Origin of the sequence: Hymenobacter lapidiphilus, assembly GCF_003417065.2 — a bacterium.
In the GTDB taxonomy this organism is placed as follows: Bacteria; Bacteroidota; Bacteroidia; order Cytophagales; family Hymenobacteraceae; genus Hymenobacter.
In genome coordinates this window covers 55,961-108,353 of sequence record NZ_QVLT01000014.1, presented here as the reverse complement: position 1 = coordinate 108,353, position 52,393 = coordinate 55,961, and the positions used below count along the sequence as shown (strand labels likewise).

Sequence of the window (52,393 nt, the reverse complement as noted above, 5' to 3'; positions counted from 1 at the left end):
GACTGGACAGAAGCTGACTTCAGAAAAGAATAGCTTCTGCCCAGGTCTCGCTCCGCTCAGGATGACAGCTTTAATCTGGCGACTTGCTCTACCGCACGTTCAACTCGAAGGGCAGGCGGGCCTGGGCGCCGCGCATCTCCGAGAGCTTCTTGTACTGCTCGTACATCGGGTAAAACGGGCCCATTTCCTCCTTCACGGCCCGCTGGCGAGCTTCGGTACCGAAGGAGCTCATGAGCTCTTCGGCGAATGTTTTCTGGCGGGGCAGCTGCTGAATGCGGTAGTCGCCTTCCTTGAGCTTGGCCCGGCGGGCGGCAATGCGCAGCGCGTCGTCCATCGAGCCCAGCACGTCGACGAGGCCGCGGGCCTTGGCATCGGTGCCCGACCAGACCCGGCCCGAGGCGAACCGGCGCAAACGCTCGACGGGCATGTTGCGGCCGGCGGCGGCTTTGGTGGTGAAGTCGGCGTAGATGCGGTTGATTTCCTGCTGAAACTGCTGCTGCTCGTAGGGCGTGAGGGCGCGCGTTACGGTGGGGAAATCGGAGAATTTGCCGGTCGTTACGCGGTCGGTTGTGATACCGATTTTGTCGCTTAGGAAGGGCCCCAGGTTGGGCAGCACACCGAACACGCCAATCGAGCCGGTGATGGTGGTCGGGTGGGCCACAATGGTGTCGCAGCCCATGGCGATGAAGTAGCCGCCCGAAGCCGCCACGTCCGACATGCTGGCAATCACGGGCTTCACTTTCTTGGTCAGCATCACTTCGCGGTAGATGATATCGGAGGCCAGCGAGGAGCCGCCGGGCGAGTTGATGCGCAGTACCACGGCCTTCACCTTGTCATCGAGGCGGGCTTTGCGGATGGCTTCGGCGAAGCGGGTGCTACCGATACTGGAGTTGCCGCCCTTGCCGGTCACGATGTCGCCCTCGGCGTACACCACGGCAATTTTATCGGTGCCCGAACCCAAGTCGTCCTCGTTGTTTTTGGCGTAGTCGCCCAGGTCAAGCAGGCTCAGCTTGGCGTCTTTCTTGAGGCCCAGCTTGCCCTTCATGTAGTCGGTGGCCTGGTCGTAGTAGCCCAGGTCGGTTACCAGCTTCAGACGCTTAGCGTCGTCGGCGTTATGCACCAGCATCGAGTCCGAAATCAATTTCAGGCGAGCCGGGGCGATGCTGCGCGAGGCGGCCACGTCGGCCAGCATGGCGTTGTTAATCGAGTTGAGGAAGGTGGAGGTTTGTAGCCGCGCCGAGTCCGACATGCTGGTGCGGAAGTAGGGCTCCACGGCGCTCTTGTAGGTACCGACCCGGAAAATCTGCACGTCCACGCCCAGCTTGTCGAACAGGCCTTTGAAGTAGGTTGGCTCCGAGCTCAGGCCGTTGAATTCGAGCGTGCCCTGGGGATTGAGGTAGAGCTTATCGGCCACCGAGGCCAGGTAGTAGCTTTTCTCCGACTGCGCATCGGCGTAGCTGACGATGAACTTGCCGCTTTTCTTGAACTCCAGCAGCTCGTGGCGGATTTCCTCCAGCGAGGCCATGCCGCCCTGCACCAACTCCAGATTCAGGAAGATGCCCTTGATGTCGCCGTCCTTGGTGGCGCGGCGGATGGCAGTTTTCAGCTCGTGCAGCCCCAGCGTGCTGGCCTGGCCGCCGGTAAAGCCGGCCAGCGGGTTCTCGAAGCCCCGCTCGCCAATCGGCTTGTCGAGCTTGAGCTCCAGCACCGAATTTTCGGCCACGGTAATGGTTTTGTCCGACGAGGCCAGCCCGGCAATCAGGGCCAGCAGCAGCAGCGTGCTGACGATGCTGAGCACAATAACGCCGACGATGGTAGCCAGCACGTATTTAAAAAACTGTCGCATGGAAATAGGCAAGTGAGGTCTGCTAACAAATGTAAGCGCTTTGCTGCCCCGCCGCCGGCTAATCAACCAACGGCCCGTTTGGCAGCCGGAACGACGTAGGGGCGGGGCTTGTCCCCGCCCCTACGTCGTTCCGGCGCTACTGTTCCAGCGGCGGGCGGGGACAAGCCCCGCCCCTACATGCCGTACTTCTGGCCCCACAGCTCCCGCAGCCGCTCGCGGGCTTTGGTTTCGGCCGGGTTGTCGGCGGGGTGGTAGAAGGTGGTGCCGCTGAGGGCTTCGGGCAGGAACTCCTGGTAGGCGAAGTGACCGGGGAAATCGTGCGAGTATTGGTACTGGCTGCCGTAATCCAGCTCTTTCATGAGCTTGGTGGGCGCGTTGCGCAGCGGCAGCGGCACGGGCTGCACGCCCTGCTGGCGCACCAGCGCCCGCGCCGCCCGAATGGCCTTGTAACTGGCGTTGCTCTTGGGCGAAGTGGCCAGGTACACTACCGTCTGGCCCAGAATAATATCCGACTCGGGCATGCCGATAACCGTGACGGCCTGGAAGCAGCTCTGGGCCAGAATCAGGGCGTTGGGGTTGGCCAGACCCACGTCTTCGGAGGCCAGAATGAGCAGCCGGCGGGCAATGAACTTCACGTCTTCGCCGCCTTCGAGCATCACGGCCAGGTAGTAGAGCGCCGCGTTGGGGTCGGAGCCGCGGATACTCTTGATGAAGGCCGAAATGACGTCGTAGTGCATTTCGCCGCCCTTGTCGTAGCGGGCCAGGCGCTGCTGGGCCAGCTGCTGCACGCTCTCATCGGTGAGCACGATTTCGCCGGTTTTGGGGTCGGGCCGGGTGGCTTCCACCACGATATCGAGCAGGTTGAGCAGCTTGCGCGCATCACCGCCCGAGATGGTGAGTAGGGCGCCGTAGTCCTGCACCCGCACGTTTTTCTGCTTGAGCACCGCGTCTTCGGCCAGGGCTTTATCCACGAGGCCGATGAGCACGTCCTTGCCCAGCGGCTCCAGCACGTACACCTGGGTCCGGCTCAGCACGGCCGGAATCACCTCGAACGAGGGGTTTTCGGTGGTGGCCCCAATCAGCGTCACCACGCCCTGCTCCACCGCGCCCAGCAGCGCGTCCTGCTGGCTTTTGCTGAAGCGGTGGATTTCATCAATGAACAGAATGGTGCCGGGCTGCCGCTTGGCCCGCTCAATCACCTCACGCACATCTTTCACGCCCGCATTCACCGCGCTCAGCGAGGCGAAAGGCTTGCCCAGCTCGCCAGCCAGCAGGTTGGCCAATGTGGTTTTGCCCACGCCCGGCGGCCCCCACAGAATGAGCGAAGGCAGCCGGCCGGCCCGCAAATAGCGCCGCAGTACGCCCTCGGGCCCAATGAGGTGCTGCTGGCCGGCATACTCATCGAGCGTGCGGGGGCGCATGCGCTCGGCCAGCGGGGCATTGGCAGCAGGTTGGGCCGGCTGGCTGGATTTAGGCGCGGGGTCGGAATCGAAAAGGGAGCCGGTCATTTTTGAGCTGCAAGCATTAAGTCGCAAGCTACAAGCTTCGGGCGGGAGGCTGCCGTTCAACGCCGAGGCGCAATGGGTTGCGTCTGTACAATCGTTTGGCGGGCTAGGCGCAACCATTTATCGGGCGGGCAGCTTGTAGCTTGCAACTTAAAGCTTGCAGCTCTCCAATGAAAACCTCCGTTAAAGTCCACGCGGCCCTGTTTGTGGTGTCCCTGATTTACGCGGCCAACTACAGTATCTCTAAAGACGTGATGCCGCGCTACATGGGTCCATTTGGGCTGGTGCTGCTGCGGATTGTGGGCGCCACGCTGTTCTTTACCATCGCCCACCGTCTGGCCGCGCCCCACGACCGGATAATCGGCCGCGGCGATAACCTGCGCTCCATTGCCAGCGGGGTGCTGGGCATCGGCCTCAACCAGCTGCTGTTCTTTTCGGGCCTCAACCTGACCTCGCCCATCAACGCCTCGCTCATCCAGACCATCGCGCCGATAGTGACAGTGCTGGCCTCGGCGCTGCTGCTGAGCGAAAAGCTGACGCTGCGCCGGGTGCTGGGCGTGGGCGTAGCGGGCTTGGGGGCGGCCAGCATAATCCTCAGCCGCAGCTCGACGGAAGCGGCCGGCTCCAACGAGCTGTTGGGCGACATCTACATTTTGCTCAACGCCACGGCGTTTGGCATTTACCTGGTAATTGTAATGCCGCTGATGCGCAAATACCACCCGTTTACGGTGCTGGCGCGCATCTTTCTGGTGGGCGCGGTGCTGGCCGTGCCCGTCGGCTGGCAGCAAGCCGCCGCCGCCGACTACGCCAGCTTCCCGCCCGGCATCTGGGCGGCGGTGGCCTACATGGTGTTGTGCGTGACCATTCTGGCGTATCTGCTCAACAACTGGGCCCTCAAATATGCTTCGCCCGCGCTGCTGGGCACCTATATCTACCTGCAGCCGGCCCTGGCCGTGCTCATTGCCGTGGGCTTAGGCAAAGACCACATGAGCTGGGAACGGGCCGGCCAGGGCCTGCTGATTTTCCTGGGCGTGTTTCTGGTGAGCCGCAAGCCCAAGCCGAGCCAGCTGGCCGCCGTGCCGCCGCTGGGGCCAGTGCAGGATTAAAACGGGGTTGTTGAGGAGGGGGCTTCGCGCTGCTGGTTATCTTTGTACTAGTGGACCCCGCCGCCGAAATCCGTAAAATTATTCACCTTGACATGGACGCCTTTTATGCCTCCGTGGAGCAGCGCGACCAGCCGGAGTTGCGGGGGCGGCCGGTGGCGGTGGGCGGCTCGCGCGAGCGGGGCGTGGTGGCGGCGGCCAGCTACGAGGCCCGGCAGTTTGGGGTGCGCTCGGCCATGTCGTCGGCGCTGGCGCGACGGCGCTGCCCCGAGCTGGTGTTCGTCAAGCCGCGCTTCGAGGTGTACAAGGAAGTGTCGCGGCAGATTCGGGCCATTTTCGCCGAGTACACGCCGCTTATTGAGCCGCTTTCCCTGGATGAGGCCTACCTCGACGTAACCGAGAACCTGAAGGGGGTGGTGCTGGCCAGCCAGGTGGCGCGCGAAATCCGGGCCGAAATCCTGCGCCAGACCCAGCTGACGGCCTCGGCGGGCATCAGCTACAATAAGTTTCTGGCCAAGCTGGCTTCCGATTACCGCAAACCCAACGGGCAGTTTGTCATCCGGCCCGAGCAGGGGCTGGCCTTTGTGGAAGTGCTGCGGGTAGGCGAGTTTCATGGCATCGGCCCGGCTACGGCGGCGCGGCTCAACCAACTCGGCATCTTCTCGGGCCTCGATTTGCGGCAGCAGTCGGAAGCCTTTCTGCGGCAGCATTTCGGTAAGGCCGGCTCGCACTACTACCTCATCGCCCGCGCCCAGGACCCGCGCCCCGTCCGGCCTGACCGGGTGCGCAAGTCCATCGGCAACGAAACCACCTTCGAGCACGACCTGACCAGCTACGACGACCTCTGGGCCCGCCTCCTCCCCTGCCTCGAAACCACCTGGGCCCACGCCGAACGCCTGGGCGTACGCGGCCGCACGCTCACGCTCAAAGTCAAGTACGCCGACTTCCAGCAGATAACCCGCAGCCGCACGCTGTTTGCCCCGCTGCAACACCGCGAGCAGGCCGAGCGCCTGGCCTACGAGCTGCTGCTGGCCCTGCTACCCGTGCCGTTAGGCGTGCGCCTGCTGGGCCTCACGCTCTCCACCCTCGAAAGCCAGGAAGACCAAATAGGCCAGCAGCTGGGACTGGCTTTGTAGGTAGCTGTTAGCTGAAAGCCACTAGCGGTTAGCTTTCACTGATGAAAATAGACGAAAAACTATCAGCTATCAGCTACTCAAAGACCCACTTCCTCAAACGACAAATCCAGCAGGTCGAACTCGGGCCAGCGGGGGTGGTCGAAGTGCCACCATTCGGCGGGATAGTTGCGGAACCCCTGTAGGTGCATGGCGGCCAGCAGCAGGCTGCGGTTGAAAAGCACGTGGCCCGGCAAATCGAGGTAGCGAACGTGGGCGGCTGGCGTCAGCTCATCGAAGGCGGTAGGTAGCGGCAGGGGCTGGCCGGTGCTTAGCTGCACCAGCCCTACATCGACCGAGCAGCCGCGGTTGTGGCGCGAGCCCCGCCAGGGCGGCGCGGCGAAGTCTTCGTCGCCAATCAGCTCGTAGAATGCGCGCGTTACGTGGTAGGGCCGGTAGGCATCGTACACGCACAGGCCCACACCGAATAAGGCCAAGCTCTCCTGCACCCGTGCCAGGGCCACGGCCACCGGCCGGCGCAGCAGGGCCTGAGCGCGGGTGTACAGCGAGCGGCCCGCCAGGTTGTCGGCGGTGGCGTAGCGCACATCCAGCACGAGGCCGGGCACCTGCTTCGCTAAGTCCACCAGCTGCTGGTCGGGGTCGGCGGCCACCCGCGCCCGGTACTCCTCCCCGGAGCAGATTAACGGCAGATTATAGGGATTGCGGGACATAGTTTTGCGCCGTTGAAACGCCAGAATAGGACCTGCTTTTCAGTAGGGCTCAGTTGCTGATGCCAAGGCACTGAATAGTGCCCTGGTATTTATCCAGGTGGCCTTTTTGATCCATGTGGTAAATGCCGCTTATGACTATTTTTTCTTCCTTCAGGCTTGCCAAAACTGCCGGGCTCAGGATTGTAGCAGGACCTCCAGAATCCAGCCAAATTCTATCAGCGTTATTCGGCCAGTTGCGGCGGATGCACACGTTCTCGAATTCGTAGGTGAAAATTCCGGGCACCTTCACTTTTTTCAAATGGAAGTCTCCGGGATTTTCCACGATGTCCGCCATGCTGCAAACGATAAATCCATCTTCGGTTTTTCGCTCTTTACCGGATTCACAGGCAATCAAGGTCAAAGCCAGAAATCCATAGAAAAACAGCGTTGACAGGGCCGGGAAAAGCTTCATACACAGGTCGTTTCAGGGTGCGGAAATTATTTACGCCGGCTTTTCTCGTACTCGTACACAACTTCGCCCAGGCGGCGCAGGAACGGAAAACCGACGGAATCGTAGTCGTATCTATCGTCGTTGAGCACGCCGTCGGAGTTCACGTAGATAACGGCGCTGAGCATGAATTCGACGCCGGTTTCGGGGTTGACGATGTAGGCGTTGTCGATGAGGAAGCCATAGGCCAATCCTATTTTATTGTAGATGCGCACGCCTTCCGGCAGCGGCCCGGCGGGGCCGCCGGCCAACAGAAACTTCACGTAGTTATCGGGGTAGTCGGCTGGCAGGTAGCGCGGATGCTGGCTTTGGCGGGGCAACTGGTGCAGGCTGTTGAGCACCAGGCGACGGTCGGCCGAATCGAGGCGCAGGCGCTGGGCGGGCGGAACGGTTTCGGGGAACAGCACCAGCTGCAGGCTGCGCTGTAAATCGACGAGGGTGGTAGCGTTTTTAGTGCTGAAATCGAATGGTTTATCGATTTTTTGCTGGTCCTCCAGGTAGGCCGTGCCAATGAGCCGGCCCCGCCGCTGCCCATGGGGCCAGCGGCCCCCAAAGTAGGCGGCCGGCTGCAGGTACAGTGGCCGGGCCAGCGTGGTATCGGTGTACAGGGCCAGCGGGTTGGTATGGCGGGCCGTCGAATCCTGGTCGCCGACTGAGAGCCGGTGGCGCAGCACGGTGCGGCGCAATCCGTGACGGCGCAGGCCCTGCTGCAGCTCGGCTGGCCCCACGAATTCGTAGAGGCGGTTGTAGGCGTCGTTGTCGCTTACCAGCAGCATTTTGCGTACGTAATGCGCCAGGCTGGCGCGGCCGTCGGCGCTGGTTGTGTCTCGTTCCACTGGCGTCTGGCCCCAGCCGGCGGCGGCTATGCGTAGTGGGGCGTTGCTGCGCAGTTCGGGCTGGGTCTGGCGCAGGTCGTGGAGCTTTTCGAGGGCCAGCAGAGCGCCGGGCAGCTTAATGGCGCTGGCCGGGTAGAAATACTCGCCGGGCCGCAGCCGGTAGCTGTAGGAACGGAAATGCGGCTGGCCCTGCGCATCTCGCCGGATTTGGGTGTACAGAATCTGCAGGCGGTGCTCCCCGGCCTGCCGGGCCACGGCGGCCAGTATCGGATCGGTGCGCAACAACTGCGGCAGCGGATTTTGGCCGTACGCCGCGCCGGTTGCAGTCAGGAGCAGACAGAGTAACAGGTAGCGCATGGATGGCCGGATTACGGTAGCAAGTGGCTGAAACGAACGGAAGGTAGGGCAAAAAACACCCGACCCGCACCCCGAGACATACGTCCGGAGTGCAGGTCGGGTGTTTTCGCGACACAGACCGTCGGCTTACTTGGAAGGCGTCTGGGGGCCACCTTCGAGGCCGTTGGTCTGGTCGCTGTTGCCGTAGCCGCCCCGGATGCCCGTGCCGTCGCCCATGTTTTCCTGGGTGCTTTCGGGAATGGCGGCCTCGGGGTTCGCGCCGGCAGCAGCCTGCGAATCGGTTTGCTGGGCGGCGGCTCCGGCCCCATCGGCTATTGCGTCGGCGGCACCGGGCTTTTTGGCTTGTTCTGCAGAATCTTTCATAGAAAAGAAAAGTAGCGTGAGTGATATGTAGGCAGCAGGCCGTGGCAGCCTAACGCCCCTTTGGGCAGGAACTACCGGTGTAAGTCCGGCGCAACTCCTGGGGGCTATACGCACCGAACAGTCGCCTTGTTAGGGGCAGCCAGTTGAAAAATGCGGGCTTTTTCCCAACTTAACGGCCGATTTTGCCCCTGTTATTCGCTATGCCCGGCTTGCCTTCCGCCCCCGATTCGTTTCAGCAGAAAACCACTGCCGAGCTACAGCACCTCATCGAAAACCCCGGCTTCTACGATTCGGGCGTAGTGGCCCGCGCCCGGCAGGAGCTCCGGCAGCGCGGGGCGCTGGTGCCCGCCGCACCCTCGTTCTCCGAACCTGCCGCCCTGCCGGTTGAGGCCGACTATGACGACACCGCGCCAGCGGGCCGCGGCAACAGGTGGCTGCTGGGCGGGCTGCTGCTGGCCGTGGTGCTGGCCGTGGCCTGGTGGGCCTTTCGCCCTACGCCCACCGTAACGGCCGCCGCAACTCCGGCCGCCCCCATTGTACTCGAAACTACTGTTATCCGGCCCCTGCCTTCCTTCGAGCAGGAAGCAGCCGGGCAGGTGGCCATTACCCGCCGGCTGCTGCCCGCCGCCGACCGCGCCGACACCACCGCCGCCGGCCGCTACGCCCGCATGGCCCGCCGCTACTGGCTGGCCGAAAATACGGCGGCCCATCTCACGGCCCAGGCCGAAGCCGATTCGGTTACGGACGTGTTTCCGGGACAGGTTACCATCGCGCTGGAGCGCATCAACTGGTTTTTAGGCGCCATGGCCTACGACCAGAACCTGACGCCGGAAATGGACAGCCGCTTGGCCCTGATGCAGCGCGGCATGGGGCTACGCCGCTCCTCACTCGAATCCCTCAAGGCCCACGCCGAAATGGATATGCCACCACTCAACAACGACGTAGAGCGGGACCAGCAGGAAGCTAAGGCCATCAGCCGCGAGGTACTGGGCCAGTACCGCAAGGCCGCTCCTATTCGGGGCCGGCTCGAAACGCTGTAGGCCGGGTTTGGGGGCTGAGCCGGCAACTCTGGCAGGCGGCGCGGGCTGGCAGGGTTTGTGAAGCCGGCTGCAGGGCCGCACAGCATCTGACTCGACAGGATGAAGCGGCGCTTAGCTCTTCCTGTGCCGCCCATGCCCGATTCCGCCAACCTCCCTCCCGACCCGCTTCCTCCCGACCCCGCTACCAACCCGCTGACCGGCTACACCGAGGCCGAGCTGCTGTACCTGGCCCGCCATGCGGCCGAGTACCCGCCAGCCGTGGGCCAGGCCGCCGGCCACGAGCTGCAGCGGCGCGGCCTTGTACCCAACCCGGAAGCAGCTCCGCCCCGCCCCGCCGGGCCGCCTGAGGCTGCGTCCAGGGCGGGGTCGCGGCCACGCTGCGGGGTATTTTTGAGTTCCGGCCGGGCTACCGGGCCACACCGGCACTGCTCTGGCTGAACCTGGTGGCCTACCTGCTGCTGGGGCTGGCCGGTACCAACCTGCTGCAGCCCGCCGGCGCCGACCTCATCCGCTGGGGATCCAACTACTCAGCCCTCACGCTGCCCGGCCAGCCCTGGCGGCTACTAACCAGCACGTTTCTGCACGGCGGCTTCGGCCATCTGCTGCTCAATCTGCTCACATTGGTTTTTCTGGGGCTGCTGACTGAGCGCCTGGTGGGCAGCAGGCGGCTGCTGGGAGTGTACCTGTTGAGCGGAGTGGCGGGCAGCCTGGCCAGTTTGTGGTGGCACAGCCAGGGCGTTAACTCGGTGGGTGCTTCGGGAGCCATTTTCGGGCTTTATGGGCTGCTGCTGGCCACGCTGCTGCGCCGGCCGGCCTCGCTCAGCCGTTCCGAGCGGGCGGCGCTGGGCATGTTCGTGCTCTATTTTATGGTGAGCAGCCTGGTAGGCGGCCTCGAAGCCCACACCACCGACAACGCGGCCCACGTAGGCGGCCTGCTAGGCGGGGCCGTGCTGGGCGCCCTGCTGCCGGCTCCGGCAGCCAGCAGCGACTAAGCCGGGCGCAGGGGCGGCCCAAAGTCAGATTTTTTCGGGCCCCATACCAACCATTTGGTTTCGGTGAGTATCCTTGTTCCATGAGAAAAACCTTATACTTTTTAGTAGCTGCGGCGGGCTTACCGCTGTTGGCTCGGGCCCAGGCTCCGGCTCCTCTTCCCAATGGCAACCTTGAAACCTGGGCGCCCCGCAAAGGCGTAGAAGCGCCGGCCAGCTGGCTAACCATCGACGACGCACTAGCAAGCGAGAATATACCCCCGATTCTGTTTCCGCGCACCGTTACGAAAAGCAGCGACGCGCACGGCGGCAGCTTCGCGGCGCAGTTGCAGAGCCAGTCGGCACCCCTGCGCAATGGCACCGCCGTCCGCCTGCCGGTGCTCAAAGGCCTGCCGCAGCGGGTGCTGGCCCGCCGGGCCGCCGCCGCCGACGACGCTTTCGACCTGCCCGCCCTGCTACTGCAGGGCTCGATAACGGCCAACGGAGACTTGGTAGGCATCCCGTACACCGGCCGGCCCAGCCGCATGCAGTTCTGGTACAAGCTCACGGGGCCCGCGGCCAAGGCCGATTCGGCCATTGCGGGTGTTCTGCTCACGCGCCGGTTCAGCCCGATAGCCGAGGTGATTGAGGTGCTGGCCCCGCAGAGCACTTACACGCTCATGGATATGCCCATTACGTACCTCTCGAATCAGACTCCTGACACCCTGCAGATGGCATTTGCCTCGACTACGGCCGAAGCGGCTGGCACCGGCAGCCGCCTGTTTATTGATGATGTGCAGCTGGTGGGCACCGTAACCGGCACCCGAAACCCAGCCGCTACGGCCGCGCTGCAGGTGTACCCCAACCCCAGCGCCACCGGCGAGTTCAGCCTGGCTTCGCTCACCGACGCTTCGCTCTCGACGGCCCCGTTCACCGTTACCGATGCCACCGGCCGCGTGGTGCTGCGCCAGGCCGCGGCCCCGGCCAGCGCCGCCCACGGCCGCCTCGTCGATTTACGGTCGCAGCGTGCCGGTGTATATCTGCTGCGCCTCGAAGCACCGGTTGGTCCGGTGGTCCGTAAGCTGGTTATTCAGTAAAACAGGCCAGTTACCAATGGAAAAACGGGGTCCGGCGCAAACTGCCGGGGCCCGTTGCTGTTTTCAACCAAAGCCTTATCTGCCAGCAAGCCCCGACCGCCTCGGCAACGTGCCCCGGGCGGCGTTCTTTGCTACCTTACCACCATGACCGACGCTGACGACCAAGCCGCTACTCCCTCGCCCCGGCGCCCGCGCTGGCGGCGGGTGGCCGCCGCCGTGGGCCGGGCCGCCCGGGCCCCCTTCGATGGAGCTGGAGCCCTATACCGCATCGGCCAGGACAACCTGCACTTCACGCTACCCGTGCTCAACGGCGCCTTCGGCGACCAGCTGGCGGCCCGCCACGACCGGCGCACCATCCGTTTCAGCTTCCGCCGTTATGCCGCCGATGTAGCCGTAGCCGACCTTGGCCTGCAGCCGGCCACCGGCGGCCGGCCGCGCACGACAGTGGTGTTTCTGCACGGGCTGATGGGCGATGAAGTTATCTGGCAGACCGGCCACGGCCCCGACGACCTGCGTTTTGGCCCGCGCCTGCAGCAAGACCTACCCGAAGTGTGCTGCCTGTACGTGCGCTATAACTCGGGCCTGCATATTTCCGAGAACGGCCGCCGCCTCCACGAGCTGCTGGCCGAGCTGGTCGCTACCTACCCCGACGCCGTGGGCGAGCTGGTGCTGGTGGGCCACAGCATGGGTGGGCTGCTCATCCGCTCGGCAGGCTACTATGCAGAAATTGAACATGCTGCCGATGGGCTGATAGCGGCTGCTGACGGGGTAGCTACCCCCGTACCATCCGATAAGCAGCTGGATAACGACGAACAACGCGAACCAAAAACTGCGAAATCCACCCCGGAAAACACCAGCTGGCTGGCCCGCATGCGCGACGTGTTTCTGCTGGGCGTACCCAACGACGGCTCGTTTCTGGAGCAGAACAGCCACCTCACCAGCCTGGTACTGCGCAAAATCAACCTTTGGCCCACCCGCGCCATCAGCGGCCTGCTCGACCAGCGCAGCAATGGCATCAAGGATTTGCGCCACGCTCTGCTCGTAGATCAGGACTGGCAGAGTCCTCACGCCGACGACCTGTTTCCGCCCCGCACAGTGGTGCCACTGCTGCCCCACGTACACTACCACGTGCTGATGGGCTCGTTGCTGAAATCGGCCAATTCGGCGCTGCACGATTACTTTGGCGACGGACTGGTGGGAGCCGGCAGCGCCGCCGGCCGCATTTTTCAGGATCCCGCCGCCCCGCCCGGCCGGCTCATCAGCACCCGCGTGTACCCGCAGCTCCACCACGGCACGCTACTCAGCAACCCCGAGGTGTACCAGTACCTGCGCGAGCGAATTGGCTAGTGGCAACGCCGGAACCGTCTGGGCGCAACGGGCGGCGGCGGCTGGATGCCCGAATTTTGTATAGAACTCCGTCCGCATTAAGTAGCAAGCAGGCAAGAAGTTAGCCGCTTTTTTTAATGATTCCGATACATAACTACACCTAACCGGGGCCGGGGCATAACAGAGGCAAATTGGCGGGCATTATTCCACGCAGTCAGGCGTTTGAGCGCCACGACCTGTCCGGGCAGCTTATCCCGGCAGGGTCGCTTTGTTCTCTATCCGCTTCTATGCAACCAACTCTTTCTTCGCTTCGGCCGCTGCTTGGCGGCTTCTTTTTCGCCGTTCTGGCCAGCCAGCCAACCTTCGTTGCGGCACAGTCCAATCCTGTAAATCCGGCCACCACGGCTGGGCAAGCCGCGTCGCTCTGGGAGCCGGTGGCCGCGCCGGCAGCAGCCCGCAGCCCCGTAGCTGGCCCGCCTGCCCGCTGGTTCCGGCTCGATACCACCCAGCTGGCCGCCCGGCTGGCGCTGGCCCCGGCCGAAAACCAACCTGCGGCCCCGGTAGTGCTGGAACTGCCCCACCCCGATGGCCAGATGCACCGCTACGCTTTCACGCGGGTGCCCGTAATGGCCCCGGCGCTGGCCGCCCGCTACCCGCGCCTGCGCACGTTTGCCGGCCGCTCGCTCGATGAGCCCGCTGCCACCGTGCGCCTGGAGTGGACGCCAACCGGGCTGCACGCCCAGCTACTGGCCGCCGATGGGGCCGTCAGCAGCATTCTGACCGACGAGTCGGCCACCGCTTCCACCCTTTATCAGAGCCGCCCGCAGGCCCCGGTTGCTTTCGACTGCCAAAGCCTGTTGCCGCCCGATGCGCCGCTACAGCGCCCCGGTGATACGCCCCCGGCCCCACCTGCGCCATATGGCGGGCAGCTGCGCACGCTGCGCCTGGCCGTGGCCACTACCAACGAGTTTGTAAGCCGGCTGGGCGGCGGCACCGTAGCCGGTACCATGAGCGAAGTTGTGAAGCTGGTGAACTCGCTCAACGGCGTGTACGAGCGGGAACTGGCCCTGCGCCTGGAGCTGGTGGCCGGCAACGATAAGCTCATCTTCGCCGACGCCGCTACCAGCCCTTATTCCGATACCTCGCCCATAGGCCTGCTGAACGCCAATGCGGGCGTACTCAACACCCAAATTGGGGCCGCCAACTACGACCTGGGCCATGTACTGGGCTACAACAGCGGCGGCTACTCGGGGGTGGCTTACGTGGGCGTGGTGTGCTCCACTGCTTCGGGAATATCAGGCAAGGGCGGCGGGTCATCTACGGCCAGCAACGCTAATTTTCTTGCGGAAGTAACCCTGCACGAAATCGGGCACCAGCTGGGTTCCGGCCACACTTTCAACGGCGACAAAGGCATTTGCAGCGGCAACCGCAGCAACACTCTGGCCTACGAGCCGGGCGCGGGCAACACGGTGATGTCGTATGATGGACGCTGCAACCCCGACAACGTGGGGGAAGGCATTGTGTACTTTCATGCGGCCAGCCTGAGCGCCATTGTACCTAAACTCACCTGCGGCACGCTAACGGCCAACAACGGCAACCGCGCACCCACTGCGCAGGTGCCGGCCGGCTCGTTCGTTCTTCCCAAAGGCACCCCCTTTGCACTCACCGGTACCGCCACCGACCCCGACAACGATGCCTTGGCCTACAGCTGGGAGCAGCTGGATTTAGGCGACCCCAGCGGCCTGGCCGGGGCGGCCACCGACGCCAGCGCGCCGCCGCTGTTTCGCAGCTTTGTACCCAATACCAGCCCTACGCGCACGTTTCCGCAGCTAAACGCCGTCCTGAATAACACCAGTTCGGTGGGCGAAATTCTGCCACTGGTAGCGCGGCCGCTCAACTTCCGCCTTACCGTGCGCGACAACCGCGGCGGCGTGGCCGGCGCCAACCTGCGTATGAGCGTGGCCGATGCGGGTCCGTTTCGGGTAACGGCCCCGGCCGCAGCCCTCACGGCCGCTCCGGGCAGCACTTACGCCGTAACCTGGGATGTGCTCGGCACCGACCAGGCGCCCGTGAGCTGCGCCAACGTGCGGATTCTGTTTTCCAACGACGGCGGCCTGACCTTTCCTACCGTATTGGCGGCCAGCGTACCCAATAACGGTACGGCCTCGGTACGCCTGCCCAACCTGAACACCACCAAAGGCCGGCTTAAGGTGGAAGCCGTGGGCAACGTGTTTTTTGCCCTCAGCCCGGCCACCATTACCCTGAGCGGCCCGCTGGTCCCGCTGCCCGTTACGCTGGTCAGTTTTACGGCCGAGGCGCGCGGAACGACGGCCCAGCTACGCTGGCGCACGGCCACCGAGCTCAACAACTCGGGCTTTGCGGTAGAAGTATCCACTGATGGCACGGTTTTCCGGCGCCGGGCCTGGATACCCGGCCGCGGTGAGGCGGCCACTTACGAGTTCACCGACAGCCAGTTGCCCACCTACGGCTCGAAGCTGGTGTACTACCGCCTGCAGCAACTCGATTTCGACAGCACGGCCAGCCCGTCGGAGGTGCGGCCGGTGGCGGTGCCGGCTGGCAGCGCCGGCTGGCAGCTGTGGCCCAACCCCGCCCGCGAGGGCCGGGTAACGGTGGCCGGCCTGCCCGCTGGCCAGCCAGTGCAGCTGCTCGACCTAACGGGCCGCGTGCTGCTGACGACCATCATGCCGCCCACCGGCCCCCTGGCCCTGGAGTTGCCCGCGAGCCTGCGCGCCGGGCTGTACCTGGTGCGCAGCGGCAGCCAAAGCCAGCGACTAGTGGTGGAGTAGCCCTGTGGAGGCTGAAACCAGGAGTGAAATGAGGAGTGCGGCCCGGAGCCCCATTACCTTTTTTTCTACCTTGCCGTACTCCTGGTATCTACCTCGACCATCTGCTAGCCTATGTCCACTGCTTCTTCCCGCGTATTGCTGCTTGGCTGGAATGAAGTATTCCCTCCCCAGCCAGCGGCCATTGCGCCGCTCCGCACCCTGGTGCAGCAGCTGGCTCCGCTAGCCAACCTGGCGGTGCTGCTGCCCCACGAGCCGCAGCCGGCCTTTGCCGCCGCCGGGGACAGCCTGCGCACTACCGGGTTGGCCGAGCTGGACTTGGCCGCTATTCGGGCTGCCGCCCGCACCAGCCCGAGTCCGGCAGCGTGGCAGGCCCCGGCAGCCCCATACATCGGTAGCGGCAGTCCGGCCGCACCCTATCAGGGCGCCACTCCCAGGGTTTCGGCCAGGCCCATTGCCTCTGTTGCACCGGCAGCCTGGCGGCTGCGCCCGGCCAGCCGGCCAGCTGCCGGCCGAGCCCGCCCGCCCACCAGTCGCTTCGGCAGCGCCAGCGGCCAGAACCCCGGTCGATGGAGATTTCCCGGCTATCGGCACCCGGCCCGACCGCCCCGAACTGGTCGAACCGAACCCTGCACCATCTGCCCGCGCCGCCGGGCAGCCGAAGCAGGGCCCGGCTGATTCGACTACTCCTACTCCCTCCCATGTTGCGCTGGGTCCGCCACCGTCGCTCTCGCCGGTGCACGCCACGCTTACGCAGGAGCTGGCTGCCCTGGGGCGCAACCCGCCCAACGCTACAGCAGCCGACCTCAACTTTCAGGTAATTCAGTATGCGCGGTTTGCGACCAGCTGGGCCTGTGGCAAGCAGTTCGCCGTGATTTATGCCGTAGATTGGCCCACCTGGCTGGCGGCCATGGAAATCCGGCAGCTGACGGGCTGGCCCCTGGTGCTGCACGTGCATAGCCTGGCCCAGGAGCGGGCCGCCCCCTCCGAAACCGGCTGGGCCGTAGCCCTGGAACGCCTGGCCCTGCGCCGCGCCGATTTGGTGCTGGCTTCTACAGCCGAGGTAGCCAGCCTGCTGACCGAGCGGTATCAGTTGCCGCCCGAGCGGCTCCAGACAATTTCCGTCAGCAATACGGCCGCCATCAACGAGCGGCTGCTTCACATCGAACACCACCGGCCGGGCCATTCGGCCGGCTCCTTTATTACCCCTTCTTCAAAATGAGTTCCTCTACCTCCGCTACGCCAAATCGCCACGAATTCGATGCTCCCCTCGAAATGGACGGAGCCGACAACGGCGTGTTTGTAGTTGTACCCTTCGATGTGACGGCCGAATATGGCGTTAAGGGCGCACTGCCCGTGCAGGGCACCATCGATGGATTTCCTATTCGCCTGAACCTGACGCCGATGGGCGGCGAGAGCCATGGCTTCAGCGTGCGCAAGGAAGTGCGCAACGCAATTGGTAAAACCTGGGCCGATACCGTGCATGTAGTGCTGTGGCACGACACCGACCCCAGTGGCCTGGAGCTGCCCGCCGAGCTGGCGCAGGCCCTCGACCGCACCGGCCTGCAGGCCAGGTTCGACGCCCTGCCCTTCACCCAGCGCAAGCAGCTGGCCCAGCACATCAGCCGGGCCAAAAAGCCCGACGCCCGCGACCTGCGCATTACCGAGGCCCTGGAACAAGCCGAATCGGGCCGCAGAACGAAGAACACCTGAGCTGTTAGCTGTTAGCTGTTAGCTGTTAGCTGTTAGCTGAAAAAACGAATAAGCCCCCGTGCTCGGTTGAGTGCGGGGGCTTCTTATTCGGGCAGAATCAGGTCTTTTATGCAAGGAAGCTATCGGCTAACAGCTCAGATAAGCTCCAGCACTAGCGCTGTGCGGCTCGGGAGGTAGAGGCTGAGCTTATGGTTGCCGTTTTCCTCGAGGGTTTCGTAGCGGTACTCGTCGTCGATGCGGGCGAAACCACCGAAATCGGGGGCATCGGAATCGAGCACGATGCGGTAGCGGCCGGCCGCGGGTACCACGAAGCGGTAGTCGGGGATACTGTGCTCGGTGTGCAGGTTGAAGGCCAGCAGCAGTGGGCCGCGCTGAAATACAAGCACCTGGTTTTCGGGGTCGAGGTGGAGCTGGCGGGCCGGGCCGGCGGCCAGCAGGTGGCTGCTCCGGACCAGCTGAATCATGGCCCGGTCGAAGTTGAGCAGGTACTGGAACTTGAGGTCGGGGTTGTCGGCCAGGTTCCACTGGCGGCGGGCGAAGTGGTGGCTCCAGTCGTTGCCTTCGCGCGGGAAATCGACCCACTCGGGGTGGCCGAACTCGTTGCCGATAAAGTTGAGGTAGGCCTCACCGCCCAGGCTGATAGTGAGCAGGCGGATGAGCTTATGCAGGGCCACGCCCCGGGCCGCAACCGGGTCGGCATCGTGGCGGGCCATGTGCTGGTAAATGGCCTCATCGAGCAGCCACTGGGCCAGCGTTTTGTCGCCTACCAGGGCCTGGTCATGGCTTTCGGCGTAGGCCACGGTTTTCTCGCCGTCGCGGCGGTTGTTCAGCACGTACCACAGGTCGTAGAGGTTCCAGTCTTCGTCGCGGGTGTGCTTGAGCAGCTTGATCCAGTAATCGGGAATGCCCATGCCCAGCCGGTAGCCGAATCCCACCCCACCCTCGGCAATGGGCCGGCACAGACCGGGCATGCCGCTCATATCTTCGGCAATCAGCAGGGCGCTGCGCTTGATTTCGTGCACCAGCGTGGTGGCCAGCTGCAGGTACAACACCGCGTCCTCATCCACCTCGGGCCCGAAATACGACTCGTAGCCGCCGAAGCTCACGCCTTCGCCGTGGTGGTGGTAGAGCATGCTGGTGATACCATCGAAGCGGAAGCCGTCGATGTGGAAATCCTCAAGCCAGTAGCGCAGGTTACTGAGCAGAAACTGCTGCACTTCGGGCTTGCCGTAGTCGAAGAGGCGCGAATCCCAGCCCGAATGCTCGCCCCGAGTTCCGGCGTGAAAGTACTGGTGGCCCGAGCCGTCGAAGTTCGCCAGGCCCTCGGCCTCGTTTTTCACGGCGTGCGAGTGTACCACATCGAGCAGCACGGCCAGGCCCAGCCGGTGGGCTTCGTTGATGAGGTACTTCAGCTCTTCGGGCGTGCCGAAGCGTGATGACACGGCGAAAAAGTTGGCCACATGGTAGCCGAACGAGCCGTAGTACGGGTGCTCCATCACGGCCATCAGCTGCACGCAGTTGTAGCCGCCGGCCGCAATGCGGGGCAGCACCTGGTCGGCAAACTCGAGGTAGGAGCCCACCCGGGCCTCTTCCAGCGCCATACCCACATGCGCCTCATAAATCAGCGGCTCGCGCACGGCGTTAGCCACCCGAAACTTCTGGTCGGTCCAGGCAAAAAGGGTTTCGGGCCGCCAGACCTGGCCAGCGAAGTCGTGGGTTTCGGGGTGCTGCACGGCCCGGCGCAGGGTGGCCGGCAGGCGGTCCTGGGCACCGTGGGCCGATACCACGTGTACTTTGTAGAGGGAGTGGTGCGTGAGGCGGTCTTTGTACTCTTTGTCGGGTAGAAACGCCTCCCACACGCCATCCTCGCCCTTCGTTAACGGGGTAGCCTGCCGGTTCCAGTCGTTGAAGTCGCCAATCAGGCTCAGGGCCTGGGCGGCGGGCGCCCACTCGCGGTACCAGTGGCCGCGGCGGCGGCCGTCGTAGTGCAGGCCTAGGCGCTGGTGGGCACTGGCAAATTTGCTCAGGGTGCCATGCTGCTCCCGGATATCGGCCAGCCGCTGCTCCAGCCGCTGCTGCCGGCGGCGCAGCACTGGCTCGTAGGGCGCCAGCCAGGGGTCGTGCTGCACGAGGGGCAGCGCGGCGGGGGCAACGGCAGAATCGGGCGAAGTAGTTGGCGTGGTCATGGCAGAAGCGGCAAAGGTGCAGGGTTGCGCTCAAAACTACGTGGAATCAGATGAGGTGGCCCAATTTGCCGCAAAGTTGGTGGCCGAGTTGGTTGCCCGCAGACAGAAACCCCGTCATCCTGAGCGAGCGAAGAATCCTGCGTGCTCACGTCAGCGCACCGTTACGACGTCAGCACGCGAGATTCTTCGCTGCGCTCAGAATGACAGGTCATTTGAGCCGAAATCGGCTTATCTTACCCGTATGAAGCACTTTTCCTACCTGCTGCTGCTGGCCGGGCTGGCCGCCTGCACCACGGCCCCGCCTGCTACCTCCCCCACGACCTTAACCGCCCCCACGCTGGCCGCGCCGGTACCGGTGGCTACGCCCGTTGTTACCTCTAAAGCCATGGTTACGTCGGCTCACCCCGAAGCCACGCGCATTGGGGTAGCGGTGCTGCAGCGCGGCGGCAACGCCTACGACGCGGCCGTGGCCGTGCAGTTTGCGCTGGCTGTGGCCCTGCCGGTGGCCGGCAACATCGGGGGCGGCGGCTTCGTGCTCTACCGCGGCGCCGACGGCCGGGAGGGGGCCTTGGACTTCCGTGAAACGGCCCCCGCCGCCGCCACCCGCGACATGTACCTCGACGCGGCCGGCAACGTGGTGCCCAACCTAAGCACCCGCGGCCACCGCGCGGCCGGCGTGCCGGGCACCGTGGCGGGCATGTGGGCGCTGCACCAGAAGCTGGGCAAGCTGCCGTGGCGCGAGGTAGTAGAGCCGGCCGTACAGCTGGCCGCCCAGGGCCTCACGCTCACAACCAAAGAAGCCGCCGGCCTCAACGCCCAACAAACCGATTTCGCCCAGTTCAACCCCGCCAGCGCCTACCTGAAAAACACGCCCTGGCAGCCCGGCGAAACCATCCAATACCCGGAACTGGCCCGCACGCTGGGCCGCATTCGCGACCAGGGCGCGGCCGGTTTCTACGCGGGCGAAACGGCGGATTTGCTCGTGGCCGAAATGAAGCGCGGCGGCGGCCTCATCACCAATGCCGACCTGGCCGCCTACCAGCCTAAGTGGCGCACGCCGTTGCGCGGGAGCTACCGGGGCTACGAGGTGCTCACGTTTCCGCCGCCCAGCTCGGGGGGCGTGGCGCTGCTGCAGATGCTGCAGATGCTGGAGCCCTACAACCTGCAGGCTGCCGGCTGGCACGCGCCTCAGGCCGTGCACTGGCTAACCGAGGCCGAGCGCCGGGTGTACGCCGACCGCGCCACCTACCTCGGCGACCCCGACTTCGGCCGCGTGCCGGTGGCCAAACTGCTCGACCCGACCTACAACCGCCGCCGCATGGCCACCGTGCAGCCGCGGCGGGCCACGCCCAGCGCCCAGGTAGCGGCCGGCGCGGACCTGCCGGGCTATGAGTCGGACCAGACTACGCACTACAATATTGTAGATGCCCAGGGCAACGCGGTGAGCTGCACCACCACGCTCAACGGAGCCTACGGCAGCAAAGTAGTAGTGGCCGGAGCGGGTTTTCTACTCAATAATGAGATGGACGATTTCAGCAGTAAGGCCGGCACGCCCAACGCCTACGGGCTGGTGGGCGGCGCGGCCAACGCCATTGCGCCCGGCAAGCGCATGCTTTCCTCGATGACGCCGGCCATCCTGCTCAAAGATAAAAAGCTGGCCCTGGTCATCGGTACGCCCGGCGGCAGCACCATCATCACGAGCGTACTGCAGGGCATTATCAACGTCGTCGACTACGGCCAGAACGCCCAGCAGGCCGTGGCCGCGCCACGCCTGCACCACCAGTGGCTCCCCGACCAGCTCGATGTAGAAGCCGGGGCCCTGCTGCCCGCCGCCCAGGATTCGCTCCGGGCCCGCGGCTACCAGCTTAACGCCCGCAGCCCCTGGGGCCGCCTGGAAATCATCCGGGTACTGCCCAACGGCCGCCTCGAAGGTGGCGCCGACCCCCGCGGCGACGATAACGCGGCGGGATATTAGTTTTGAGAAGCTAGAAGTCAGGAGCTAGAAGCTAGAATATCGTCTGGCGTCCCCTGAAATGCGGTGCAAGGCAAAGGACCTTACCATGCCCGAACGGCCGTAACAACGACTCGCTCTTGCTTGGTAAGGTCCTCCTTTTGTCGGGATGACAGGCTCTGAAAGATTCTATCTTCTAGCTCCTATCTCCTGGCTTCTCAAATTACGCCGACTGTAGCGACTTGGCGGCCTGGCTGAGCGTCTGGCCCAGCTGCTGGAGCTTGTCTTTGGCGTCGTCGGTGGCGCTGGCAGCAGCTTTGGTGGTGTGCTCGCCCAGGGTGCTCAGCGACTTACTGATCTGCGAGGCGTCACCGCCGCCGATAGCGGTTTTCAGGTTTTTCAGCTCGTCGGCAATGGCGCTCAGGGCGGGGCTATTGGCTCCGTTGAGGGTCGAAACCCAGCTGTCGATGTTGCCGCCGGCCGCCGGGGCGGCTTGGCTCAGGCCGCCTTGCAGGGCCTGGAGGGTAGCGTCGAGTTGGCTGGTGGAAGTGGAAGCACTCATAGTAGGTGTGGTTATGGTGGAAGAATTGAACACCACTAGTACCGCTCACCGGCTTTAAAAGTTGATAGTCAAATAATTAAACATCTACTGCCAAAACATATCAGGCCTTGAATGGTACGCAACTAAAGTCCCTTACAAACGAAAAAATTCGGATTCCGAGAGCTGCTTACGCGGCTTTCAGAACCCGAATTTTACACGAGCTTAATCTATTTGATTACAAAATTTTGGCCGAATCGGCCCGTGGCATTTTCAGGTTGCCGGCGGCAATTACCAACGTCTGGCCCAGATGGCGCAGCTGGTCGCCGGTGTTATCGGTAAGGCTGTGCATGCCGGAGGCGATGCGCGAGGTTTCGGTACCCAGCATCTGGAGGGTGGCGGCAATAGCGGGCCGGTCGTCGCGCTCGACGTAGGAGCGCAGGTTGCGCAACTCCTTTTGCAGCCCGTTCAGGGCCGAGCCACCCAGCCCGTCGAGGGCATCAATCCAGCTGTCAATGTCGCCCAAGCCAGCCTCCAGGGGGTTGGCACCCGGGTTGTCGAAGGTGTCATAGATGTTGCGGACGGTCTTGTCGATGCGGCTAGCGTGGTTCATAAGGCAAAGAAATTAGGGAAGAATTGTTGAGTGAGATGTACGCCGGCCGGCCGGGCGGTGTTGCCTGGGTGGTCTGGATGAGCGGGGTTCAGCCAAGCCAAGCCACCCTTCATCCAGCTCTGAACGCAAGGCTACGAATGGCTTAAAGCCCAAAGATCCAACAAAACCCGGATTGCTGGCGCATTGCTGCCTGGAAATTCGGGCCGCCTTGCCTTATAAGGCGGCTGTTCATTCACCCACCGCTGTTAGGTCGAAGGTCAGCCGGAACTCGTTGCGGATGGCGTAAGAGCCCAGGTTCTGAAAGAAGCTGCTGGAGTTGTAGTGGATGCCGAACTGGGTGCGGTCGAGGGTGGCGTTGCCGCTGATGTGCAGCCGCCCGTCGGGCCGCGGCTCCACCGCGAGCGGGAAACGGACGGGCCGGGTAACTCCGCGTAGCGTGAGTTGGCCAATAGCTACGCCAGCCCGCACTTCCCGCAGCTCAAATACGGCCGTCGGATACTTAGCCACCGCGAAAAAATCTTCTCCGCGCAGGTGTTCGGCCAACTGGGCCTGCTCCTGTTCCAGGGTGGTCATATCGAACTCGAAACGACCGTTACGCAACGTGCGGCCGTCGTAGCTGAAGCGGCCGCGGCGGAGCTGCACGGTACCGCTGGGCGCGTAGCCGCCCACTTCGGCATAGCCAGTCCAGGTAACGGCGGCCGGCCCGACCCGGTAAGTGGCCACGGCCGCCCGAACCGCCGCCCGTGGCGGAGTAGCGGAACCGGTTTGGGGTGTAGCAGAGGTGAGCAACAGTATAAGGGCGAGGAATTTCATGGGTTGAGAAGAAAGTGGGCGCGGACTTGGATTCGCGGCCCGGGTACGGAAAAGTGAGTGGAGCAATTGCCAGCAGCGGCGCGTTGGTGTTACTGCGGGGTGGCTTCGGTTTCAATCAGCCCGAAGCCTTTGTAGAGCTTGCCGGCCGGGTCGCGGGCCAGCACGTACCAGAGCGCGTCGCCGCCGTACAGGCCCCGGGCGCTATCGGCGTAGCGGTAGTTCTGGGCGAAGGTGTAGGTGCGGCCGGGGCGCAGGCGGCCGTTTAGGCATTGAAAAAGGGCGGCAAACTCGGCGGAATTTTGGTGCAGGTTGGCCTGCCAGCCGGCTTCACTGTACCAGATAAAGCTGCCGCATTCCACCACCGTCAGCTCCTGCCCCACTTCGGAGCGCACCATCGTGCTGTGCTGCCAGACGAAGCCGCCGGGCTGCCCGGGGTTGGGTTTAGGGTACACTGGGTTGGGCGTGTGCCAGAGCGTGAGGCCCACGGGCACCTGCCGGAGCTTATCGGGCAGCAGGCGGCGGTGGTCGGTCCAGGCCGGGTTTGGGGCCGGGGCCGGAGTAGCCTGGGCCAGCAGGGCGGCCGGCGCGGCATTCAGGGCGGTGAGTAGCAGCAGTAGTTTCATGGGACTTGGGGGTTGAGGAACGACCCAAAGGTGCCCGCTCAAACTGCCCCAAGCGCCCCGAATCCAACATCGGGACGCCCCAAATCGTGATGTGGGCGCTATTCCGGTGAATAAGGTTCAGGGTGTGGTGCCACGACTTTACGTCGTGGTGCCACGCCGGCCATACTGCGCCATTTGCGCCGCCTGAACGCTAAGCCCGCTCATTTATCACCCACTTACTCGCCGTCGCTCCACTCCCGGGGGGCCAGGCCGGTGAACTGCTTGAAGATGCGGTTGAAGGTGGTTTTGGAGTTGAAGCCGCACTCCAGGGCCAGCCCCAGCAGCGTGAGGCGCTGGGCATCGGGGGTGGCGAGGCGGCGCTTTACCTCGGCCACCCGGTAGCCGTTTATCAGGTCGTTGAAACTCTGGCCGAAGCCTTGGTTGACGGTGAACGAAATCAGGCGCGGGGCCAGGCCGGTGTGGGCCGACAGTTCGGCCAGCGTAAGCGTGGGGTTGAGGTAGAGCCGCTCCTCTTCCAGCGCCCGCCGGATGCGGGCCAGCACCGCAGCATCAACGGCCGGCGCGGTAGTCGTTGGGGTAGCAGGCGCTGGGGCTGGAAACGCGTTGCCAGAACCGGGCGGCACAGCGGAAACCAGCAGGCCCTCCGCCCCGCTGGTGGCTGCGGTTACGGGTGCGGCTACTTCGGGCACGAAGCTGACGGCCCGCATATCGGCTTGGCGCAGGCCCACCACGCCAATCAGGAACAGCACGCCGCCCAGCAGCTCGGTGGAGTAATCGTACTGATAATAAATGTCGAAAAACTCGCGCAGCACCACTTCCAGCAGCCATTGCAGACTCACGAGGCCCACCAGCACCAGCAATACCCGCAGCCAGCGCAGGCGCAGCTCGGAGGTTTCGGAGAAGTTGTCGGGTAGCCAGCGCCCGTACTGCCGCAGCAGGTGCAGACTCAGCCCCAGATACACCGTGAGCGACACCCAGGTACCGATGAACTCCAGTCGGTAGGTATAAGGTCGGTGCACGTGCTCCCAGAACCAGGCGCGAGTAGCGTAGGGCTGGGTGCGCAGGCCCCAGTACAGGGCGGCCTGCAACAGCACCGGCCCAAAGTGCCACAGCTGCCGCGCCCGAAACCGGAAATCGTGGTTAACGAGGCTACGGACGTAGAAATACAGCAGCGGCCCGAAAGCGAAGGAGTAGTAGATGGGCGCGAAATACCAGTTGGCATTCTGGCCGTAGATGCCCGCGACGCGGAAAAAGCTATCCAGCAACCACAGGGCAATGGCCAGCATAAGCAGCGCCAGAAAGCCATTGGGCAGGCGGTTGCGGCGGGCCAGCGCCAGCAGACCGGCCGCAAAAACAGCCTGCGCCACCACCGCCAGCAGCACCAACACAAGCGGGATAAAGGGTATCTGCATGGCTTTTTTGACAGTCGGCGACTGGATCTGGGTTGACGACCAATCCGGTTGGGCCCGACCCGGACTACCCGCGCCTATCCGGGCCAAAAGGTAGCAAATCGGAAGCTGGCGCGGCGCAGGGCCCGGCCAAATAACTTTCTAATTTGCAGTATCCTCAACTACTCCCCATACCCTCTGCAGCGCCTGCCCGCAGTTCTGTTAGTACCTGGTTTGCACGATGAGTAAGTTCCTATTTTGAATAATACGCCGGCAATTCGACAAGGCAAACCCGAACATTTAGCATCAATCTGCCCTAGCAACTCCAAAAAAACATCTGGCGGGCACACGCCAATATACTATGCGGCTGTAGCTTTAGGCCCGGCTTATAGCATTAGAACCAGACCGTCAATCTCCGCTTGTATATGCCTGCTGCCCATGAATTGCCTGCTCTCAATCCGGAGGCGTCATCTGCTTATCTGCCGGCTCTCACCGGCGTGCGGGCCGTAGCGGCCTACTTGGTATATCTGCACCACTTCAATCCGTTGCAGACAGGTCCCGGAATCGAAGGAACGCTGGAGAAAATAGTGCGCGAGTTTCATGTGGGCGTACCTGTTTTTTTCGTGCTCAGCGGGTTTCTTATCGCCTTGCGCTACGCTGGTACCGAGCAGATGACAGTGGAATGGTGGGGGCGCTACCTACGCAACCGGGTGGCCCGCATTTATCCCATGTATTTCTTGGTGACGGCGCTGGCTTTTGCGGGCATCTGGTACAATACCCGGACTTTTTCGCCGGGAGTCTGGCTACTAAACATTACGTTTTTACGCGGCTTTTTCGAGGGTTTCGTCTATTCAGGTGTAGCGCAGGGCTGGACTCTGACAGTAGAAGAGTGCTTCTACTTAAGCGCGCCATTCGTCTTCCTGCTACTTCGGTGGCGGCCCCGGCTACTGTGGCTGCTTCCGCCGTTGCTGCTGGGATTAGGAGCAATATTGGTCGGGCTGCTTGGCCCGAAACAGCTCTACGGGCTATTCGGAAATCTGCGGTTCATGCTGCTGTTCACCTTTTTCGGCCGGGCCACCGAGTTTTTCGTGGGCATTCAGCTGGCTCTCTGGTTTCGGCAGGGGCGGCTACAACCCAAATCAGGAAGTAGCCGGACAGTTGCCGGGCTATTGGCCTTCGGAGCCGTCATTTTGCTGCTGAATGCAATTCGCGGGCCTTACACTTTCGGGCAGGAGCACCCGGTGGGCATTATTCTCAATAATATAGTGCTGCCGGTGGCCATTGCGCTCTGGTTTGCTGGGCTTCTGACAGAGCAAACCGCACTACGCCGGCTGCTCGGCAGCCAAACGATGCAGATCCTGGGACGTAGCTCGTATGTCTTTTACCTCATCCACATGGGGGTTCCGCACGGCATCGTGACGAGGTTTATCACAGCTCAGCCGCTACTGGTTTTTCTGCTGCTGAATGTGGCCGCAATCGGGTTGCACTACTTGGTAGAGGAACCATTCAACCGCTGGCTCCGCATAGTCCGGCTCCCAGGGCGGCGCAGGGTGGCATATGACGGCGTAGCCTGAATTGATACGCGGCCGAAAACTGCGTAAGTTGGGCGCATGCTCCGATTATTCTTGCCTTTTTTCGGGTTTATTTTGCTGCTGGCCAGCTGCCAGACCAACTCCGTCGATACGCCGGCCGCCGACTGCTCGCCGCCGCCGGCCCCGTTTGCAGTACGCTCCCCGGGCTGGGCCGCCAACGCCAGCATCTACGAGGTCAACATCCGCCAGTACACGCCCGAGGGCACCTTCCGGGCTTTTGAGGCTCATTTGCCCCGCCTCGACAGCATGGGCGTGGGCATTCTGTGGCTGATGCCCATCAACCCGATTGGCCAGGAAAAGCGCAAGGGCAGCCTCGGCAGCTACTACTCGGTGCGCGACTACCGGGCCGTGAATCCCGAAATGGGCACGCTGGTCGATTTGCGCCACCTCGTGGCCGCTGCCCATAAGCGCGGCATGCACGTCATCCTCGACTGGGTGGCCAACCACACCAGCTGGGACAGCGAGCTGGCCCGCCAGCACCCCGACTGGTTTCTGCGCGACTCGCTGGGCCGCTTCCGGCCCCCGGTAGCCGACTGGCAGGACGTAATCGCGCTGGATTTCAGCAGGCCCGACTTGCGCCGCTACATGACCGAAAGTATGGTCTACTGGGTGCGGGCAGCCGATGTGGACGGGTTCCGCTGCGACGTGGCCGGGCTGGTGCCCACCCATTTCTGGAACAACACCCGCGCCGCCCTCGACAGCCTTAAGCCCGTGTTTATGCTGGCCGAGTGGGACGAGCTGCACGACCCGCCGTTCCTCAAACCGGGCGAATTTAACCCCAACACCCGTCTGCTCGAAAAGGCCTTCGATGCCACTTACGCCCTGCGCCTGCGCTATTTGCTCGATAGCATTGCCCAGGGCCGGCAGCCCGCTCGCGCCATTGATACCTACCTGGCGGCCGAGCGGGCCAAGTATCCGGCCGGCGTGTACCTGATGAACTTCACGAGCAGCCACGACATTAATAGCTGGAGCGGCACCGAATACGAGCGGCTGGGGGCCAACGCCCTGCCTCAGGCCGTGCTGGCGGCCCTGCTGCCGGGCATCCCGATGGTGTACTCGGGCCAGGAGGCCGCCCTGAAAAAGCGGCTCAGCTTCTTCGAAAAAGACCCGATTCCGTGGAATGGCTACCCACTTCAGGATTTCTATACCACACTGCTGCAGCTTAAAAAGCGCAACCCGGCCCTGGCCAACGGCGACCCGTGTGCCGAATTTGAATCCCTGCCCGTCAGCGCCAGCCCCGAGGTGTACGGCTTCGTGCGCCGCCGCCAGCAGCAGGCCGTGCTCACGCTCGTAAACTTCGCTAAGCAGCCGCACGAGCTGACCCTGCGCGGCCTCGGGCCGGGCATCTACCGGGAGCTGTTCAGTGGCCAGGTGCAGCGGCTGGGCTCGGGCTCGAAGGTGCCGCTGCGGGCCCACGGCTACCGCGTGTTCGAGCGCCTGCCCGATCCGGACTAGCGCGGGCAGACGTTCAGCTAAACAGCCGGTTGACTGCTGGTAGCGCGACGTGTTGACGAACCGGTTGGAGCGGGTCCGGAAATCTGCGTGGCCGGTCGGCTTCGTAGTTTCCAGACCACCGGGCAATGCAGCCCGCGGGCCACGATTGACGACTGCTGAGCAGTCTCGACAGTAAGTACCGGGACATTCCGGCCCGCTTCCGGCGGCGCGTGCGCTGGCCTTTACCTTTTCGCTCCATGCCTGAACGCTCTTCCCAGTTCCACCCCGACGCTCACCTGTTTCAGGTGCGGCATCCTGAGTGGGCCTCCGCCGCTACCATTTACGAAGTCAATATCCGCCAGTACACTCCCGAGGGCACGTTTCGGGCCTTTATGGAGCACCTGCCGCGGCTGGCGGACATGGGCATCAGCATCGTCTGGCTGATGCCCGTTCATCCGATTGGCGAGCAGGGCCGCAAGGGCACGCTGGGCAGCCAGTACGCCGTGCGCGATTATTTCGGGGTGAACCCGGAGTTTGGGACGCTGGCAGATTTGCGGGCCCTAGTGGCCGAGGCCCACCGCCTGGGGTTGCGGGTGCTGCTCGACTGGGTGGCCAACCATACCAGCTGGGACAACCCGCTCGTGCATGCGCACCCCGACTGGTACCAGCACGATGCCCAGGGCCGGCTGGTGCCGCCCGTGGCCGACTGGCACGACGTGGTAGCCCTCGACTACGGCCAGCCCGACCTGCGTCGCTACATGACGGAGGCCCTGTGCTACTGGGTGCGCGAGGCCGACATAGACGGCTACCGCTGCGACGTGGCCGCGCTGGTGCCCACCAATTTCTGGGACGAGGTGCGGCCGGCGCTGGAAGCCATCAAGCCGGTGTTTATGCTGGCCGAATGGGACGAGCTATACCCCTCGGGCGGCCTGAGCTGGGAGGAGTTCAACCCCGATACGCACCTGCTGGAGCAGGCCTTCGACATGACCTTCGGTTTGCGCCTGCACTACCTGTTCGACAGCATTGCCGCCGGCCGGGCCGAGCTGGTGGCCATCGATGAGTACCGCGCCGCCGAGCGGGCCAAGTACCCGCCGCGGGTATACCTGATGAACTTCACCAGCAACCACGACGTGAACAGCTGGGACGGCACCGAATACGAGCGGCTGGGGCCATTGGCGCTGCCCTGTGCCGTGCTCACGGTGCTGCTGCCGGGTATGCCGCTGGTGTACTCGGGGCAGGAAGCCGGGCTGACTAAGCGCCTGGCCTTTTTCGACCACGACCCGATAGACTGGCAGGATTTCCCACTCCAGCAGTTCTACACCCGCCTGTTGCAGCTCAAGCGCCGCCACCCGGCCCTGCGCAACGGCGACCCTACCAGCCACTTCGAGCGCCTGCCCGGCCCGGCCAGCCTCTACGGTTTCGTGCGCGAAAAAGAGGGCGCGGCCGTACTCTGCGCTATCAATAGTACCCCCGAAACCGCCGCCCTGCCCCTGCCCGCCACCACCGCCGGCACCTGGCGCGACATCTTCAGTGAGGAGCAACTGATGTTTCAGGCGGAAGAGGAGCTGGCCGTACCTGGGCGCGGTTGGCGGGTGTTGGAGAGGGTGGTGGGGTGATGATAGCCGGTTTATGTTTGCCTTATCAAGTAACCCAAGTTGCGGAGGGCGATGTAGGGGCGGGGCTTGTCCCCGCCCGCCGTTAAACGGAATCGTTGCAATCAGTGGCGCACGTGTCGTTCAACGGCGGGCGGGGACAAGCCCCGCCCCTACATCGTGCCAACTCCGCCATCACCTCACCACCTCCGTCAGCGCCGCCTCTACAATAAGCTGGCGGGCGGGACCGAAGCGGGCGTCGGCGGGCTGGCCAGCCGCGGGTTCGGCGTTGAGAGCGAAGAAAACGCGGCGGCCATCGGCTTGGGCGAGCCAGCCCACCAGCCAGCCGTTGTCGGGGTTGCGGGCGGTGCGGAAGCGCCAGCCGGTTTTGCCGTAGAGCGTGTAGGCGGGCGTTTTCTTGAGGATGAGCAGCTGCTTTAAGGCTTGTTGGTGGCGCTTCTCGATGGGCAGGGTTTCGGCCTGCAGGCGGCGCAGGAAGTCAATTTGCGCGAACTGGCTGATGCGCGAGTCGCCGCCGAGCCAGAACGTATCGAGCGTGGCGGCCATGACCACCATGCCGGGGTAACCCAGCTTCGGCAGCCACTGCTGGTACGCGGCCACGCCCATGCGGCGGGCCAGCTGCTGGTAGCAGGGCACGGCCGACACGCGCAACGCCCGCGCGAAGGGCATGTCCTGGTTCCAGGCGGCAATGCTACGCACGGTGCCGTCCCAGGGGCAGATGTCGGCCGTGTCGCGCAAGGCGCCGGTTTGCAGGGCAATCAGGGTATTGGGGATTTTGAAGGTGGAAGCCGGCAGAAAACCCTGGCGGCAGCGGGCCGCGTTGTAGGCTACGAACCGCCCGGCCGCTTCTTCGTAGAGCAGCAGTGAGCCCTCCAGACCCTGCGCCCGAAACAGCGGCCCGAAATCGTGCTCCACTACGGGCGGAGCGGCGGGCAGACAGGAGCAGGCCGCGGTCAGCAGCAACCCCAGAAATAACAGAAACAGGTAAGTCAGGCGCATGAACTGGCGGGGTTAATTTCCGCAAAAGTAAGCGTCTCGCCGAACCAACCCTCGCGCCGGCAGTGGGTCATTTTTATCTTTCTAACTCGGCAACTTCTCAATCCAACACCATGCAACAACGCGAACTGGGCCGCTCGGGCCTGCGCACCGCCCCGCTCGTGCTGGGCGGCAACGTATTTGGCTGGACCGCCGACGAGGCCACTTCTTTCCGTGTGCTCGATGCCTTCGTGGCCGGCGGCGGCAACGCCATCGACACGGCCAACGTGTACTCGGCCTGGGCGCCGGGCCACCAGGGTGGCGAGTCGGAAGCCGTTATCGGTAAGTGGCTGCAACGCCGCGGCCGCCGCGACGATGTGCTCATCTTCTCGAAAGTAGGCATGAAGATGGGCGACGGCCGCCAGGGCCTGGGCCGCGACTATATCCGGGTAGCCGTGGAGGAGTCGCTCCAGCGCCTCAAAACCGATTATATCGACTTGTATCAGTCGCACCATGACGATGAGGAGCGCACTGTAACCGAGCCGCTGGAGGCCTACGCCGAGCTGATACAGGAGGGCAAAGTGCGCGCCATCGGGGCCAGCAACTTCGGGGCCGGACGGCTGCGGGCGGCCCTGCAGGCCAGCGCCACCCAGGGCCTGCCCCGCTACGAAACCTTCCAGCCTGAGTACAACCTTTACCAGCGCGAGGGCCTGGAGCACGAGCTGCTGCCACTTTGCCAGGAGTACGGCCTGGGCATCATCCCCTACTTCGGGCTGGCCTCGGGCTTCCTGACGGGCAAGTACCGCTCGGAAAAAGACCTGGCCAAAAGCGTGCGCGGCAGCAGCATCGGCCCGAAATACCTCAATGAGCGGGGCTACCAGATTCTGGATGCGCTGGACGCCGTGGTGGCCCGCCACGCCGGCGCCTCGCCCGCCCAGGTAGCCCTGGCCTGGATTATTGCCCGCCCCGGCCTCACGGCCCCCATCGCCTCGGCCACCAGTGTTCAGCAGGTGGAAGAGCTTATTAAGGCCATGCAGCTGGAACTCACCGAAGCCGATATGCGCCAACTGGGCGAGGCCAGCGCTTGAACTGCCATGCGTTCAACTCGCTAGCTCGCTGAATGACAAAGTCAATAGCCTCAAAAAAGAGTTACTGGTTCAACAGAACCGTAGCTGCTTTTTTGAGGCTATTGACGGCCTGCCACTCCAGCAGCCGTGTCTGCACGACAGCCGGCAAGGGCTGCTCCCGGCGGAAGTCGGCGTAGGCGGCCAGCAGTTTGGCCGTGTTGCGCAGAGGCGCGGCGGGCAGTTCGGGCAGCAGGGCCTCCAGCAGTTGGCGCAGGGCATCGTCGGTGGCGGGCGAAATGCCGCGGACGGCCGGCAGCGCATCGCCGAGCCGCAGTACCGGGGCATACGAACCGGCCAGCAGGCGGCCCAGGGCCTGGCCCAGCATTACGGGCACCAGCCGGCCAGTGTCCACGGCGGCTAGTAGCACTTCCCAGGCTAGGGCACGAGCTTCCGGCTTATCAAACAGCAGACCCACTGCCAGTAGCACCGAGGTTGACTCTTCATAGGCCGGACCGTCGGTTAACAAGGCATGCAGCTGCTTGCTCAGGATAATAGCCTGCTCGCTATAGCCGGGAATACTTCGAAAGCATGAGCGGAGCAGGTGCCATTGCAGTGGAGCTGGATTGTTGGGCAGTAGGGAAAGCAGAAACGATACGTCTTCCGTTGACAGCCAGAAATAATTATGGTGCTTTTGCGGTAACTGGGCATGCAGTGAGTAAAGCAGCAGCGGCGAGGGTGGCGCGGCCGGGGCAACGGTTGCAATGGTCAACTCCTCATACTGCTCCACGCGCTCGGGCTGCTTCTGATTATAGGGCTGACAGATTACCTCGGTACGCATAGCAATGCCCCAATCGGGCCGCCAAGGCTTGGCTAAGCCCGGATAGTCGGCTAAGGCAGCCAACTCGGTCCAAATACCATGTGGGGAGCGGGTACGGGCGGCCACGGCCCACAGCCAGGGCAAGGCATCGGCCAAGGTCAGCGGAGCCAAGCCTTCGTTTGATACCCATTGGTCAAAGTTGCCAGAGGCTACTTTCGGCTGCGACTTTTTGCTGAGTTTTACGGGTGGCAATGACAAGGGGGCCTCGCTGGGAGCCAGCAGCCAGGCCAACAGCTCGCGTAGGCCCGAGTGGTGCAAATTGGCTAGCTGTTGCCGGGCGGTAGCGGCATCGGTTGGCGCGTTCCAAGCCAGGCGGCCCAGAGCCAAGGCCAGGTCAGCGGCGTCGGGAGTTTGGCTGGCGGCTTCATAAGCCAGCAGCTTGCTTATCAATGCCGTGGGCGCCACCCAGAACGGCTGGTGGGTGGGCGTGCTGAGCATCGGCAACGGCACCGCCCCCGGGGCCAGGCGCGCCTCGGCCGCCAGCAGCCGTTGCCGGGCCGGCCCCAGCAGCGGATCGGGGTAAGCATAGTTCACCGACTGCAACTCAACTCGCGCCACCTGCAGCTGGGTAAAACCGCCGTACCAGCTTACTAAAAGAGCCCGTAGTAAGCCTGTTCTACTTGCCAGGTGTTGTCCGTAGTCAAGGGCACCAAGGATTTCAATAGTTTCGGCCTCCGTTTTACCCTTGAGCAGCCAGGGGAAGGCTTGCAGCAAGTAGGGCCGCAGCTGCGTAGCGTAGTCGGCCGGGTACTGGCCCCGCAGTCGCAGCAGCCCATCGAGCCAGCGCTCCGCAGCGGCCGGTTGATCGATTTGCAGGGCTTGGCCGGTCAGAAACAGCAGTTCGTGCCAGTCGGCCACTGGTTTAATAGCCGTGGCTTCGGAAATATCGGGCACGAAGCCAACGCGCGGCACGTAGGATTCTGGGGTAATGGACGGCGCGGGTACGGGGGCCAGCCAGAGGGCCAGCAACGTGCGGGCCGGAGTGCTTAGCAGCTCGCCTAGCTCCTGCAAAGTGGCCACGGTATCGGCTGTGGCGGTAGCGTTGAGCAATGCCTGCTTGGCCCCAAGCAGATTAGCCAGGCTTTTGGCAGCCCGCTCCTGCACGCCGGCGTCGGGGTGGGCTAGGGCAGCCGCGTAGCGCGTCGCCAACATCGGGGCCAGCTCTGGGCGGGCCTTTGTTAGTTTTTCGAAGCCACTGAGCAGGGCTTTGAGGCTCGTTTTAAGGTCAGACCTGGTCAGCAGGTTATCAACATACGGGAACAGCGCCTCCACATCAAAGCCTGGCAACAGCCACAAACCTTTGAACTGGTCGAGGGCGAAGTTTACCACCTGGGCCAGCGGGTGGGCCATTAGCTCCAGCAGTTCAGCTTGATGGGCCAGCTGTTCATCGGCGGTGGGTTTTAGGGCCAGGAACACGTCCTTGAACCATGTCAGCAGTGAGCGGCGAAAGTTGCGGTGCATGGCCAGCAGGCAGCGCGTACCCAACTCAGCCCGGTTGAGGTGGCCCGATGCCGCCAGTTGTGGCATGAGCGTCAGCCAGGTAACGCTTTCTTGGTCATCACCCAAATAGAGGTAAGTTCCATCGACATCGGTATCGAACTTGAATAGCAAAGGCAGGTCGCGGGTGAGCAGCACTGGGTCGGCGTGCAGTTGGCGCAGTACGTGCAACTCGTATTCGCGGGGGTAGCGGTCCTCGTCATGGTCGAATTGCTGCAGCCAATGGGCCACTGCTTGCGCCAACAGCCACGGTGCGGGGCTAATCAGGCCTTCCTCGGCCAACTGGCGTATCACGTCATAGGGAGCAGTGTCGGAGGTATCGTTGCGGGCCACCCGCTCAAACCAAGCCGTCAGCCAGCCAGGGCGGCTGTGGCGCACTACGGCCAAAAACAAGTCGTAGTGGCCAGCGTTGGCATGTTTTGTCACGCCCAACTCAAATCCCCAGGGCACATTGAAGGTGCGGACCAAGCCCTCCTGCTTCGAGTAAGTTGCCAAGCCCGCCAGAAACAGGTGTGATTCCCGCTCAGATGGAAACCGTTGACTTTCGTCCTCATCGCGCCATTCATACACTTCGCGATACAACTGCTTGGTATGCTGGCGCACCGGCAGCAGGTCAGTCTTGTTAAGTGTCAGCAGGAAATCGACCAGCACCGCCAGGCTCTGGTGGCGGGCAATTTGCTCGAAGGTCTCAACGACAGCAGGCATAGCTATGATTTCAGCAGTGAAGTACTCGTGGAAGAATTGAGTTTAAGCCAGCAGGGTTGTCACCGCCTTTTTGAGGCTGCCCACACTTTGCCAGGTTTGCAACCGTTCCTGCACAACGGCCGGCATAGGCTTGCCAGCACCGGGGCGCAGGTCGGCGTAGGCGGCCAGCAGCTTGGCCGTGTTGCGCAGTGGTTCGGCGGGCAACTCGGGCAGCAGGGCTTCCAGCAGCTGGCGCAGGGCATCGTCGGTGGTGGGCGAGATGCCACGGGCCGCGGGTAGCGCGTCGGCCAGGCGCAGCACGGGGGCGTAGGTGCCGGCCAGCAGGCGGCCCAGGGCCGTACCCAGCGCGACGGGCACCAGCCGGCCGGTATCGGCCGCGGCCAGCAGCACCTCCCAGGCCAGGGCCCGGGCAGCTGGTTTGCTGTACAATAAACCCACCGCCAGCAGCACCGTGGCGGGCTCCTCGTAAACCGGGCCATCGGCCAGCGAAGCATGCAGCTGCTTGGTAAGCAGCGCCTGTTCCTCGCTATAACCCTCGCTGGTGCTGAAGGCGGAGCGCAGCAAGTGCCAGTGCAACGGGGCCGGGTTGTTGGGCACTAGCGAGAGCAAAAAGTTCGGGTCTTCGAGCAGTGGCCAGATGTAGGAATGGTCCTTCTGCGGCAGCCGGGCGTGCAGCGAGTACAGCAGCAGCGGCGAGGGTGGCGCGGCCGGCTCGGCGGTGGGTACGGTCAGCTCGTGGGTCTGGTAGATGTATTCGGGCTGCTCCTTGTTATAGGACTGGTTGATGGTGTGGGTTTTAACATCCATGTACCAGCCGGGCTGCCAGGGCTCGGCCAGGCCGGGGTAATCGGCCAGCGTCGCCAGCTCGGGCCAGCTGACCTGCGGGGCGCGGGTGCGGGCGGCCACGGCCCACAGCCAGGGCAAGGCCTCGGCCAGCGTCGGCGGGGCCGGGGTTTCGCCCGAAACCCATTGGGTAAACCGGCTGGTTGCTTTCTTTAGCAGTGACTCATCGGTGGGCTTCAACGGTGGTAACGGCGGGGTAGCGTCGCTGGGGGCCAGCAACCAAGCAAGTAGCTCGCGCAGACCTGGATTTTGCAGGCTAGCCAGTTGCTGCCGGGCGGTGGCGGCATCGGCCGGGGCGTTCCAGGCCAGGCGGCTCAGGGCCAGTGTCAAATCGGCCGGGTCGGGCTCCTGGCCAGCGGTTTCATAGGCCAGTAGCTTGGCTACCAGCGCCGTGGGGGCCACCCAGAAGGGCTGGTGCGTGGGCGTGCTCAGCAGCGGCAAGGGCCCCGCGCCCGGGGCCAGCCGGGCCTCGGCGGCCAGCAGCCGTTGCCGGGCCAGGCCCAGCAGCGGGTCAGGATAAAGCTGATGCTGGGCATCCAGCCGCGTGCGCACCACCTGCGGCTGGGCAAAGCCGCCGTGCCAGCCCACCAGCATAGCCTGCAGAAAATCTCTCTGGCCAGCCCGACGCCCGTAGTCCATCTTGCGCAGGATGTTGGCGGTTTCGGCCTCGGTTTTACCTTTCAGCAGCCAAGGAAAGGCTTGCAGCAAGTAGGGCCGCAGCTGCGCGACGTAGTCGGCCGGATACTGGCCCCGCAGCCGCAGCAGGCCATCGAGCCAGCGTTCCTGCTCGGCCGGCTGGTCGGGCTTCAAGGCTTGGCCAGTCAAAAACAGCAGCTCGTGCCAGTCGGCCACCGGGGCAATGGCCGTGGCTTCGGAAATATCGGGCACGAAGCCGGCGCGTGGCGCGTAGGCTTCTTGGGCAACGGACGGAGCGGGGGCAGCGGCCAGCCAGGGGACCAGCAGGGCGCGGGCCGGGGTGCTTAGCAGCTCACCCAGCTCCTGCAAAGTGACCACAATATCGGCTGTAGCGGCGGCATCGAGCAGCGGCTTTTTGGCTCCCAGCAGGGCGGTCAGGCTTTTGGCGGCCCGCTCCTGCACGCCGGCATCGGGGTGGGCCAGGGCGGTGGCGTAGCGCGGGGCTAGCGTTGGGGCCAGCGCCGGACTGGCCTTTAGCAGCCTATCAAAGCTTGCGAACAGGCTTTTGAGGCCGGTTTTGAGGTCGGGCCGGGTCAGTAGGTTATCGATGTAGAGCAGCAGCGTAGCCACCTCGAAGCCCGGCAGTAGCCACAGGTCCTTGAGCTGGTCGAGGGCGAAGTTCACTACCTGAGCCAGCGGATGGGCCAGCAGTTCGGTCAGGTCGGCCTGCCGGGCCAGCCTCTCATCAGGCGTGGGCTGCAGGCTAAGAAACAGCTCTTTGAACCAGGTAAGCAGCGGGCGGCGAAAGTCGCGGCGCAAGGCCAGCAGGCAGTTCGTGAGCAGCTCGGCGCGGTCGAGGTGGCCACTGCGCGCCAGTTCGGGCAGCACATCGAGCCAGGCAATACTCCTAAACGGCTTGATCGTGCGGTCGTAGGTGGAAGTGGAGTCGACCGCCGTGTCGTGCGCGAACAGCAGCGGCAGGCCCCGGTGCAGCAGTGCATCATTGCCCCGCAACTCCGCCAGTAGCAAGTCCCAGGTCGGCGGGAGTGGCTCGCCCGCCGCCAGCGCCGACCAGCGCGCACTCAGGTTATTCCACTCAATGGTATGCAGATGATCTGTTTTCCTGCCTTTAGTGCGCTGCTCAGCCAGGGTCCGGGCCTTATCCACGTCGGAGCCAAGCAGGTAAAGGCTTTGGGCAGTGGCGTAGGCCAGCAGTTCCGGCACATCTTCCAGCAGGCCCTCGGCCATCAGGGCCTGCAACGTATCGAAGTCGGGGTTCGTCCAGGGGTTGTTGCGGTGGTTGCGCAGAAACCAGGTCGTCAGCCAGCTGGGGCGGGCATGGCGCAGGATGGTCCATATATGCAACTGGTCGGCCTGTTCGGTAAGTTGGCCGACGTTGTGGCTCAGGTGGTGGCCGTTGCTGAACCAGCCGCTCAGCGCCTCCTTCTGCGAATACGTGGCCAGCCCGGCCAGAAAAAGCATCAGGCTCTGCCGGGGCTGCATCGGCCGCCGCAATTGCCCGTTGGGTTGTTGCTCGTGCTTATCCAGTTCACTGCTCAGACTTCTGGCGCGGGTGCGCACCGGCAACACATCCTTTTTGTCCAGCGCCAGTAGAAACGGCACCAGTTCGGCGGCCGTGTTATGGCGGATGAGTTGTTCAAAAGTTTCGGCGGCGGCAGACATGTATCTCGATGTAATTTTTAAGAATAAGAATGAACGAACCACCAGCACTTATGCGGCCCCAAAACGCAGCTGCGCCGCCAGAATATGCTTGCATGGCCCGCGCTGGCCCTGGTTTCCGGTGAACCACTGGCAGGTGCAGCGCGGCGGCTCGGCGCCGCCCACCAGCACAGTGTGCCACACGTCGGTGCCGCGCACGCGCACTTCGGTACGGCCCCCGGCTCCCACCCCTACCAGCTGCACATCATCGGTGGCTTCGAGCAGGGCGCGGGCGTTTTTCAGGCGCGGGTTCAGCTTGAGAATGCGCTCCAGCTTGAAGGGCAGGCGGCGGTAGAAGTACTGGTTGCTGGCCAAATCGAAGCCCAGCAGGCCCATGGCCGAGAGGCTGGCGCAGAGGCGGTCCACTACGTCGGGGGCCAGGTCGTTTTCCAGCGCAAACAGCGTGGGGTTAAAGGTTTCGTTGCCCCGGAACAGGTTGTTGGCCCCGGTAATCCACTCGGCAGGCAGCTCATCGAGCAGCGTATCCAGCTGGTTGCCCTCGCCCGAAAAGCCCCGGTTTACCTCCGCGCTCAGCGCCAGCACAAACTCGTGCCCGCCGCCCATCGCCAGCACGAAGGCCGACGCCTGCCCGTCGGGCGTGGCGTACACCCGCAGGCTTTCGCAGAGCGGCAATAGGCCGTCGAGCAGGCGCAGGCGGTGGGCCCCACCCACCCGCACGGCCCCGGCGCTGGCTACCGGCACAAAGCTTGGCCGCGGGCCGCGTAGCAGCAGGAAGTAGTCGCCGCGCAAAGCGCCCGCCGGCAGGCCCTGGAGCAGTTGCGTGGCCTGCGTTTTGGTTAGCGTCAGGCGCTCCTCCATCTCGGCCAGGTAACCCTGCACGGCGGTCAGGCCCTTTATCCAGCGCTCGGGCAGGCTCACTTTGCGCTCGGTTACGGTGCCGGCGGCGCGCTCCAGCACCACTTCCTGCTCGCCCACCCGCAGCAGCACCGGCTCGGTGCGCGACACCCTGGCCAGGGCGTTTACCATCGGCTCGTTGAAATCGACGTTGGTGGTGCCGCTGGCCAGAAACTCGCCCTCCAGCGCGTCGGGGCCTAAATCGAGACGGGCGTACACGCCGTTGCACGACGAAAACGCCTCGAAGCGCAGCAGCCCCGCCCCCGCCGTCACAATGGGGTCGCGCAGGGCGGCGCTCTGCGGCACGAAGCGCGAAGCCACTACTTTGGCTAAGGTGGTTAGTCCGCGGGCCGCCAGCCAGGAGTTGGCGAGCCCGCCGCTGAAGAAGCAGGCCGTACCTCCCGCCGGGGCATCTTCGGCGTAGGCTGCCAGGGCAAGAACATTGCCCTTAGCACTGTGAGTCAGCGCCGAAGGCCGGGCGTAGGCGTAAGCAAAATCAGCCATAGCAAGATGAAATAAGGAGGAGTGGGTTGCTTGGAGTGTCGCAGCATATTGGAACTGCAATATAAATTTAAGCCAAATTGATTAGTTTTACTAATTTAATTGGCAACAAATTATCCTTAGGCGAAGGCCTGAAGCCGATTCAACACCTACCCACTAGCGGACACAAGGAAGAGCAAATTCCAAGCTCCGGATTTCTGCCGTAATACGCTATTTTTCGGCTTTATTTCAACCTTCTCCCCTACCCACCCCGCATGGACCAGCCGCCCGTAATTCCCTTCGATTGGCACCGCATTCTGTGGGCCGATAATACGACGTGGGTTTTTCTGCTCGAAATAGCCTTTCGCTGCGGCGTCATGTACCTGCTGATTTTGGGGGCGCTACGGGTGATGGGGCGGCGCGGGGTGCGGCAGCTGTCCATTTTTGAGCTCAGCATCATCCTGGGCCTGGGCTCGGCCTCCGGCGACGCCATGCTCTACGACGACACGCCCCTGCTGCCCACCGTGGTCGTTTTTGGAATGGTAACGGGCTTCTACGTGCTTTTCAACCGCCTCACCGAGTGGTACCCCGGTTTCTCCGACTGGCTGGAAGGCGAGACAGTACTGGTAATTGAAGAAGGCGTTATCAACCAACCAAACTTCAATAAGCTGAACCTGACCCTGAAAGACGTATTCGGCGAACTGCGGCAGTTGCAAGTGGAACACCTGGGGCAGGTGCGCCGGGCCTACGTGGAAGCCACCGGCGAATTCAGCATCTACTTTTTCGAGGATGAGGCCGTGCTTCCCGGCCTGCCCATCTGGCCCGAGCAATTGCAAGCGGCCCAACCCGCCGCCACCCAGGCCGGCCCCCACGCCTGCGCTAAATGCGGGCAGGTGCGCGAGCTGGCCCAAGCCGCCGCCGCTCGTTGCGCCAACTGCCACAACGATGCCTGGCTGCCCGCCAGCACGGCCCGCCGGGTAGACTGAATAGTTGAACTGCCTGTGACCCGCAGCTCCGGCAGCTTAATTGATCCGGTAGGCCAGCCCCACGCGCAGCATTTGGCTGGAAAGGTCATTGGTGCCGCCCACGTAGCCGCGCTTTTGGTCGAGCAGACCATGAGAGTAGCCCACCGACAGCCCCAACCGCTGGTAGTAGGCCGTCAGGTTGGCCCGCGCCCGAAGCAGGTCATCGGTAGTGTCGGTGTAGCGTGTGCGGTCGGTGCGAATGGTGGTGCCGTTACTGGTAGCATCGCCCTTTTCATTCACTCCGCGCAACAGCGCCAGTTCGGGGCCTACGGTAGCATCAAGGTTCATCGGGCCCAACTCAAAGCGCCGTCCTACGAAGAGGTGGGTATTGATGAAACGGCTAGTGAGCAGCGTGTTCCCCATAGCCGGCATTAACTGACTGCCCCGGCCAGGGTAAAAACTGTCGATAGCAACGCGGCTGCGGAGCCACTCGTAGCCGGCCTGCGCCCCTAGCACCAGATGATACGCCGTAACGCGCTGCACCTGCCCGGCCCCGCCGTACGAAAGCGTGAAGCGGTTGCCGTAGGGGTTGTTGGTGTAACCCGACCCGCCCGTGTCGGACCCGTTAATGAACGAGGTGCCCGTAGCCGAAGCGCCCCGGTAGCTGAAGTAGCCTGAGGTGGCGTGCAGCGTAAATTCGGTGCTTTGGGCCTGGGCGGTGGCCGCGCTTAGGCCGAGGCTGAGCGCGAGCAGTAGCAGTTGTTTCATGGGTAGCGGGAAGGGTCGGCAATGCCTGGGAAGAGCAAGCAGCCTTCTGCTGCCTCCGGAAGCAGGAGCTGGAAACCCGGCGCTGGGTTGCACGGTAACTGACAACTGCTGATTTTCCGCGTCCAGTCAACGTACCAGTTGTTCCTAGTTGTCCCCATTGCCCCGCCGCACCCTACCTTGCTCCCATTATGCCCGACCAACCTGCGCCCCTGCCCTACCTCATCATCGACTTCGACAGCACTTTCACGCAAGTGGAAGGGCTGGACGAGTTGGCTGATATTGCCCTGGAGAATGACCCCGACCGCGAAAAAATAGTGGGGCAGATTCGGGCGCTGACGGACCGGGGCATGAGCGGCGAGCTAGGCTTTGCCGAGTCGTTGAAGCAGCGGCTGGCGCTGCTGCCGGCCCGGCGCGAGCACCTGGCGCTGCTGGTGGAGCGGCTGCAAGACAAGGTGTCGGAGAGTATCCGCCGCAACCGGGGCTTCTTCGAGCAGTTTCCGGGCCGGGTGTACATCGTGAGCAGCGGGTTTCGCGAGTTTATTGAGCCGGTGGTGGGCGAGTTCGGCATCGCGCCCGAGTTCGTGCTGGCTAACACGTTTACGTTTGCCGCCGACGGCCGCATTACCGGCTTCGACCCCGACAACGTGCTGAGCCGCGACGGGGGCAAGATTGAGCAGCTGCGGAGCCTGCACCTAACGGGGCCGGTGTACGTGCTCGGCGACGGCTACACCGATTACCAGATGCGCGAGGCTGGCCTGGCCGACCGCTTTTACGCCTTCACCGAAAACGTAGCCCGCCCCGCAGTGGTGGCCCAGGCCGACAAAGTGCTGCCTTCCTTCGACGAGTTTCTCTATCAGAACAAGCTACCCATGAGCCTGAGCTACCCCAAAAACCGCATCAAAGTACTGCTGCTCGAAAACCCCGATTCCCGCGCCGAGGAGCTGTTTCGGGCCGAAGGCTACCAGGTTGAAATCGTGACGGGCGGGCTGGATGAAGACGAGCTGGTGGCGCGCATCGAGGGCGTGAGCCTGCTCGGCATCCGCAGCAAAACCCAGGTAACGGCCCGGGTGCTCGAAGCCGCTAACCGCCTCATCGGCATCGGCGCGTTTTGCATCGGCACCAACCAGATTGACCTCACCGAGTGCCTGAAAAAAGGCGTGGCCGTGTTCAACGCGCCCTTCAGCAACACCCGCTCGGTGGTGGAGCTGGCGCTGGGCGAAATCCTGCTGCTGGCCCGCCGCGTCCCCGAAAAAAACGCGAAAATGCACGCCGGGCAGTGGGATAAGTCGGCCGGCGGAGCGTTTGAGGTGCGGGGCAAGAAGCTGGGCATCGTGGGCTACGGCAACATCGGCAGCCAACTCTCGGTGGTGGCCGAAGCCATCGGGATGCAGGTGCTCTACTACGATATTGCCGAGAAGCTGCAGCTGGGCAACGCCACCCGCTGCCGCACCCTGGCCGAGCTGCTGGACCAGGCCGACATCGTGACGCTGCACGTGGATGGCCGCCCCGAAAACACGAACCTGTTCGGGGCCGAAGAATTTGCCCGCATGAAGCCGGGGGCCCTGTTTCTCAACAACGCCCGCGGCCCGGTAGTTGACGTGCCGGCTTTGGCTGCCACCTTGCGCTCGGGCCATTTGGGCGGGGCCGCCGTCGATGTATTTCCCGAGGAGCCCAAAACCAACGCCGAGCCCTTCGAGAGCGAGCTGCGGGGCCTGCCCAATGTGCTGCTCACGCCCCACATCGGCGGCAGCACGGCCGAGGCCCAGCGCAATATTGCCGAGTTCGTGCCCGAGCGGCTGATGCAGTACGTGAACTCCGGCAACACCCAGCAGAGCGTCAATTTCCCCAATATTCAGCTGCCCGCGCAGGCCGCCCACCGGCTCATGCACATCCACCACAACGTGCCCGGCGTGCTGGCCCAAATCAACCAGGTACTGGCCGCCCATTCTGTCAACATCCTAGGCCAGTACCTGAAAACCAACGAGCACATTGGCTACGTGATTACCGACGTGGATAAGCAGTACGAGCCCGCCCTGATTGAGCAGCTGCGCGAAATCGAGCACACGATTAAGTTTCGGGTGTTGTATTAGCCCACGGATTAGCGCGGAGTTGTAGCAGATTACACGGATTTTGTGGGCAGTTGCGTAGCGCCGGGGCACTCATTTTATTGGTCCGGCAGGCCATAGTTGCGGCTGATGAACGGGTGCAACGACGGCACCGGAATTCTGCCGATATTTTGCGCGGTTTCTTCTCCCTGCCCCTATTTTAATGCCGATGAAAAAGACGTTGCTCCCGCTGCTGCTAGCCTCTGTCCGTTTTCTGGCCCAGGCCCAAACGCCTGTCCCGTTCACCATCAAAGGCACTATTGGCAAGCTCAATGCACCAGCCAAAGTGTACCTGTTGCGCGGGACAGAGCTACTGGACTCCACTACCCTCAACAACGGGGCATTTACGTTTAAAGGTAACACTGACCGGCCCAAGGAAGTAGAGGTTTTAGTGCAGCGCAATGGCCGGCTACGCAATGCCTTTGCCGGGTCGGCCAACCGGACCCGAATTTTCCTGGAACCGGGCCCGGTAGTGCTCACCACTCCCGATTCGCTGCCAAATGCCCGGCTCAAAGGCTCGCAGCTCACCACCGATTACAACCAGCTGATAGCCTCGCAGCAACCCATCCGCGACAAAATAGCTGCGCTCGGTGCCGAAATACAGAAGGCGACGCAGCAGGAGATAGAATCTCCGGAATTCAGGCAGCGCCTGCAACCGGCATTTAAGGCAATCGGCGAGGACTATAAACGAAGCTACGCGGCGTTTATAAGAGCCAATCCTGCTTCCTGGGTAAGCCTGGATGCAATGCTGGGTGCAACGGGCAATGTTCCTCAATACGCGGAACTGGCCCCGCTTTACAACGCTTTGTCGCCTGCCCTGCAGCAAAGCACCGAAGGCCAGCGCTACGGCCAGATGCTAACGGCCCTCAAAACCGTTACTATCGGTGCTCCTGCCCCCGATTTCACCCTGCCTACACCCGAGGGCAAGCCGGTTTCGCTGGCCGATTACCGCGGCAAGTTTGTCCTTGTCGATTTCTGGGCCAGTTGGTGCGCCCCCTGCCGCCAGGAAAACCCCAACGTCGCGAAAGCCTACAACGAATATAAAAACAGGAATTTCGATATCCTGGGCATATCGCTCGACCTCGAAAAGGACCGCCCTAAATGGCTGAAGGCCCTTGCTGACGACCAACTTACCTGGACCCAGGTGTGGGACTTGCGCGGCTTCGAGGGGGACGTTGCGCGGCGCTATAACGTGAGGGGCATTCCTCAAAACTTCCTGATTGACCCCAGTGGAAAAATCGTGGCCGTAAACCTGCGCGGCCCAGAACTAGCCGCCACACTGGCCCGATTGCTCAAGTAGATCAGCGGCGCCTCAGCAGTGGACTGAGCGGCATTAGCCGCGCCTGGCAATTCCAGTTTATTAGTGAGGCTGTCCGCCTCCTACAACTCGTCGCGCACCCGCGTCAGCAGGCGCTCCATTTCGCGGCGGATTTCGCGGGTGGGCACCACATAGTTGTTGTTGAAGAAGCTGAACGCCAGCAGCCGGCCCGAGCGGGTGCGCAGGTAGCCGGCCAGGTTGTGGTTGTTGGTGAGCGTGCCGGTTTTGCCCCACAGCCAGGGGCCGGTTTTGCCGCCCAGATAGCCCCGCCGCAGCGTGCCCTGCCCCCCGCCGGCTGCCAGCAAACTCAGCAGCTGCGGCTCGGGCACCTGCTGGTGCAGGCGCACGAGCAGGGCCGTGAGGAAGCGGGGCGTGAACAGGTTGAGCCGCGAAAGGCCCGAACCATCCACCCACTGCGGCGCATCGGGCAGGGTGCGCAGGTAGTTGGCCTGCATGACGCGAATGACACGAGCCGGGCTCAACGAATCGGGCGCCAGCGTGGCGGCGCACAGCAGCAGCAGCTGCTCGGCCAGGAAGTTATCAGAAACCCGCAGCATGCGTCGGTAGAGCGAATCGGGCGGCAGCGTGCGTAGGATGCGGACCGAATCGGTGGGGCGCAGGCGCAGCGGACCGGTTGCCAGCACGGGACGGCGCAGCGTGTCCTGTAGCAGCTGGAGCAGCAGCGCGGGGCTGGTCCGGAACGGCACCTCATCTACCCAAGCCTTGGCCGATGGGAACACGAAAAAGCGATTCTCCTCGGGCTGCCGCTGCACGTGGTCATCGGCGGGGTTGGGCCGGGTGCCGGGCGCGGAGGCCGTCAGGGGCCGGAAAAAGCGGGGCAGCACCCGCGGGGCAGCCGGGGCCGGGCGGCCATAGAAGCGCACGGTGTTGCCGTAGATGGGCAGCGTACTGCGCTCGGGCTGGAAGTAGTAGCCGTAATCGTCCCAGCTCCAGCCGGGGCCAAAGGCGGGCGGCATGGGCACCTGGGCGTAGAGCAGCACCTTTTCGGGGCGGCTCTGCAGGAACTCGTAGGCCCGGCGCGACGGTACGTCGCCGTGCAGCAGCATGGGGTCGCCAGTGCCCCAGAACAGCAGCGTATCGGGCCCGCGCTGCACGTAGCGCAGGCCGGGCAGCGAGTCGGTGCCCAGCAGCGTGAGGCCGGCGTAGAGCGTGAGCAGCTTGGTGGTGCTGGCCGGCGTAAAGTAGCGGCTGTCCTGGTAGCCGAACAGGGTCTGGCCGGTGCTGGCGTCGGCCAGGCTCAGGCCCACCTGATGCTGGCGCAGCACGGCCGAGGTGCGCAGCTGCTCATCGAGCCAGCTGAGGTTGGGAAGTGGCAGGGCGACCGGTGCGGCAGTAGTTTGGGCAGCCAGCACCAGGGGCAGCAGGGTGCCGCCGAGCACAAGGGCCAGGCAGCGAAGCAGAACAGAAAGCATAGGGCTGCAAATTAGGGAATAGGGAACGGCTGTCATTCAGAGCGCAGTGAAGAATCTCGCGTGCTGACGGGGAGTGATTAGAGATAAACGGTCATGCTGAGCGAAGCCATAGGCGTAGTCGAAGCATCTCTACCGCTTCGTTGCAGCCAACCTGAGCTACCATTGCGGTAGAGATGCTTCGACTACGCTCCGCTTCGCTTAGCATGACACCGTTTCTCCCTAACCACTCCCCGTCAATCACTATTTTACACCCGCATTTCTACCTCCTTACCATTCTATGAAACCACTCTATCTACTGCTACTATCCCTGCTAAGCCTGCTGCCCTGGCCGGCGGCGGCCCAAACCGTGAACGTGGACGCGGCCGAGCGATATTGGGAGATGACCGACGCGTTGCGCCGCGACCAGCCGCTGACCGACAACACGTGGAATGCCTTTGTGGCCGTGCCCGCCAACCGCCGCTACATCGCCAGCGTGTTCAGCGAGAAAGACCTGAAAAGCTACCGCCGCGCCATCGAAGTTATCTACCGCCCTAGCCTCGACTCGCTGCGCCAGGCGCGCCTCAAGGCCGAGAGCTGGTACTACGTGCTGAATGAGCAGTACCGGCAGCGCGAGCCGGAGTTCCGGGCCTACCTGCAGCAAACGGCCCAACAGCCCGGCTACCTCGACCTGATGTACCAGCTGGCCTACGAGTACCTGCCCGCGCCCGCCCGCCACCCCGTGGCCAACCTGCAGCTGGCCTACGTGGCCATCGGCAACGACGCCATTTCGGAGCAGGAGGGCCTCGTGTTCAGCCTCAAGTCGGCCATTGATTGGAACAAGCCCAAAGCCGGCATCCTCGAAGGCCACGAAATCCACCACCAGTTGCGCCCCGGCCTCGATTTCAGCTTTGCCGACTCGCTAGACCAGACCCTGCTGTACGCCCTGAACATGAGCCTGAACGAGGGCCTGGCCGACCTGATTGACAAAAGCGTCTTCATGCGCTCGCCCGCCGACTCGGCCGAAACCCGCAGCTGGCTGCTGGCCGGGGCACCGGCCGTGCTGCAGGCCACCGCCGCCTGGCCCACCGCGCCGCGGCCCGAGCTGCGCTACTACCGCCGTCTGTCCAACGGCTCCAACGGCCATCTGCCGGGCTTTTTTATGGCCCGCACTATTGAGCGCAACGGCCTGCGGCCCCAGCTGCTGGCTGCCTCCGACGACCCGATGGCCTTTTTCCTGCTCTACCAACGGGCCGCCCGCCGCGATAAAACGAGGCCCCCAACATTTTCGGGCGCCTCGGTGGCTTACCTGAAATCTTTGCAGAAAAAATATGTGGCCCCGGCACGACAGGCGCGGGTGCGGGCGTTGGCTCCGTAGAAATCCGGCGCGCAACCCTTGCGGCCCGCCGCGTATCTTTATGGCCTATGCTGCGCTCCTTTCTTACCTGGTTTTCGCTTTTGATTATGGCTACGGCCCTGGCGGCCTGCTGCGGCTCGACGGCCTGCGAGTGCGACGATACCTTCGCCGACGCCGTGGGCCTGGAGTTCAGCGCCGATACCACGAGCGCCAACCCCACCGGCTTCCGGGCCCGGCAGGTGGATACGGTGTACCTGGTGCGGGTGCCCCGCGATACGGCCCAGAAGCCCCGCGCCGATACCGTGCAGCTGGTGCGCTCAATAGCCCGGTTTTCGCAGCCCGTTATCATCAACAACACCACGCCCTTCGCCCAGGCCGGCAACCGCAAGCTCGACGGCTACTCGTACCAGCTGTACCTGGCTCCGGCCCGCCGCGCCGCGCCCACGTTCCGCCTCACCATCGACAGCGTGCAGCTGAACACCGATTTTCGGGCCGAGGGCTGCTGCACCTGCTTTGAAAACAACCGCAAGCTGGTGTATCTCAACGGCAACCTAACGCCCTTCGACCAGACCGACCTAACCCGTAACAATGGGCTGGTGCCTTTAACCATCTCGCGCAAGCCCTGAGAGGCGGTTTACATTAGCCGAACGCGTACCCCGGCACTGGGCTCCGGCGTAGACGTTCAGCTCGCCCGCCGCTAACGCAACGTCCGGCGGGGCGGCGGTATCGTATAGCCAACCGGCAGCCCGGCCCTTACGGCCGGATGCCCCCGAATCCTTTTCGTTATGCTCCCCGAATCCGCTACCGCCGCCATTACCGCATTTCCGTTTCAGACCACGCTGAGTCTGGAGCCGCTGATTGCCTACTGGAAAGCCGGCGAAGAGTCGGCCAACGAAGGCATTGCCCTGTTTTCGCGGGCCGTGGGGGTCCAGGTTGCCGCCGCCGCCGACTGGGTGCGCGGGCCCATTACCGACCTCGAACAGCTCGAATGCCACCGCGACCTGGTGGAGACGCTGATGATGGCCGTGTTTCCGCCGGCCTCCTTCGACACCGACCTGGGCGGGGCCGTGCTACCCTTTCAGGGCCGCAGCTTCTATCACACGCCCCGCTTCGCCGAAGTGTTGCTCAACACGCAGCGCACCATCAAGCAGCCACTCAATATCACGCCCGAGCAGCAAGAGCAACTGCTTACCCGCAAGGCTTACCAGCTGATTCTGGAGAAGGTGTACGACGTGGAGCTGCCGTTGCAGAGCAGCATCGTGTTCACGGTGCCCGACTACCGCGTAGGCCTGTACCGCCACTACAGCGTCGATTTCAACTCCACGTTCCTTAATGTGCATGTGGTAGGCGAAAAGCCCGAACTGAGCGACGAGCAGCTGGACTTTCTGAGCCGCAACCCCCACCGCCTCGACCTGTGGCGCGAGCAGCTGCCGCCCGAAAGCTTTGTCATTGAGGGCTTCCATATTCTGCACCTCGTCGACGTAACGGAGCAGGAGGTGCTGTCGGAGCTCAAGTACGATTTGCTGGAGCGCGACGTGCTGCAGGCGTCCGATCGGCTCGAACAAATTCAGGAAAAGCTGCGGGTGCTGTTTGGCAAGCCTTTTCTGCAGTTGGGCATTGCGGCCTACGACGAAAAAAAGCGGGCCTTTGTGGATTTTGGCCGCAAAATCAACCACAGCTTCCTTACCAAGCAGCTCCATAACCCCGATGCCGGCTCGGGCTTCCGCCAGATTTATGGCCGCCTCTGGGCCGACCGCCGCCCGCTGGTACTCGAAAATGTAGAGCAGGCCGATATTCCGGAAGATTTGCGCGAGCAGATTCTGAGTCTGGGCATCCGCTCGGCCATTCTGGCGCTGTTGCCCTACGGCGACGATACGGTGGGTTTGCTGGAGCTGGCCTCGCCCAAGGTGGGCGAGCTGAATGAGTTCAGCCTGGAGTACGTAAATCAGTTCCTGCCCCTGTTCGCGGTGGCCGTGAAACGCAACGCCGAAGACCTGCAGACCCGCGTGCAGGCCATTGTGAAGGAGAAGTTTACGGCCATCCATCCTACCATGGAATGGCGCTTTACCGATGCGGCCCAGAACCTGCTGCAGAAGCTGGAAGATGGCAACCGCCAAGCTGAAATGGAGGACATCGTGTTTCATGATGTGTACCCGCTGCATGGTGCCTGCGACATTCGGGGCAGCAGCGCGGCCCGCAACGAGGCCATCCAAGGCGACCTGATAGAACACCTCACGCTGGCGGGCAAGGTGCTCAAGAAGGCCTCCGACTTTCAGCAGCTGCCTATTCTGGATGAGCTTAAGTTTTACGTGGGCAAAAACCTGCGCCGCCTGCGCCAGGGCATGGCCAGCGGCGACGAAGTAAGCATTTTCGACTCGATCCGCACCGAAATGGAGCCGCTGTTTGAGTACCTGGGCCAGAATACGCCCGAGTTGCGGCCCATTATTGCCCAGTACTGGGCCCAGATTGACCCCGAACTAGGCATTCTCTACAAGCGACGCAAGGCTTTCGAGCAAACCACCACGCTGCTCAACGATGCCATTGCCGCCTACCTCGACGAGGAGGACGCCAAGGCCCAGGCCATGTTCCCGCACTACTTCCAGCGCTTCAAAACCGATGGCGTGGAGCATAACATTTACGTGGGAGCCGCGCTGGTTGAAGACAAACCCTTCGATCTGGTATTCCTTAAAAACCTGCGCCTTTGGCAGTTACTGACGATGGTGGAGATAACGCGCCGCACCGCCGCTATGCGCGACCAGCTGCCGCTACCGCTCGAAACCACCCAGCTCATCCTCATCCACGGACAGCCCCTGAGCATCCGCTTCCGACAGGATGAGCGCCAGTTCGACGTGGACGGCGCCTACAATATCCGCTACGAAATCATTAAGAAACGCATCGACAAGGCCACCGTACTGGGCACCGGCGAGCGGCTCACGCAGCCCGGCTACCTGGCCCTGGTGTACAGCCAGCAGCGCGAGGCCGACGAGTACTTCGAGTACCTCGATTACCTGCAGGATCGGGGCCTGCTCGAAAATGAAATCGAGGAGTTGGAGCTGGAAGAGCTGCAAGGCACCAAAGGCCTGCTGGCCCTGCGCGTGAAGGTGAAAATGGCGTAGAGGGTAGAAAGGTTAACAGTGAATACTGAGAGGCAAGCTGAGAAAGGGAACGTCATTCTGAGCGAAGCCGAAGAATCTCTACCGCTTCGTTGCTGACGACAGCGTTAGAGATTCTTCGGCTTCGCTCAGAATGACGTTCCCTTTCTACCCTCTTACTTCTCCCTACTACCCTCTCGCTTCTCCCCTCTGCTTTTAAATCGAAATATCCCCCGCAGCAAAATCAGCCAGAGCAGGGCACCAGCGAAACCGGCTACCACGTCGGTGGCGTAGTGCACGTGCAGGTAAATGCGGGTGATACCGATGAGCAGGGCGAAGAGCAGCAGTAGCAGCCCCCAGACCGGGTGGCGGCGGTGGCGCCACAGAATCCAGGCCAGACAGCCATAAAGGGCCAGCCCGATCATGGCGTGGCCGCTGGGGAAGCTCAAACCACCCTGGACGATAAGGGCCGAATCGGGACGCAGGCGGTGAAAATAGGTTTTCAGCAGCTGGTTGAGCAGCGCCGCCCCTGCTACGGCTCCAAAAACCTCGGCGGCTTCGTGGCGGTGGCCCCAGCGGCGCAGCAGCAGCGGCAGCCCAACACCCGCTGCCACCAGCCACGGCAGCGAAGCGAAGAACGTAAGCGCCTGCACCACCGGCGTCAGCAGCGGCCACGCCGCCCGTACCGCATCCAGCCGCACAAAGGCCCAGGTATCGAACTGCACTGAACTGGCCGCGAACACCACCCGCGTGAGATAGAAGAACAGCAACGCTGAGGCCACGAACACGCCGCCCATCAGCACCACCTCTGCCGTCAATAAACTCAGGCTAGCCACCAACCGGGCCCTTGCTCTTCTGATCACGGATTGGCGCGGGTTTTAGCGGATTTCACGGATTTTGTAGACGGCTCTGTGCCTGCCGTTGCCCAAAAATCATCTGCCGATGATAACGCACAGTAGGCAAATAGGTCTTCGGACGACGCAGGATACGGAATCGTCTACGAAATCCGTGAAATCCGCGGTCAAAAAAAAGAGCCGGTCCATTGCTGAACCGGCTCTTTGTACTCTGTGCGCTCGGGGAGACTCGAACTCCCACACCTTGCGGAACTGCCGCCTGAAGACAGCGCGTCTACCAATTTCGCCACAAGCGCAGCATTTTATCAGCCGGACTTCCGGGGAGAGCCTTTTGATGCTGCAAAGATAGCGGGTTTTTGAGGCGTGCTGCAAGTATCGGCCTAAAAAAAGCCGAAAAAACATCTGTAAAAATTTCGTTTCCGTGCTATTAAGGCTGTTTTTCAGCCAATTGCGGGTCTTTACGAAATCGTTTTCTCACCCGTTTTTCCAGCTGCTGCAACAGCGGAATAGAAATTATCAGCCAGGCAAGGCCCGCCGTAATGCCGGCCAGCACATCGGTGGCGTAGTGCACCCGCAGGTATACCCGCGTCAGGCCAATAAGCACTATCAGAACGGAAAGCACCGCTACCAACGTGTAGCGCAGGGCCGGCCGCCGCCGAAGCCGGGTCCAGGCAAAGTAGATGAGCAGACCGTAGAAGGAAGCCGAAATCATGGCGTGGCCGCTCGGGAAGCTCAGGCCCGAAGCCGAAGTAAGTGGCAGCAATGGTCGGGGCCGGTTGTACAGCTGCTTGAGCATCATATTAAGTGTAATGGAGCCCAGCGCCACAACCGG

The 52,393-nt window shown here is 63.2% G+C and carries 42 protein-coding genes and 1 tRNA gene (1 of these 43 only partly in view); 22 read left to right on the top strand and 21 right to left on the bottom strand.

The features are described 5' to 3' along the window. Positions 1–88: 88 nt before the first annotated feature. Both sppA and D0N36_RS10445 read right to left on the bottom strand, forming a co-directional pair. A complete protein-coding gene (gene sppA, locus D0N36_RS10450; protein WP_116941335.1) occupies positions 89–1,846 on the bottom strand; it encodes a signal peptide peptidase SppA in 1,758 nt (585 codons plus the stop codon). 173 nt (positions 1,847–2,019) lie between these two features. Next, a complete protein-coding gene (locus D0N36_RS10445) occupies positions 2,020–3,267 on the bottom strand; it encodes a replication-associated recombination protein A (RefSeq protein WP_190242616.1) in 1,248 nt (415 codons plus the stop codon). Positions 3,268–3,521: 254 nt separating this feature from the next. Here D0N36_RS10445 and D0N36_RS10440 point away from each other — a divergent pair, with 254 nt between their 5' ends. Both D0N36_RS10440 and dinB read left to right on the top strand, forming a co-directional pair. Beyond that, positions 3,522–4,457, top strand: a complete 936-nt coding sequence (locus tag D0N36_RS10440; protein WP_116941333.1) for a DMT family transporter — start codon at positions 3,522–3,524, stop codon at positions 4,455–4,457. Between the two features lie 50 nt (positions 4,458–4,507). Next, positions 4,508–5,590, top strand: coding sequence for a DNA polymerase IV (gene dinB, locus D0N36_RS10435; RefSeq protein ID WP_116941332.1), 1,083 nt, complete (start codon positions 4,508–4,510; stop codon positions 5,588–5,590). Positions 5,591–5,667: 77 nt separating this feature from the next. Here the strand turns inward: dinB and D0N36_RS10430 are convergent, their stop codons facing one another. The 4 genes from D0N36_RS10430 to D0N36_RS10415 form a co-directional block, all read right to left on the bottom strand. After that, positions 5,668–6,297 (bottom strand): M15 family metallopeptidase, encoded by a 630-nt coding sequence (locus D0N36_RS10430; RefSeq protein WP_116941331.1) that lies wholly within the window; start codon positions 6,295–6,297, stop codon positions 5,668–5,670. A 49-nt stretch (positions 6,298–6,346) separates the two neighbouring features. After that, on the bottom strand, positions 6,347–6,748 hold the full coding sequence (locus D0N36_RS10425; RefSeq protein ID WP_116941330.1) for a hypothetical protein: 402 nt from the start codon (positions 6,746–6,748) through the stop codon (positions 6,347–6,349). A gap of 26 nt (positions 6,749–6,774) precedes the next feature. Next, on the bottom strand, positions 6,775–7,977 hold the full coding sequence (locus D0N36_RS10420; protein ID WP_116941329.1) for a serine hydrolase: 1,203 nt from the start codon (positions 7,975–7,977) through the stop codon (positions 6,775–6,777). Between the two features lie 126 nt (positions 7,978–8,103). Beyond that, complete coding sequence (locus D0N36_RS10415; RefSeq protein WP_116941328.1) at positions 8,104–8,340, bottom strand: hypothetical protein; 237 nt, start codon at positions 8,338–8,340, stop codon at positions 8,104–8,106. A gap of 182 nt (positions 8,341–8,522) precedes the next feature. Between D0N36_RS10415 and D0N36_RS10410 the strand changes: the two genes are divergently transcribed. The 9 genes from D0N36_RS10410 (at position 8,523) to D0N36_RS10370 (ending at position 17,288) form a co-directional block, all read left to right on the top strand. Then, positions 8,523–9,380 (top strand): hypothetical protein, encoded by an 858-nt coding sequence (locus D0N36_RS10410; RefSeq protein WP_147320830.1) that lies wholly within the window; start codon positions 8,523–8,525, stop codon positions 9,378–9,380. 132 nt (positions 9,381–9,512) lie between these two features. Next, a complete protein-coding gene (locus tag D0N36_RS10405) occupies positions 9,513–9,818 on the top strand; it encodes a hypothetical protein (protein WP_116941326.1) in 306 nt (101 codons plus the stop codon). A gap of 5 nt (positions 9,819–9,823) precedes the next feature. After that, positions 9,824–10,372, top strand: coding sequence for a rhomboid family intramembrane serine protease (locus D0N36_RS10400; RefSeq protein WP_190242614.1), 549 nt, complete (start codon positions 9,824–9,826; stop codon positions 10,370–10,372). Between the two features lie 80 nt (positions 10,373–10,452). Next, positions 10,453–11,445, top strand: coding sequence for a T9SS type A sorting domain-containing protein (locus tag D0N36_RS10395; protein WP_116941324.1), 993 nt, complete (start codon positions 10,453–10,455; stop codon positions 11,443–11,445). A 144-nt stretch (positions 11,446–11,589) separates the two neighbouring features. Beyond that, positions 11,590–12,792 (top strand): esterase/lipase family protein, encoded by a 1,203-nt coding sequence (locus D0N36_RS10390; protein ID WP_116941323.1) that lies wholly within the window; start codon positions 11,590–11,592, stop codon positions 12,790–12,792. A 266-nt stretch (positions 12,793–13,058) separates the two neighbouring features. Further along, a complete protein-coding gene (locus D0N36_RS10385) occupies positions 13,059–15,578 on the top strand; it encodes a reprolysin-like metallopeptidase (RefSeq protein ID WP_116941322.1) in 2,520 nt (839 codons plus the stop codon). A gap of 111 nt (positions 15,579–15,689) precedes the next feature. Beyond that, positions 15,690–16,253, top strand: coding sequence for a flagellar biosynthesis protein FlhF (locus D0N36_RS10380; protein ID WP_190242613.1), 564 nt, complete (start codon positions 15,690–15,692; stop codon positions 16,251–16,253). A 58-nt stretch (positions 16,254–16,311) separates the two neighbouring features. Continuing rightward, the gene (locus D0N36_RS10375; RefSeq protein WP_190242612.1) at positions 16,312–16,797 is read left to right on the top strand and encodes a glycosyltransferase; all 486 of its coding nucleotides are present in this window, start codon (positions 16,312–16,314) and stop codon (positions 16,795–16,797) included. Further along, entirely contained in the window at positions 16,794–17,288 is a 495-nt protein-coding gene (locus D0N36_RS10370; RefSeq protein ID WP_116941320.1) for a DUF1905 domain-containing protein, read from the top strand. Before D0N36_RS10375 ends, D0N36_RS10370 begins: the two co-directional genes overlap by 4 nt. Before the next feature lie 134 nt (positions 17,289–17,422). Here the strand turns inward: D0N36_RS10370 and D0N36_RS10365 are convergent, their stop codons facing one another. Then, positions 17,423–19,474 carry an alpha amylase C-terminal domain-containing protein gene (locus tag D0N36_RS10365; RefSeq protein ID WP_116941319.1) on the bottom strand — a complete coding sequence of 684 codons (2,052 nt, stop codon included), beginning with the start codon at positions 19,472–19,474 and terminating at the stop codon, positions 17,423–17,425. A 241-nt stretch (positions 19,475–19,715) separates the two neighbouring features. On the opposite strand from D0N36_RS10365, the gene ggt reads away from it, so the two are divergent. Next, positions 19,716–21,449 (top strand): gamma-glutamyltransferase, encoded by a 1,734-nt coding sequence (gene ggt, locus D0N36_RS10360; RefSeq protein WP_116941318.1) that lies wholly within the window; start codon positions 19,716–19,718, stop codon positions 21,447–21,449. Positions 21,450–21,648: 199 nt separating this feature from the next. Here ggt and D0N36_RS10355 read toward each other — a convergent pair whose 3' ends face one another. From D0N36_RS10355 to D0N36_RS10335, 5 genes are all read right to left on the bottom strand, one after another. Then, the gene (locus D0N36_RS10355; RefSeq protein WP_116941317.1) at positions 21,649–21,987 is read right to left on the bottom strand and encodes a hypothetical protein; all 339 of its coding nucleotides are present in this window, start codon (positions 21,985–21,987) and stop codon (positions 21,649–21,651) included. A gap of 214 nt (positions 21,988–22,201) precedes the next feature. Continuing rightward, positions 22,202–22,576 (bottom strand): hypothetical protein, encoded by a 375-nt coding sequence (locus tag D0N36_RS10350; protein WP_116941316.1) that lies wholly within the window; start codon positions 22,574–22,576, stop codon positions 22,202–22,204. 228 nt (positions 22,577–22,804) lie between these two features. Next, on the bottom strand, positions 22,805–23,389 hold the full coding sequence (locus D0N36_RS10345; RefSeq protein ID WP_116941315.1) for a YceI family protein: 585 nt from the start codon (positions 23,387–23,389) through the stop codon (positions 22,805–22,807). Positions 23,390–23,478: 89 nt separating this feature from the next. After that, positions 23,479–24,012: a hypothetical protein gene (locus D0N36_RS10340; protein ID WP_116941314.1), complete on the bottom strand. Its 534-nt coding sequence runs from the start codon at positions 24,010–24,012 to the stop codon at positions 23,479–23,481. Between the two features lie 215 nt (positions 24,013–24,227). Beyond that, positions 24,228–25,424 (bottom strand): helix-turn-helix domain-containing protein, encoded by a 1,197-nt coding sequence (locus D0N36_RS10335; protein ID WP_116941313.1) that lies wholly within the window; start codon positions 25,422–25,424, stop codon positions 24,228–24,230. Positions 25,425–25,825: 401 nt separating this feature from the next. On the opposite strand from D0N36_RS10335, the gene D0N36_RS10330 reads away from it, so the two are divergent. The 3 genes from D0N36_RS10330 (at position 25,826) to D0N36_RS10320 (ending at position 30,042) form a co-directional block, all read left to right on the top strand. Continuing rightward, complete coding sequence (locus D0N36_RS10330; protein WP_116941312.1) at positions 25,826–26,974, top strand: acyltransferase family protein; 1,149 nt, start codon at positions 25,826–25,828, stop codon at positions 26,972–26,974. Between the two features lie 36 nt (positions 26,975–27,010). Beyond that, positions 27,011–28,447 carry an alpha-amylase family glycosyl hydrolase gene (locus D0N36_RS10325; protein ID WP_116941311.1) on the top strand — a complete coding sequence of 479 codons (1,437 nt, stop codon included), beginning with the start codon at positions 27,011–27,013 and terminating at the stop codon, positions 28,445–28,447. Positions 28,448–28,683: 236 nt separating this feature from the next. Then, a complete protein-coding gene (locus D0N36_RS10320; RefSeq protein WP_116941310.1) occupies positions 28,684–30,042 on the top strand; it encodes an alpha-amylase family glycosyl hydrolase in 1,359 nt (452 codons plus the stop codon). 171 nt (positions 30,043–30,213) lie between these two features. Here the strand turns inward: D0N36_RS10320 and D0N36_RS10315 are convergent, their stop codons facing one another. Continuing rightward, positions 30,214–31,038 carry a class D beta-lactamase gene (locus D0N36_RS10315; RefSeq protein WP_116941309.1) on the bottom strand — a complete coding sequence of 275 codons (825 nt, stop codon included), beginning with the start codon at positions 31,036–31,038 and terminating at the stop codon, positions 30,214–30,216. A gap of 110 nt (positions 31,039–31,148) precedes the next feature. On the opposite strand from D0N36_RS10315, the gene D0N36_RS10310 reads away from it, so the two are divergent. After that, positions 31,149–32,102 (top strand): aldo/keto reductase, encoded by a 954-nt coding sequence (locus D0N36_RS10310; RefSeq protein WP_116941308.1) that lies wholly within the window; start codon positions 31,149–31,151, stop codon positions 32,100–32,102. A gap of 61 nt (positions 32,103–32,163) precedes the next feature. Here the strand turns inward: D0N36_RS10310 and D0N36_RS10305 are convergent, their stop codons facing one another. From D0N36_RS10305 to D0N36_RS10295, 3 genes are read right to left on the bottom strand one after another with little or no spacing between them, the layout of a single operon-like run. Beyond that, a complete protein-coding gene (locus tag D0N36_RS10305; RefSeq protein ID WP_116941307.1) occupies positions 32,164–35,160 on the bottom strand; it encodes a DUF6493 family protein in 2,997 nt (998 codons plus the stop codon). A gap of 42 nt (positions 35,161–35,202) precedes the next feature. Further along, entirely contained in the window at positions 35,203–38,322 is a 3,120-nt protein-coding gene (locus tag D0N36_RS10300; protein ID WP_116941306.1) for a DUF6493 family protein, read from the bottom strand. Positions 38,323–38,370: 48 nt separating this feature from the next. Beyond that, positions 38,371–39,717 (bottom strand): SWIM zinc finger family protein, encoded by a 1,347-nt coding sequence (locus tag D0N36_RS10295; protein ID WP_116941305.1) that lies wholly within the window; start codon positions 39,715–39,717, stop codon positions 38,371–38,373. 251 nt (positions 39,718–39,968) lie between these two features. Here D0N36_RS10295 and D0N36_RS10290 point away from each other — a divergent pair, with 251 nt between their 5' ends. Continuing rightward, complete coding sequence (locus D0N36_RS10290) at positions 39,969–40,679, top strand: DUF421 domain-containing protein (RefSeq protein WP_116941304.1); 711 nt, start codon at positions 39,969–39,971, stop codon at positions 40,677–40,679. A gap of 36 nt (positions 40,680–40,715) precedes the next feature. On the opposite strand, the gene D0N36_RS10285 is transcribed toward D0N36_RS10290, so the two are convergent. Continuing rightward, on the bottom strand, positions 40,716–41,426 hold the full coding sequence (locus D0N36_RS10285) for a hypothetical protein (protein WP_116941303.1): 711 nt from the start codon (positions 41,424–41,426) through the stop codon (positions 40,716–40,718). Between the two features lie 188 nt (positions 41,427–41,614). Between D0N36_RS10285 and serA the strand changes: the two genes are divergently transcribed. Together serA and D0N36_RS10275 are read left to right on the top strand one after the other, a co-directional pair. Then, a complete protein-coding gene (gene serA / locus D0N36_RS10280) occupies positions 41,615–43,516 on the top strand; it encodes a phosphoglycerate dehydrogenase (protein ID WP_116941302.1) in 1,902 nt (633 codons plus the stop codon). A 184-nt stretch (positions 43,517–43,700) separates the two neighbouring features. After that, a complete protein-coding gene (locus tag D0N36_RS10275; protein WP_190242611.1) occupies positions 43,701–44,831 on the top strand; it encodes a TlpA disulfide reductase family protein in 1,131 nt (376 codons plus the stop codon). 80 nt (positions 44,832–44,911) lie between these two features. Here D0N36_RS10275 and D0N36_RS10270 read toward each other — a convergent pair whose 3' ends face one another. Next, complete coding sequence (locus tag D0N36_RS10270) at positions 44,912–46,282, bottom strand: D-alanyl-D-alanine carboxypeptidase/D-alanyl-D-alanine-endopeptidase (RefSeq protein ID WP_190242610.1); 1,371 nt, start codon at positions 46,280–46,282, stop codon at positions 44,912–44,914. A gap of 277 nt (positions 46,283–46,559) precedes the next feature. On the opposite strand from D0N36_RS10270, the gene D0N36_RS10265 reads away from it, so the two are divergent. The 3 genes from D0N36_RS10265 to D0N36_RS10255 all read left to right on the top strand — a co-directional run bounded on the left by D0N36_RS10265 (position 46,560) and on the right by D0N36_RS10255 (position 50,731). After that, positions 46,560–47,636 (top strand): DUF5700 domain-containing putative Zn-dependent protease, encoded by a 1,077-nt coding sequence (locus tag D0N36_RS10265; RefSeq protein ID WP_116941299.1) that lies wholly within the window; start codon positions 46,560–46,562, stop codon positions 47,634–47,636. A 47-nt stretch (positions 47,637–47,683) separates the two neighbouring features. Continuing rightward, positions 47,684–48,241, top strand: a complete 558-nt coding sequence (locus D0N36_RS10260) for a hypothetical protein (RefSeq protein WP_116941298.1) — start codon at positions 47,684–47,686, stop codon at positions 48,239–48,241. Between the two features lie 159 nt (positions 48,242–48,400). Further along, on the top strand, positions 48,401–50,731 hold the full coding sequence (locus D0N36_RS10255) for a GAF domain-containing protein (protein WP_116941297.1): 2,331 nt from the start codon (positions 48,401–48,403) through the stop codon (positions 50,729–50,731). A 152-nt stretch (positions 50,732–50,883) separates the two neighbouring features. Here the strand turns inward: D0N36_RS10255 and D0N36_RS10250 are convergent, their stop codons facing one another. The 3 genes from D0N36_RS10250 to D0N36_RS10240 form a co-directional block, all read right to left on the bottom strand. Beyond that, on the bottom strand, positions 50,884–51,525 hold the full coding sequence (locus tag D0N36_RS10250; protein ID WP_147320829.1) for a phosphatase PAP2 family protein: 642 nt from the start codon (positions 51,523–51,525) through the stop codon (positions 50,884–50,886). A gap of 250 nt (positions 51,526–51,775) precedes the next feature. Further along, positions 51,776–51,857, bottom strand: a tRNA-Leu gene (locus D0N36_RS10245). Positions 51,858–51,988: 131 nt separating this feature from the next. Continuing rightward, positions 51,989–52,393, bottom strand: the 3' portion of a protein-coding gene (locus D0N36_RS10240; protein WP_116941340.1) for a phosphatase PAP2 family protein. The gene runs 309 nt beyond the window's last position; 405 of the gene's 714 nt are visible here — the last part of the coding sequence; its start codon lies off the right edge, out of view; it ends in the stop codon at positions 51,989–51,991.

What these genes read in the sequence shown, in the direction of transcription:
- D0N36_RS10405 (WP_116941326.1), top strand. Translation starts at nt 9,513, where the DNA reads ATGCCCGATTCCGCCAACCTCCCTCCCGACCCGCTTCCTCCCGACCCC.
- D0N36_RS10315 (WP_116941309.1), bottom strand. Translation starts at nt 31,038, where the DNA reads ATGCGCCTGACTTACCTGTTTCTGTTATTTCTGGGGTTGCTGCTGACC.
- D0N36_RS10290 (WP_116941304.1), top strand. Translation starts at nt 39,969, where the DNA reads ATGGACCAGCCGCCCGTAATTCCCTTCGATTGGCACCGCATTCTGTGG.
- D0N36_RS10370 (WP_116941320.1), top strand. Translation starts at nt 16,794, where the DNA reads ATGAGTTCCTCTACCTCCGCTACGCCAAATCGCCACGAATTCGATGCT.
- ggt (WP_116941318.1), top strand. Translation starts at nt 19,716, where the DNA reads ATGAAGCACTTTTCCTACCTGCTGCTGCTGGCCGGGCTGGCCGCCTGC.
- D0N36_RS10320 (WP_116941310.1), top strand. Translation starts at nt 28,684, where the DNA reads ATGCCTGAACGCTCTTCCCAGTTCCACCCCGACGCTCACCTGTTTCAG.
- D0N36_RS10430 (WP_116941331.1), bottom strand. Translation starts at nt 6,297, where the DNA reads ATGTCCCGCAATCCCTATAATCTGCCGTTAATCTGCTCCGGGGAGGAG.
- D0N36_RS10340 (WP_116941314.1), bottom strand. Translation starts at nt 24,012, where the DNA reads ATGAAACTACTGCTGCTACTCACCGCCCTGAATGCCGCGCCGGCCGCC.
- D0N36_RS10350 (WP_116941316.1), bottom strand. Translation starts at nt 22,576, where the DNA reads ATGAACCACGCTAGCCGCATCGACAAGACCGTCCGCAACATCTATGAC.
- D0N36_RS10260 (WP_116941298.1), top strand. Translation starts at nt 47,684, where the DNA reads ATGCTGCGCTCCTTTCTTACCTGGTTTTCGCTTTTGATTATGGCTACG.
- D0N36_RS10380 (WP_190242613.1), top strand. Translation starts at nt 15,690, where the DNA reads ATGTCCACTGCTTCTTCCCGCGTATTGCTGCTTGGCTGGAATGAAGTA.
- D0N36_RS10275 (WP_190242611.1), top strand. Translation starts at nt 43,701, where the DNA reads ATGAAAAAGACGTTGCTCCCGCTGCTGCTAGCCTCTGTCCGTTTTCTG.
- D0N36_RS10255 (WP_116941297.1), top strand. Translation starts at nt 48,401, where the DNA reads ATGCTCCCCGAATCCGCTACCGCCGCCATTACCGCATTTCCGTTTCAG.
- D0N36_RS10285 (WP_116941303.1), bottom strand. Translation starts at nt 41,426, where the DNA reads ATGAAACAACTGCTACTGCTCGCGCTCAGCCTCGGCCTAAGCGCGGCC.
- D0N36_RS10265 (WP_116941299.1), top strand. Translation starts at nt 46,560, where the DNA reads ATGAAACCACTCTATCTACTGCTACTATCCCTGCTAAGCCTGCTGCCC.
- D0N36_RS10330 (WP_116941312.1), top strand. Translation starts at nt 25,826, where the DNA reads ATGCCTGCTGCCCATGAATTGCCTGCTCTCAATCCGGAGGCGTCATCT.
- D0N36_RS10270 (WP_190242610.1), bottom strand. Translation starts at nt 46,282, where the DNA reads ATGCTTTCTGTTCTGCTTCGCTGCCTGGCCCTTGTGCTCGGCGGCACC.
- D0N36_RS10415 (WP_116941328.1), bottom strand. Translation starts at nt 8,340, where the DNA reads ATGAAAGATTCTGCAGAACAAGCCAAAAAGCCCGGTGCCGCCGACGCA.
- D0N36_RS10385 (WP_116941322.1), top strand. Translation starts at nt 13,059, where the DNA reads ATGCAACCAACTCTTTCTTCGCTTCGGCCGCTGCTTGGCGGCTTCTTT.
- D0N36_RS10420 (WP_116941329.1), bottom strand. Translation starts at nt 7,977, where the DNA reads ATGCGCTACCTGTTACTCTGTCTGCTCCTGACTGCAACCGGCGCGGCG.
- D0N36_RS10345 (WP_116941315.1), bottom strand. Translation starts at nt 23,389, where the DNA reads ATGAAATTCCTCGCCCTTATACTGTTGCTCACCTCTGCTACACCCCAA.
- D0N36_RS10335 (WP_116941313.1), bottom strand. Translation starts at nt 25,424, where the DNA reads ATGCAGATACCCTTTATCCCGCTTGTGTTGGTGCTGCTGGCGGTGGTG.
- sppA (WP_116941335.1), bottom strand. Translation starts at nt 1,846, where the DNA reads ATGCGACAGTTTTTTAAATACGTGCTGGCTACCATCGTCGGCGTTATT.
- D0N36_RS10390 (WP_116941323.1), top strand. Translation starts at nt 11,590, where the DNA reads ATGACCGACGCTGACGACCAAGCCGCTACTCCCTCGCCCCGGCGCCCG.
- D0N36_RS10355 (WP_116941317.1), bottom strand. Translation starts at nt 21,987, where the DNA reads ATGAGTGCTTCCACTTCCACCAGCCAACTCGACGCTACCCTCCAGGCC.
- D0N36_RS10395 (WP_116941324.1), top strand. Translation starts at nt 10,453, where the DNA reads ATGAGAAAAACCTTATACTTTTTAGTAGCTGCGGCGGGCTTACCGCTG.
- D0N36_RS10445 (WP_190242616.1), bottom strand. Translation starts at nt 3,267, where the DNA reads ATGCGCCCCCGCACGCTCGATGAGTATGCCGGCCAGCAGCACCTCATT.
- D0N36_RS10325 (WP_116941311.1), top strand. Translation starts at nt 27,011, where the DNA reads ATGCTCCGATTATTCTTGCCTTTTTTCGGGTTTATTTTGCTGCTGGCC.
- D0N36_RS10365 (WP_116941319.1), bottom strand. Translation starts at nt 19,474, where the DNA reads ATGACCACGCCAACTACTTCGCCCGATTCTGCCGTTGCCCCCGCCGCG.
- D0N36_RS10295 (WP_116941305.1), bottom strand. Translation starts at nt 39,717, where the DNA reads ATGGCTGATTTTGCTTACGCCTACGCCCGGCCTTCGGCGCTGACTCAC.
- D0N36_RS10310 (WP_116941308.1), top strand. Translation starts at nt 31,149, where the DNA reads ATGCAACAACGCGAACTGGGCCGCTCGGGCCTGCGCACCGCCCCGCTC.
- D0N36_RS10425 (WP_116941330.1), bottom strand. Translation starts at nt 6,748, where the DNA reads ATGAAGCTTTTCCCGGCCCTGTCAACGCTGTTTTTCTATGGATTTCTG.
- D0N36_RS10300 (WP_116941306.1), bottom strand. Translation starts at nt 38,322, where the DNA reads ATGTCTGCCGCCGCCGAAACTTTTGAACAACTCATCCGCCATAACACG.
- serA (WP_116941302.1), top strand. Translation starts at nt 41,615, where the DNA reads ATGCCCGACCAACCTGCGCCCCTGCCCTACCTCATCATCGACTTCGAC.
- D0N36_RS10440 (WP_116941333.1), top strand. Translation starts at nt 3,522, where the DNA reads ATGAAAACCTCCGTTAAAGTCCACGCGGCCCTGTTTGTGGTGTCCCTG.
- D0N36_RS10305 (WP_116941307.1), bottom strand. Translation starts at nt 35,160, where the DNA reads ATGCCTGCTGTCGTTGAGACCTTCGAGCAAATTGCCCGCCACCAGAGC.